Genomic DNA, 55,433 nt, shown 5'->3' with positions numbered 1-55,433 from the left:
GTCCTCCCACGGACGCGGAACGAGATCGGCAGCGCCCGAGGGCGCACATGGAACAATGCGGACCGGAAAGCCTCAGCCAAGCAAGCACTTGGCCGAGCGAACCGGACATGAGCGCCCTGTCATCCGGCGGTGACCACCACCGCCGAAGCCCAACCCCTCTGGTCAGTATCAGCGAGCGCGACCCACCATTCGAACCGAGCACGAACGCCGGCCCGGCCCACCTCAGGCTCCCTCCGAGACGGCGGCGCCTGCCAGGCGGGCCCGGTACGGGGACCTTTGGGGACGGTGCCGTGGGGCCGCTCCGCTCACCGTCTGGAGCATGGCTGGGGCGGCGTACGGCCATACAACCAACCCAGTAGCGATCACCACTCTGGGCTCCCCTGCTCCACCGGGGTCCGGTACCACCGGCAGGCATCCGGGTGTCCGGACCGAACTGCGCCGCAAGCCTCAGGACCACCCAGCGGGTCGCTCGGGCCAGAATCAGAACAACCACCCTCCGGGATCCGCCCAGCACGCCCGGAGGAGCCGGTTCTGGAGGAGCCGCCTGATGCTAATCAGAAGATTCGGGCTCGAAGGCCTGAGGGCGCCAACCTTGGAAGCCTGCGGGAGCCGGCGTAGAAAGCCTGAGAAGCAGGCTCGGGAGGTGCCCGCACCTTGGAGGTCTGCGGGGGCCAACCTCTGCAGTCTGAGAAGCAGGCTCTTGAAGGGCTGCCGGAGCCAGCCCTGAAGGTCTACCCACCTTGAGGGGCCACGCGGAGCCGGCCCTGGAATTCTGAGAGAGCCGGCCATCCGAGGACTCCAGGAGCCGACCCTGGGGTCTGCCTGGCTTGGAGAGCTGCGGGAGCCGACCTTGGAGTCAGGTGGGATTCCCGATTCCTTGTCACGGGTCGGTCACCGGCCGTCCGGTCTCCCCCCGGGCTGGAACGGTGCCGAACCGCCGCGCTCCGAGGCAGCGCCCCGCCCGAGGTCGTCGGCCCCGCCCGAGGTCGTCGGCCCCGCCCGAGGTCGGAGGCCCCGCATGGGAAGGTCACGAAAGGGACGCGGCCTACCTCTCTCGGCTGACGAACCCGTGCCGCCAGGACCCCGGCCATCGATGGAGCGTTCCAGCCTCGAACCCCGCACCGTACCCACCTCAGCGTCTTCTCTCGGTGGATGCCGCCGCCCCTGGGGGCGGCGGCCGTGCACGCGTGTGGACGGGTGGCGGCGGGTGTTCAGAGAGAGGTCAGACGCCCGTTCGCAGGCCAGCTCATGCGGATGTCCGTCCCCTTGGGGCTGGGGAACACCTCGACGTCGTCGGCCAGGCCGGCGATGACCGCGATCCCGAAGCCCGACATGAACGAATCGGAGAGCATGCCCAGGTCGAACGGCTCGTCCTGGGTGATCTCGTCACTGGGGGCTTGATCGCTGACCGTGACCTCGAACCGTCCGGAATCGTCACGCAGCTCGATGCGGATGGGCTCGCCCGGACAGTGCGCGCGGTGCGCCTCGACTGCCCGGGAGCACGCCTCACCCACGGCGAGCCTGACTTCGTCCAGCAGCGACTCCTCCACACCGGTGCGGCGAGCGATCGCCGTGGCCACCAAGCGGGCGGTCCGCACGTGGGCGGGAAGAGCGCTGAACGTCAGCTCGACGGTAGCCATGCTACTTGTCTTTGCCGTGAGCTTCCTTGGCCTCGTCGACCGAAGCGTAGATCCCGAAGACCTTCGTCAGACCGGTGATCCGGAAGATCTTGAGGATGCGCTCCTGCGTGCAGACGAGCTCCAGGGAGCCGTCGTGCGCGCGAACCCGCTTGAGCCCGCCGACCAGGACGCCCAGGCCGGTGGAGTCGAGGAAGTCGACCTTCTCCATGTTGACGAGAAGACGGAAGTTGCCCTTGTTCACCAGGTCGATGAGGAGCTCACGCAATCTCGGCGCCGTGTAGACGTCGATCTCACCCTCGACCTCCACGATGGTGAGTCCGTCTTCGGTGCGGTGATCCAACTTCAGATCCACAGATCCTCCAGCGCCTCGCCTGCGAAAGTACTCTTGCGGGCCTGGCAATCTGGAGCGTGGCCCCAGATCGTCCGACCCTGACGCGCGGCATTCAACCACGCGTCTGGCTTGTGTCTATACGAAATCACGATTCCCGGCGACTTTGCCCATCGATGCAAGACTGGAAACAGTGACTTCCACGCCATCCTCCCCACAACAGGCAGGTCCACTCCTCCAGCACCTGCTTGGTGTTCCTGCACGTCATGAGCGCGTCACTCATGTGGAGCATGTTCCAGCACGTCAGGCCGGTCAAGCGAGTTGGCCGAACTGGGCCCCCGAGATCTTGGTTACGCGCTTGGCGAACCGGGGTGTCACAGGGCTCTGGCCGCACCAGTACGAGGCCGCCGACCTGGCGTTCCGTGGCCGAAACGTGATCATCTCGACGGGCACGGCGTCGGGCAAGTCGCTGGCCTACCTGACGCCGGCGGTCGCCGCGTGCTTCGACGGCGGCACCGTCCTCTACCTGACCCCGACGAAGGCACTCGCGGCCGACCAGCTCCGCGGGCTGCGCGAGCTGCGCATCACGCAGGTGCGCGCCGCCTGCTTCGACGGTGACACGCCGTTCGAGGAGCGGACCTGGATCCGCCAGCACGCCAATTACGTCCTGACGAATCCGGACATGCTGCACCGCAGCCTCCTGCCGAGGCACTCGCAGTGGTCGTCGTTCTTCCGGCGTCTGCGCATGGTCGTCGTGGACGAGTGCCACGGCTACCGCGGCGTCTTCGGCTCGCACGTCGCCCAGATCCTGCGCCGCCTGCGCCGGGTCTGCTCGCGGTACGGCTCTCGCCCGACCTTCATCCTCGCCTCCGCGACGGCCAGCGAGCCGGGCGTCTTCGCCAAGCGCCTCACCGGGCTCGAGATGGACGAGGTGACCACGGACTCGTCCCCCAAGGGTTCCACCACGATCGCGCTCTGGGAGCCGCCCCTGACCGAGTTGCGGGGCGAGGGCGGGGCTCCCGTGCGCCGGACGGCCACGGCCGAGGCGGCGGACCTCCTGGCGGACCTCGTGCTCGCGAACGTCCGCACGCTCGCGTTCATCCGTTCCCGCCGGGGCGCGGAAACGGTGGCGATGTCCGCCCGCGCCAAGCTCCAGGACGTCGCCTTCTCCCTCTCCGCGCACCACACCGGTTCCCACCGCCACCCCCACATCGGGCACTCCCATGCGCGCCACACCACCTCGTCCCACGGACACCCGGCGCCAGCCGCTCCCACCGAGCGGACTACTGCCCAGGACGACGCCGACCCGTCCATGCCTCATGAACCACGCCCGCCCGCCAGCCTCAACCGGGGCAGCGCCGACGCGAGCACGGGCACGGGCGTGAGCGCGGGCACGGGCGCGAGCGCGGGCACGGGCGCGAGCACGGGCACGGGCACGGGCGTGAGCGCGGGCACGGGCACGGGCGCGAGCGGGGGCACGGGCACGGGCGCGAGCGCGAGCACGGGCACGGGCACGGGCACGGGCGGCGTGAGCAAACCGAAGGCGGACACCGACCTGAGCGCCGCAGTCACCGACCTGAGCGCCGCGGTCACCCGCAGCGCCGCAGCTCACCCGAGCAGTCTCAGCCTGACCCCGGCAGAGAACCTGAGGGACATGGCCGGCCCGCATGCGGCCACCGACATAGATGCTGCCGCGGGCCCCGGCGCCACAGCGGATCTGAGCGGCATGGCCGACCAGGCCACCCCAGCCGCCGTCACTGACCCCGCCGCGCCGATCGGCGGCCTCCGGGACGGGGCCGAGCTGCAGGACGCCGCCGAGCTGCCGGACAAGATCGCCGCATACCGCGCCGGCTACCTGGCCGAGGACCGCCGGCTCCTGGAGAAAGCGCTCCGCTCGGGCACGATCATGGGCCTGGCGACCACGAACGCCCTCGAACTCGGCGTGGACGTCTCCGGCCTCGACGCCGTCCTGATCGCCGGCTGGCCCGGCACCCGCGCCTCGCTCTGGCAGCAGGCCGGCCGGGCGGGCCGGGCAGGGCAGGACGCCCTCGCCGTGCTGATCGCCAGGGACGACCCCCTGGACACCTACATCGTCCACCACCCCGACGCCCTCTTCGGGCAGCCGGTGGAGGCGATCGTCCTCGACCCCGACAACCCGTACGTCCTCGGCCCCCACCTGTGCGCCGCGGCGGCCGAGATCCCCCTGACCGAGGACGACCTGCCCACCTTCGGCGACACCGCCGCCGACGTCCTCGCCGACCTCGTCTCCCAGGGTCTGCTGCGCAGGCGCCCGAACGGCTGGTTCTGGACCAAGCGCGAACGCGCCACCGACCTGGCCGACATCCGCGGCGGAGGCGGCACGCTCATCCAGGTGGTCGAGTCGTCGACCGGCCGCCTGCTCGGCAGCGTGGACGAGCCCTCCGCCCACACCACGGTCCACACCGGAGCCGTCTACCTGCACCAGGGCGAGACGTTCCTCGTGGAGCACCTCGACCTCGACGCAGGCGTGGCCCTCGTGTCCGGTGCCGCCCCTGACTACAGCACGTTCGCCCGCGACATCACCGACATCTCGATCATCTCCGCCCACCGCTCCCACCCCCTCGGACCGGGAACGCTGCATTTCGGCGAGGTCGAGGTGACCCGGCAGGTGGTGTCATACCTCAAGCGACGCATCCAGTCGGGGGAGATGGTCGGCGACGAACCCCTCGACCTGCCGCCGCGTACCCTGCGCACCCGCGCCGTCTGGTGGACGCTGCCGGCCGACGTGGTCGCCCCGCTGGCCGAGCAGGGGTTCGACCTCGGCGGCTCCGCCCACGCGGCCGAGCATGCCGCCATCGGCCTCCTCCCTCTCTTCGCCACCTGCGACCGCTGGGACATCGGCGGCGTCTCCACCGAACTGCACGCCGACACCGGCCAGCTCACCGTCTTCGTGTACGACGGCCACGCGGGTGGAGCCGGGTTCGCCGAACGCGGGTACGCCCGCGCGACGGACTGGCTGACCGCCACCAGGGAAGCGATCGCCTCCTGCGAGTGCGACCGCGGCTGCCCGTCCTGCATCCAGTCCCCGAAGTGCGGCAACGGCAACGACCCGTTGGACAAACGCGGCGCCATCCACCTCCTCGACACCCTCCTCACCTCGCCGTCCACGTCCACCACCTGATCACCTCCCCCATCTGGTGCCCTCCCAGCCCGGTGCCTCCTCCGCCTGATCGCGCCTCCCACCTGGTGCCCTCCCCGTCTGATGCCTCCCCCACCTGATCGCGCCTCCCTCCCGGTGGCCTCCTGCACCTGATCTTCTCTCCCGCCTGATCGCTTCTCCTGCCGGATGGCCTCCTGCGCCTGATGGGCCTCCCGCCTGAGCCCTTCCACCTGATGCTCTTCACCACCCGATGGCCTCTCCCCCCGATGGCCTCTCCCGCCCGAAGGCCTCCCCGCTGATGTGGTCGCCCGCCTGATCGCCCAAGCCGCCCGACGGGAAGGTGATCCAGGCCGGCACCCCCTCGGCGGCTCCGCTTGGCGCTCAGGAGCTCCGCCGCGTATACGGCTCTGGCAGGGTTCACACCTTGAAGGTGACTGCGGTGCCCGGCGGTTACGCCGAGCACTCCGCAATTAAGTAGGCCCTGGTCGTGCCTGTGTTGTGGCTGGTGGCCATCAGGCGTCCCGTTTTCGCTGTCGAATCGAACCGGCGGGAACTGACAAGGGCACCGCGGCCACGACTTTCACCTTCCAAGAAGGACCACTCCGCTGCTTGCGTTGACCTCCAGATAAAGGCGCTCCGTTCCCACCCTGCGAGAATGGGTGAGCCGTTCTGTGCGGAGTGCGAACTGACGGCAGGTGTTCGCGAGCTCACCTTCCATCAAGCCGCCGCTTCTCTCCCTGTGGGGCCTCCCCACATTCTCGGCCTCGTCAGCGGCAAGCCCTGCATGCGAACCGGCTGTCCTCACCGTCGCCGCTGCTCACACCCCGGGTGAACGGCCGGGCTCTGGAGGCTCCAGGGGTGGGCCAGGCGTTCGGCCGGACGTGAGAGCGCCGCGTTGACTCCGCCCGCGCGGCGATCAACTGGCGGCATTCCGTCCTCCCCTTTGGTGAGCGTCCAGGCCGGCCAGGCGCGACGGCACAGCCCTTGCCAATTCTGGGGCGCTGCACGAGTGGTGTTCCTTTCCGGCAGCGCCCCTTGTCACATGCCTCGGTTTGTCAGGTGATGAGGTCGGATTCTGTTTCTGCTGGTCCTGCGCGGGACCTGCCGGTCAATGTACGGGTTCCGAATATCGGTAGCGTGACGGTGAGTTCTGTCCAGACGTCAACGATTTCTCCGCTCACCTGGCATTTCGTTAGCTTGATACCGTTCGCGGCCGCCAGCGACGCGGCCCCGGCACATGCGGATTCGGGGTCGAGCAGGACCAGCTTCGCCGCGGCCAGGGCGCTGAGGTCGGCCGCGGCGTTCACCCGGTGACGGGCCACCCGGAGCGAACCGACTCCGGCCAGCGCCGTGGCCACCGCCATGAGGAGGCCCATCAGTGCCACTCCCCAGACGGTCGCCGACCCCCGGTCTCCGGTGTACGGGCGAGAAGGCGTCGCCTGCTGCTTCACGGTCATGTCATCTGCTCTTTTCACTGGCTGCGGGGCTCTTGGAGTGCCGGAGTTCTTGATCAATCTTCTGTGGCCGCGGACGCCGTGGCGGAGATGCGCAGGGCAGGCAAGGAGGTCGCCCAGGACGGGCGGGCATCCACGGTGATCTCTACTTTTGTCATGTCGCTATCTCGGGTTATGGCTATCTGAGCGTCGGGCCGGGTGCCCGCGCGGGCGATGTCTCGCACCTGATCGACCGGCTCGCCCCTGGCGGCGGCTCTGGCCGCGGCGCGGGCGGCGTCGACGCATTCGAGCTGGACGTTGACCGCCTGGACGGCCCACAGGGCCGCGGCCAGGACGACCATGAGGGCGGGCAGCACGGCGGCCGTTTCAGCCGTCACCGATCCGCGTGCGCCCGACCGCCTTCTGGCCCGCTCGACACGACAGGCACCACGTACACGGATCTGAGGTGCCCTGATGGGGAGCATCAGTCAGCCGTTGGTCTTGAGTGCTCTGTCGACGAGCGAGCTGAGCATCTCCTGGACTTCGGTGCTGTTGACGACCTTGAACAGGAGGGCCGCGAAGGCGCAGGCGGCGATCGTGCCGACCGCGTACTCGGCCGTGGACATGCCGCGCTCCCGGTTGGCCTTCGCGTACGCCGCCCATCTGCTGAACCGCCCCCAGCCGGGGCGGGCAGCGGGCTGGGGCGGCTCGATGCTGCTTCCCCCGGCAGGGGACGCGGTGGGGGCTTGGCCTGCCTGGTTGCCCTCAGACGCCTTCGGGCGGGTGTCAGAGCTGGAGGCCGTCTTGGCGATGGGGTGCATGGTCTTCTCCGGGTGTGGTTGGTCGGGTGCCGGGCTGGCCGGCGTGGCGGTCCAAGGGTCGTTCAGCGGGTGGTGGGGCGCGGGGCCGAGCGGCGTTCTGGGGATATCCGGTGAGTAGGCGCGCCTTGCTGTGGATGACCGGCGCGCCGCGCCCCGCAGCGGCGTGGTCTGGGTGGTGCCGTCCTCATGGGAGGGCGATCGTGGAGGCGAGCCCGGCGACCACCGGGACGATGCCCAGGAGGACGAAGGCCGGAAGGAAGCACAGGCCCAGCGGTGCGACGGCCTTGACTCCGACGCGTCTCGCCGCCGCCAGGGCGGAGGCTCTGGCGGCGTCGCGGGCGTCGTCCGCCAGCCGGGTCAGGACGTCGGCTACCGGAGCTCCGGTTTGGGCCGCCCGGCTCATCGCCCTCGCCAGGCCCCTCGTGCCGGGATCGTCCGAGAGCGTCGCCCAGGTGGGCTCAGGGTCGGCTCCGAGGCGGAGCTGGGTGCTGACCCAGGTGAGCCGTTGCCCCAGCGGGCCGCCGACGGCTTCGGCAGCCGTCTCCGTGGCGCTGCTGACGGGACGTCCGGCCAGGAGGCAGGCGGTCATCAGGTCGGCGGCGAACGGCAGGTCGGCGGCGATCCTCTCGCGGTCACGCTGGGTTTGGGGCGACTCCTGCCGGTGTAGGGCCACGGTCGCGACGGGGACGGTCAGGAGTGCTGCCACCAGGCCGGCGACGCCGCCTACGAGCAGCCCGATGAGCGCGCCGAGAGCCAGGGCCGTGAGAACGGTTCCGGCGGTGAGCGGCTTGGAGGCGGTGAGCGGCTGGGAGGTCATGCGCGGATCGGAGGCGGTGAGGGAGTTGGTGGTGAGCAGCTCGGAGGCGGTGAGCAGATTGGTGGCAGTCGGGGCGGTGTAGGTGGCGAGGGGGTTCGGGATGGTCAGGGTGCTTGGAGGCTTGGAGGTGGTGAGTGGCTTGTGGGTGGGTTCGGGTGGTGGCCAGGGCGGGGCGGGGAGGGGCTGGTGAGCGGGCGGGGATGGCGACCGGTCGGTGCTTGCCCCCAGTTCGGCAGCAGGCGGGATCGACCGCCCACCGCCGATCCCTGGCCCGACCGTCACCGGACCGCCAGCCCCGAGCTTCAGCCCTGGACGCTCACGCCTCCGCCCCGTCGCTGCCCACGCCCCCGTACCCGGCCTTCGGTCTGGGTGCGTGCGCTTCTTGGGGCCTCTTTTCGACGGGTTCTCGGGGTTGGGTTTCGGGCGTCCGGGTTTCGGGTTCTTGATCGGTCTTCTGTCGCTGGGGCTCCTTGCCGACCTGTGGGAGCTCTGAGGTGGGCGGAGGGAGGTCAGGCGGTCAGCGGGTGTGGTGCGCGGCAGCAGGAGCCAGGTGGCCGTGGCGGCCAGGAGGGCGGAGAGGAGTTCCAGGGGCACTGGTGGAGTCCCTTCATCCGGGGGGTTGGGCTCGGGCGGCCATGCGGTTGGTCCACCACAGGCCGCAGGCGTCGAGGGCGACGCCTGACAGCAGGCAGGCGGCTCCGGGCAGGCTGCCGAAGAGGAAGCCGAGCGGCCGCATGTTCAGGGCTCCCGCCATGAGCAGCCCCAGGACCGGCAGCGCGGCCAGCATCGAGGCGGTGGCGCGGGGGCCGGCGAGTTGCGCGGCGACGTCCTGGCGGTGGGCCTGGGCGGCGCGTGATGTCATCGCCACGCGCTCCACGAGCGCCGACAGGCCTGCGCCGGCGGTGACGCCGACCTGCCAGCACGCCGCCAGCCTGCGCAGCCCCTCGCCGCCTTGCTGCGGCGCGGCGGAGAGGAGGGCCGCCGCCACGTCCCCGCCGTCTCTGGCTGCGGCGAGGATCGGCTTCGCCGCCTCCGGGTCGGGGAGCTCCACGGCGGCGAGCGCCTTGGTCAGCGCCTCGCCAGGCGTGCGCCCGGCGGACAGTTCGGCGGACAGGGCGTGGCACAGCTCGATCGAGGCGTGGCGCCAGGCGTCGGCGCGGCGTGCCGGGGTGCTGCGCGTCAGCAGGCGGCGCGGCGAGCGCCAGTCGAAGACGCGCGAGGTGGAGGTCAGCCTGTGGAGCCGGGTGGCGGCTACGGTCGGCCCTGTCCACAGCCAGACCGCGCAGGCTGTGGACGACGCGGCGAGCAGCAGCAGGGATGTCATGGGACGGCTCCGCGGGCGTCGCCGCCGGTCATGACGACGCCCCTCCCGACCAGCACGCCGCCGCCCGTCATCACGACACCCCTCCCGACCAGCACGCCGCCGCCCCCCACCACGACACCCCTCCCGACCAGCACGCCGCCGCCCCCCATCACGGCGTCCTTCGGATCAGTGCGTCGTGGCCGGGGCCGATGTGGGTGCGGCCCTCGGGGTCGAAGGTCATGGCGGGGACCGCTGCCACGAAGCCGTCGGCGGCCCTGGACAGGAGGCAGATCTCGGCGATGCGCCGGCGGCCGTCCTCGCGGCCTCTGGCCAGGTGGACGACGACGTCGAGGGCGGCCGCGAGCTGGCTGTGGACGGCCTCCCTGCTCAGCCCGGCGGCGCAGCCCAGGGCCTCCAGGCGGGGCGGTACGTCGGCCGCGGCGTTGGCGTGGAGGGTGCCGCAGCCGCCCTCGTGACCGGTGTTGAGCGCGGCCAGCAGGTCGACGACCTCGGCGCCGCGCACCTCCCCCACCACCAGCCGGTCGGGGCGCATCCGCAGCGCCTGCCGCACCAGGTCGCGCAGGCCCACGCCGCCCGCGCCCTCGAGGTTCGCCGGGCGGGTCTCCAGGCGCACGACGTGGGGGTGGAGGGGGCGGAGCTCCGCGGAGTCCTCGACCAGCAGGAGCCGTTCGGCAGGGTCGGCCAGCGAGAGGAGGGCGGACAGCAGCGTGGTCTTGCCCGTGCCGGTGCCGCCCGTGACCAGGAAGGCGAGCCGCCCCGACACCATCGCGGTCAGCACGGGGACGGCGGGCGGGGGGATGGTGCCGGCGGCGAGCAGGTCGTCGACCGTGAACGTACGGCGCGGGGGCAGGCGCAGCGACACGCAGGTGCCGCCGGAGGCGACCGGCGGGAGCACGGCGTGGAGGCGTACGCCTCCCGCGAGCCTGGCGTCGACGTACGGTGACGCGTCGTCGAGCCGGCGCCCCGCGGCGGCGGCGAGGCGCTGCGCCAGCCTGCGGACCGCCGAGTCGTCGGTGAAGGTGATCTGGGTGCGGCGCAGCCCGGCGCCGTCGTCGACCCAGACCTCGCGCGGGCCGTTCACGAGGACGTCGGTGACGTCGGGACGGGCGAGCAGGGGTTCGAGGGGCCCGGCGCCGATCAGGTCGGCGCACAGCGCCCGGGCGACGGCCAGGATCTCCGCGTCGCCGTAGACGGACTTCTCCGCGCGCAGCGCGACGGCGACCTGCGCGGCGGTGGGTTCGACGCCCGCGCGGGCCAGGCGGACGCGTACGGCCTCCACGAGTTCGGGGGACACTGCGGCGGTCATGGCGTGGCCTCGGGCGGCAGGAGGTCGCGCAGCAGGGAGGCGCACAGGGCGCCGAGGGCCGTGCGGGGGCCCAGCCTGGGGAGCTCGCCTCGGTTGAGTGTGGCGGTGAGCTTCGGCTGGTCGGGGAGGTGGCCGGCGGCGGGGATGCCGAGGGACTCCGTGGCGGTGCCGGCGTCGAGGACGCCGGGGCGGAGCACGGCGCGGATGTCGGAGGTGTGCTTGGCCGCCACGCTGAGAACCTGAACGGCCGACAGCACGCCGCGCACGTCGGCCGGTGTGACGAGCAGGGTGGTGTCGGCCCTGGCCAGGGCTTCGGCCGCGGCGGGGTCGAGGTGGCGCGGGAGGTCGGCGACGACCAGGTCGAAGCCGCGCCGCCCCGCCTCCAGCACGGAGCGCATGGCCTGGACGGGGATCGGCTCGACCTCTCCCCGGTGGAAGGACAGGACGGCCAGGTCGCCGAAGGACGGGAGCGCCCCGCGCAGGGCGCTGGAGCTGATGCGGCCCTCCCTCGCCACCAGGTCGGGCCAGCGGGCGCCGGTCTCCTCCTCCCTGCCCAGGAGGGCGTCGAGGCCGCCGCCGAGCGGGTCGGCGTCGATGAGGAGAGTGCGCAGGCGGTCGCCGGAGGCGCGCAGGGCGAGGCAGGCGGACAGGACGCTCGCGCCTGCCCCGCCGCGCCCGCCGAGCACGCAGACGACCGTTCCCGACCGGGGGTCGGGCTCCATGGCGTCGGCCAGTTCCTCGACGAGGCGGCGCTCGTCGGCGGGGAGACGCACGACCGCGCGGGCCCCGACGGCGACGCAGCGGCGCCAGGTGTCGGGGTCGTCGTGCTGGTCGAGGGTGATGAGGAGGACGTGGTCGCGGGCGGGTGGCGCGGTGGCGGCCACGGCGTCGGCCTGGTCGGCGCCGACCAGGACCAAGGGGGCGAGGCCCCAGTACGGGCGGGCGTGGGCCGGGGCGTGGGCGACGTCGAGCTGGGCTCCGGCCGCGGCGGCCATGCGGACGAGGTCGTCGAGGAGCGCGGTGTCCTCGGTGATGACCAGGGGACGGTGCATGTGGATCTCCCTGCGGGGTTGGGAGGTCCACCTTGCTGCGGGCCGGCGAGGCGCCGCGGAGCCGAATGACGTTCTGGGGATGACCGGGCACGGCCGCGCACAGCCTGTGGACAACCAGCCGGCCCGCGGCCCGAGAGGTGCTCGTCACCCCGGAAAAGCGGCGACCCCCGCCGGGGGGGAGAGCGGGGGTCGCCTGATCGGTCCGGCTCCGGGGGGGTAGAGCCGGTCCCGTTTCAGAAGAAAGCTTTCATCACTTCACCAGAGCATGGCAAGGACTTGGAAACCAATCCCTCGCAGCGACGCTCAAGTTTCTGGCGATACCTCCGTATGCTGCCCGATCCACTCGAGTTTCGTCGAGGAGCAATCTCGCATTTCCGCCAAGTTTTTTTCGTGAAGCCATAACGATCACATAAAGATGATCACTGTGCGTGACCGCCCTCGGGGCCCGCGAGCCCTCAGGGGGGCGCCCCACGGAGGGGTAAAGGTCTTGGTCCAAGGGGTTCACATCGGCCTGGATCCGACGTAGAAAGAAGACACGGACCACTTGTCCGGGTGCATCCACCTGGCACCCACGTGCGACCAGCCGCGGGAGGCGCGTCGAGAGCGGGCTTGACCCGTTCCGACGGATAGAGGTACACGCTTGGTAACCGGGTGTGATGCACCGGCGGCGGCGTCTCATGACTGAGGCGCCGTCAGCTATGTCCGAAATGTCCGGCCAGCGCCTCACGCCCCGGAAGCCGAGACGTCCGGCCGCGGCCCACGTCCCGGCGCGCATCCCTGAGCGGCGGCTCAGCCGCGCTGCATGGCCTCGCAGATGGCGGTCGCCTCCCGCACCCCCAGCGTCACCGCCGAGGCACAGTGCTGTATCCAGCGGGCCACCCCCTCGGGCGTCCCGGTCAGGTACGAGCGCAGCGCCTCCGCGTACGGCAGCTCCAGGTGCCCCACCTCCACGGCCACCAGGGACTTCGGGTCGAGCCCGTACTCGACGAGGGTGAGCCGTTCCGCCGCGCGGGCCACGACGCCGTCGGCGGCGCCGAAGGGCCGCAGCACGGCCAGTTCGGCGTGCACCACGGCGGCGAGCACGATCGCGGGCGCCTTGCCGGCGCCGGCGAGCAGCTCGAACAGGCCATCCATGCGGGCGGCGGTCTCCTTGGCGCCGGGCGCCGGGCCGAGCCCGAGGGGGTCGGGAGCCTCGTCGCGGGCGCGCGGCCTGCCGAGGTCGGCGTCGGGCGCGAGGCCGCGGGCGGCGACGGTGTGCAGGCGGGCGAGCACCTGGCGGGGCGCGCCGCGCCAGGTGGCGCCCAGGCGGCCGGTCTCGGCGGAGGCGCGCAGCGCCCCCTGGACCACCGGGTCGTGCGCCTCGTCCCTGCGCAGGACGTCGAGCGGCACGTCCGCGCCCTCGATCGCCGCGGACGCGCGGGCGCCGCGCAGGGACGACTCCGTGGAGACGGCGGGGCTGGCGCGACGTAGCACGCGGTGGCGGTACAGCCTGTCGACGGCCTGCCTGGCGTCGTCCACCGCCTCGGGGACGCCGGGGAGCCCGGCGATGACAGCCAATGGGTCACTCACGGAAACCGACCTTACCCGCCGGTACGCACCACCCCTCGGGCCGCCCGCCCGGGATGCCGGAAAGCGAGCCCGTTCAAGGGGGGCCCATAAACCGGCCCCGGCCCACCGCGACACATTACCCTGATTTCAAAATGACAACGGTTTAATAGCATTTGTCATGCGGGCTGATAAGCGGTCGCCCGCGCACCGGGCGGTCGGTACAGACCTGTCTAGACCTCTTGTGTGCGGAGGCCGTGAGCTGGTGAAGTGGGACACGACCTATCCAATCTGGCCATAGAAGGAGCACGAGGTGGCCCCGGAGACCCCTGGCAACGAGACGCAGGCGCTGTCCAACCTGCTACAGGAGAACCGCCGGTTCGCACCGCCGGCCGACCTGGCGGCGGCCGCCAACGTGACCGCTGCCGCCTACGACGAGGCCGCCGCGGACCGTCTCGCCTTCTGGGAGCGCGCCGCCGAGCGGCTGACCTGGGCCAAGCGGTGGGACACCACGCTGGAGTGGAACCCTCCCTTCGCGAAGTGGTTCGTGGGCGGCGAGCTGAACGTCGCCTACAACTGCGTGGACCGGCATGTGGAGGAGGGGCGCGGCGACAAGGTCGCGTACCACTGGGAGGGCGAGCCCGAGGGTGACGCCCGCACCCTGACGTACGCCGACCTGAAGCGTGAGGTCAGCAAGGCCGCGAACGCGCTGCGCGAGCTGGGCGTCGGCAAGGGCGACCGGGTGGCCATCTACATGCCGATGATCCCCGAGCTGCCGATCGCGATGCTGGCCTGCGCCCGCATCGGGGCGATCCACTCGGTGGTGTTCGGCGGCTTCTCCGCCACGGCGCTGAAGAGCCGCATCGACGACGCCGACGCCAAGCTGGTGATCACCGCGGACGGCGGCTACCGGCGCGGGGCGCCGAGCGCGCTCAAGCCGACGGTGGACGAGGCGGTCGCCGAGTGCCCGCAGGTCGAGCGCGTGGTCGTGGTGCGCAGGACCGGCCAGGACGTCGCCTGGGGCGAGAAGGACCTGTGGTGGCACGACGTGGTCGACCGCCAGAGCGACGAGCACACGGCCGAGCCTCAGGACGCCGAGGACCCCCTGTACATCCTGTACACGAGCGGCACCACGGGCAAGCCGAAGGGCATCCTGCACACCACGGGCGGCTACCTCACGCAGACGGCCTGGACGCACCACGCCGTCTTCGACCTCAAGCCCGAGACCGACATCTACTGGTGCACGGCCGACATCGGCTGGGTCACCGGCCACTCGTACATCGTGTACGGCCCCCTCGCCAACGGCGCGACCAGCGTCATCTACGAGGGCACCCCGGACACGCCGCACCGCGGCCGGTTCTGGGAGATCGTCCAGAAGTACAAGGTCACCATCCTGTACACGGCGCCGACGGCCATCCGTACGTTCATGAAGTGGGGCGACGACATCCCCGCCAAGTACGACATGTCCAGCCTGCGGGTCCTGGGCTCCGTGGGCGAGCCGATCAACCCCGAGGCGTACGTCTGGTACCGCGAGCACATCGGCCACAACCGCTGCCCGGTGGTCGACACCTGGTGGCAGACCGAGACCGGCGCCATCATGATCAGCCCGCTGCCCGGCGTGACCGCGGCCAAGCCGGGCGCCGCGATGCGCCCGCTGCCGGGCGTCACCGCCGACGTGGTCGACGACCAGGGCAACAGCGTGCCGAACGGCGGCGGCGGCTTCCTCGTGGTCCGCGACCCGTGGCCGTCGATGCTCCGCACGATCTGGGGCGACGACAAGCGCTACGTGGACACGTACTGGAGCAGGTTCGAGGGGATGTACTTCCCCGGCGACGGCGCCAAGCGGGACGAGGACGGCGACCTGTGGCTGCTCGGCCGCGTGGACGACGTCATGCTCGTGTCCGGCCACAACATCTCCACCACCGAGGTGGAGAGCGCGCTCGTCAGCCACCCGCTGGTGGCGGAGGCCGCGGTCGTGGGCGCCACCGACCCGGTGACCGGCCAGGCCATCGTGTCGTTCGTGATCCTGCGCGGCGGCGCGGAGGAGACGGAGGACGTCGCGGCGCAGCTGCGCGCGCACGTGGCGAAGACGCTCGGCCCGATCGCCAAGCCGCGCCAGATCCTGGTGGTGCCGGAGCTGCCGAAGACCCGCTCGGGCAAGATCATGCGACGGCTGCTGCGTGACGTGGCGGAGAACCGCAGCATCGGCGACGTCACGACGCTCGCCGACAGCACCGTGATGAACCTGATCTCGGAGAAGCTGCCCTCGGCCAAGTCCGAGGACTGACCCCGGCGCGCGGACGAAGAGGCGCATGTCCCCACAAGGGGACATGCGCCTCCGCCATGCGGCAGGGTGGGCGCTATCTTGTGCGATCGGGTAGTTCTGGGGAGTCACCTACGGGTGATGATGTTTGACACGGCCAAGAGGCCCCGATAGGAGACGTTCATGCCGCAGACTCCCGAGGAAGAATCCCTGGGCGCGCTGGTCGCCGAGGCGAGCAGTCACATCTCGACCCTGGTCCGCTCGGAGATCGAGCTGGCCAAGGCCGAGCTCAGGTTCGACGCCAAGCGCGTCGGCACCGCGGTCGGCATGTTCGCCGCCGCGGCGTTCATCGGGCATCTGTGCCTGATCCTGCTGTCGTTCGCCGCGGCGTACGGGCTGGCGTACCTGATCCCGACGCCGCTCGCCTTCCTCGTCGTCACCGTCGTCTACCTGGTCATCGCCGGGCTGGGCGTTTGGCTCGGCGTTCGCAAGCTGAAGGGGCTGGCCGGGATGAAGCGCACCGCCAGGTCCATCCGCGACCTCAAGGAGATCGCCACCCCCGAAGGCTCCGACCTGCCCGAGCCGGTGAACCGTGATGCCACCTGACGAGTCCCTCGTCGAGATCGACGGGCCCTGGACGCACCGCGCCGTGCACGCCGGCGGCACCCGCTTCCACGTCGTGGAGGCCGGTGAGGGGCCGCTGGTCCTGCTGCTGCACGGGTTCCCGCAGTTCTGGTGGACGTGGCGGGCCCAGCTCCGTTCGCTGCCCGCGGCCGGCTACCGCGCCGTCGCCGCCGACCTGCGCGGCTACGGCGGCAGCGACAAGCCGCCGCGCGGCTACGACCTGCCCACGCTGGCCGCCGACGCCACCGGGCTGATCCGCGCGCTGGGCGAGACGGGCGCGATCGTGGTCGGCCACGACTGGGGCGGGCTGCTGGCCTGGACGATGGCCGTGCTCGACCCGAAGTGCGTGCACCGGCTGGTCACCGTGTCGGCCCCCCATCCCCTGCGGCTGCGCCAGGCGCTGCTCGCCGGCCCGTTCGGGCGGCTCAGGGCGCGTACCCTCGGCTTCCAGCTCCCCCTGCTCCCCGAGCGGCGGCTCACCCGCGACGGCGCCGCCATGGTCGGCAGGCTGCTCGACCAGTGGTCCGGGCCGGGCTGGCCCGACCGCGAGACCGCGCGGGTCTACCGCGAGGCGTTCATGATCCCGGCCGTGGCGCACTCGGCGCTGGAGTACCACCGCTGGCTCGGCCGCTCCCAGCTGCGGCCCGACGGCGCCCGGTACGCCCGCGCCATGCGCACCGAGGTGGAGGCGCCGACGCTGCAGCTGCACGGCGCGCTCGACCGCTGCGTGCCGCCGCGCGTCGCCCAGGGATCGAGCCGGTACGTCTCCGCCCCCTACCGCTGGCGACTGCTGGAGGGAGCGGGCCACTTCCCCCACGAGGAGGTCCCCGACGTGTTCGACACCGAGCTGATCGGCTGGCTGTCCGACCCGGAGCCCGACCGATGAGGGACCGCGACACCGAGGGCAGGCCGCGCAACGCCAGGCCCCGCGATGCCTTCGGCAGGCCCCTCCCGTACGGTTCCGAGGGCATGCCGCGGGTGCCCGACGACTACGCCCCCACCACCGAGCAGGCCCTGGCCGACGCCCGCCGGTTCCTCGGCGAGGGCCTGCCGTTCAACGCGCACGAGGTGTTCGAGGGCCGCTGGAAGTGCGCGCCCGAGGCCGAGCGCGACCTGTGGCAGGGCCTCGCGCAGATCTGCGTGGGCCTGACGCACCTGCAGCGCGGCAACGGCCGCGGCGCCGTCACCCTGCTCGCGCGCGGCGCGGCGAAGGTGCAGTCGTTCGGCGGCGCCTACGACGAGGTGGGCAAGGCGGCCTCAGGGCTGGGCCAGGACGCCGACCCGGCAGGGGCGGTCGCCCTGGTCCTGGACGCCCTGCCCGCCGGCCACTGACGCTGAGCCCGACGGGTCAGTCGCACGCCTGCGTGCCGGCCGGGGTGGTGTCGTTCCTTCCCGCGCTCGCGTCGGGCGCGACCTCCTTCGCGGTGAGGACGTACCCTGTGTCCTTCTCGCTGACGGCCGCCGCGAAGACCACGCCGTAGACGCGGCCGTCGACGGTGAGCAGCGGGCCGCCCGAGTTGCCCGGCAGGACGGTGCCGCGGATCGCGAACACCTCACGCTGGACGCGCCCCTCGTGGTAGATGTCGGGGGCCTCGGCCACCAGCTTGCCGCCGATCCTCGCGGGCTCGGCCGTGAAGCCCTTGCCCCTCGGGAACCCGGCGACGATGGCGTTGTCGCCCCTGCCGCCCTCGGGGTCGAAGGAGAGCTGCGGCAGGTTCAGCCCGGGGACGTACAGGATGGCGATGTCGCGCTGCGGGTTGTAGCGCACGACCTTGGCGTCGTGGCGGACGTTCCTGGAGTCGATGACCTGCAGGTCGCGGGTCACGCCGGCCACGACGTGGGCGTTGGTCATGATCCGGTCGGGGGCGTAGACGAAGCCGGTGCCCTCGATGTGCTTGTTGCAGCTCTCGGCGTTGCCCTGCACCTTGACGATGGCCCGCTGCGCCCGGCCCAGCTTGGCGCCCTGCAGGACGCTCTGCGGGGGCGGCGCCACGTCGATGAGCTGCCCTCCCCCTATGGCGTCGAAGACGGGCGGGAACTCGGAGCGGTCGATGAACTTCTTGAACGGCGCCTGCCAGTTGCGCGCGGCCTGCGGGATGGCGTCGTCGACGGTGGTGAGCAGCGCGGAGTTCTTCACCTGCTCCACCAGCGGCGAGAACGCGCTCGACACCACGAGCGACCCGATCAGCCAGGCGATCACCAGCACGGACAGCGCGCTCGCGAACGTGCCGCCGAGCGCGTCGGCGACCTTGGCCGGCTCCCAGGTGACGTGGCTGCGCACGACCGCGCCGAGCGTGGACGAGGCGAACTGGCCGATCGTCGCGGACAGGAAGACGATCACGATGGCGAGCAGCGCCTGCGGCGTGTCGCCGCTGACGAGCGCCTTGGCGACGGGCGGCGCGATGAAGACGCCGAGCACGGCCCCGCCGACGAACCCCACGAAGCTCATCGCCCCGATGATGAAGCCCTGACGGTAACCCGAGATGCCGAAGGCGATCACGAGGCCGATCAGGATGAGGTCTAGGAGATCGCCGCGCACGCTTCAAAGGTAACCAGCGATAGGGTCAAGTGTGCACGCCTTCAGCCAGGACGGCGTCACTCCGGCGGCTATGTTGGCCGGTATGCCGCCGATCGAGGGAACAGTGCGCGGCCTCGTCGAGGCGGCGCTGCGCGACCCCGATCCCGACGGCCCGCTGCGCTGGCACGTCATCTCGCTGCTGCGGCAACGCGGCGACCTGGAGTCGTTCATCGAGGCCCGCCGGCTGTGCGCCTCCGACGTCCTGGCAGAGCGCCTGCTCGGGGTCGACATCATGGGCATGCTGGCGCCGTTCGTGGACCGTACGCTGCCGGTGCTGCGCTACCTGGCCGCCAGCGAGAGCGACGTCATGCTGCTGTACTCGGTGCTCATCGCGTTCGGCCACCTGGGCGACCCGCGCTCGCTGCCGTCGGTGATCGAGCTGGCCGGGCACGCCGACCCCAGGGTGCGGTACGGCGCCGCCTACGCCCTCCAGCACGTTCTCGGCGACCCGCCGGACCGGGCGGGGCTGGACACGCTGCGCGCGCTCGCGGGCGACCGCGACGAGGACGTCGCCGGCTGGGCGTCGCTCGGCATCGCGCTGACGACGGCCCGCGACATGGGCCCGCACCCGGACGGGCGGCACGTCGAGGGCGCCTGACGGGTCACTCCGCGGACGAGCGGCGGGCAGCGAGGTACACGTCCTCGGGCGGCAGGTCCTCCACGCGCCCGGCGTCCCAGGGCCGCTCCAGGCCGCCCTCACGAAGCACCTTGTCGAGCACCATCGCGGTGAACCCCCACACGAGCATGCCGCGCACGCGGAACGCCGGCCCGGTGAACCCGCTCGGGTGGCGCAGCGAGAGGCGGTTGGCCGGATCGACCAGCTCGTCGATGGGCACCCGCTCCACCGACTCGACCTCGTCGGGCGAGGCGGCGTGCACGGCGCAGGGCTCGTGCCACCAGGCGACGACCGGCGTGACGCGGTTGTCGCTGTGTCCGAGGTACAGCTCGGGCATCGTGCCGAGCACGCGCACCCCGGCCGGGTCGACGCCGGTCTCCTCCTCGGCCTCGCGCAGCGCCGCCTCGACCGGGCCGCCGTCGTCGGGGTCGATGCCTCCGCCGGGGAACGCCGGCTGGCCCGCGTGCCTGCGCCCGCGGGTGCTGCGCTGGATGAGCAGCACGTCGGGGCCGAGCGGCCCCTCCCCGAACAGCATGAGCACCGCCGCGGCGCGGCCACGGCCCGCGGGCGGCCTCAGGCGGGCCGGCACGTCGGTGCGCGCGGCCTGCGCCGCCAGTTTCTCCAGCCATGCGGGCACTTCCGTCACGCCTACCTCCAACACGCCTCTACGCCCCTCGCTTCCCGTACGGGACGATCAGGAGAAGGGCCCGGACCTGACGAGCTTCGCGGCCTCCTCGGCGCCCGTGGGGCCGGTGCCGAACGACGGGCACAGGGCGGCCAGCGGGCACACGCCGCAGGCCGGACGGCGGGCGTGGCAGATGCGGCGGCCGTGCCAGATGACCCGGTGGGAGAAGATCGTCCACTCGGACTTCGGCAGCAGCTCGGCCACGGCGTGCTCGATCTTGACCGGGTCGGTCTCCTCGGTCCAGCCGAACCGGCGTACGAGCCGCTGGAAGTGCGTGTCGACGGTGAGGCCGGGAACCCCGAACGCGTTGCCGAGCACGACGTTGGCGGTCTTGCGGCCCACGCCGGGCAGCGCGACGAGGTCCTTGAGCCTGCCCGGCACCTCGCCGCCGTGCCGCTCGCAGACCGCCTGCGCCATGCCGATGATGTTGTTGGTCTTGGCGCGGAAGAAGCCGGTGGAGCGGATGATCTCCTCCATCTCGCTCCGGTCGGCCGCCGCGTAGTCCTCGACCGCCGGGTACTTCGAGAACAGGACGGGCGTCACCATGTTGACGCGCTTGTCGGTGCACTGCGCCGACAGGATCGTGGCCACCAGCAGTTCGAGCGGGTTGCGGAAGTCGAGCTCGCAGTGGGCGTCGGGGTAGGTCTCCGCGAGGATCCGGTTCATCTTGCGCGCCCTGCGCACCAGGCCCAGCCGCGTCTCCGGCTTGCGCCGCGCGCCCCCGTTCATCGCCATGCCGCAAGAGTAGAACCCGCGACGAGCGGTTGGACCGGGAACGACGTGGCCGGTCCGGTCTGCACAACTGGCCCAGAAGTAAGCACGTTGTCGCATTTGTTCGTACACTTCGCCCATCAGACTGCTGCACGGACCTGGCCGTACGCCGACCGCGCGGGCCCGCGTGCGGCGGCTGTAGTGGGGTGAGTCACAATGGCAGCAGAGGAGGCAGAGTGAACACCGAAGACGTGCTGGGCAAGGCCCCCCTGTTCGCCGCGCTGGACCGCGAGAGCGCCGCGGCGCTGCGCACGAGCATCACGGAGGTCCAGCTGTCGAAGGGGCAGACCCTCTTCCACGAGAACGAGACCGGCGACCGGCTCTACGTCGTGCTGGAGGGCAAGATCAAGCTCTCCCGCACCTCGCCCGACGGCAGGGAGAACCTGCTGAGCGTGCTCGGCCCGAGCGAGATGTTCGGCGAGCTGTCGCTGTTCGACCCGCGGCCCCGCACCGCCACCGCCACCGCGCTGACCGACGTGCGCCTGGCCGGGCTCGGCCACGACGACCTGCGCCCCTGGCTGACCGGCCGCCCCGAGGTGGCGCTCCACCTGCTGCGCGCCCTCGCCCAGCGGCTGCGCCGCACCAACGACGTGCTGGCCGACCTCGTCTTCACCGACGTCCCCGGCCGCGTCGCCAAGCAGCTCCTCGACCTGGCCGAGCGGTTCGGCACCAAGACCGACGACGGCCTGCGCGTCCACCACGACCTCACCCAGGAAGAGCTCGCCCAGCTCGTCGGCGCCTCCCGCGAGACGGTCAACAAGGCCCTCGCCGACTTCGCCCAGCGCGGCTGGCTGCGCATCGAGGCCAAGGCCGTGGTCATCCTCGACCAGGACAGGCTCTACAACCGGTCCAGGTAGTCGAGCTGGGCCGCCACCGACACCTCGGCGGCCGGCCACAGCGAGCTGTCCACGCCGGCGTACACGATCTCGACGATCTCCCGCGGCGTGCGCGCGCCCCGCGCCCGCGCCGCGCTGATCTGGTCGAGGCGCTCGCGCCGGTGCGCGACGTAGCCGTCGAGCGCCCCGACCGGGTCGGTCAGCACCGGGCCGTGCCCCGGCAGCAGCGCACGCGCCTCCAGGCGCTCCGCCGCGGCCCTGAGGCGGTCGAGGGTGCGCAGGTAGTCGGCCAGCCCGCCGTCCTGCCCGATCATCGTGGTGCCCCTGCCGAGCACGGTGTCGCCGGTCAGCATCGCGCCGTCCGCGGGCAGCCAGAAGCAGAGCGAGTCGAACGAGTGCCCCGGCGTGCCGTACACGTGCAGCTCCAGCCCCGCCACGGTGACGACGTCGCCGTCGGCCAGCCCCTCCTCGCCCAGCCTGTGACGCGGGTCGAGGGCGCGCACCGGCGCACCGGCCAGCGCGGCGAAGCGCCGCGCGCCGCCGCTGTGGTCGACGTGGCCGTGCGTCAGCAGGATCTCGGTGACGCGCCGCTCCCCCAGGTGGTCGAGGACGCGCCGCAGGTGCGCCTCGTCGTCGGGGCCGGGATCGACGACCACGACCTCCTCGCCGCCGCCGATCACCCAGGTGTTGGTGCCGTCGAGCGTCATCGCGGACGGGTTGGGGGCGAGCAGGTTCTCGGCGTGCTCGGTGCGCGTGCCGTCGGGCGTGCCGATCGGGATGTGGATGCCGCTCACGGGGTCACCAGCCACAGCTCGCCGTCGACCTCGACGGCCTTGGGCAGGATCGTGACGATCTCGCGCGGCGCGGCCAGGACGTCGTCCACGGCGTCGTACGCGGCCAGCTCATGCAGCGTCGTGCGCGTCGGGGGCATGAGGAAGATCTCGCCCCGGTCGGCCAGGGCGAGCGCGTCGGCGGGGCGCTTCCAGTCCACATGGTCGGCCTCGCCGCCGACGTCGCGCGTGCGCTGGCCCTCGGGCAGCACGGCCACGAAGAAGCGGGTGTCGAAGCGCCGGTGCTCGATCTCGGGGGTGATCCAGTGCGCCCACGGCTTGAGCAGGTCGGAGCGCAGGACGAGACCGCGCTTGGCCAGGAAGTCGGCGAAGGCGAGGCTCCTGTCGATGAGCGCGAGCCTGTCGGCCTCCCAGTCGGCCCCCGTGGTGTCCTCGACGACGGAGCCTGGCCCGGGGCCGGCCAGCAGCACACCGGACTCCTCGAAGGTCTCGCGCACCGCCGCGCACACCAGGCCTCGGGCCAGCTTCTCGTCGGCCTTGAAGACCTCGCCCCACTCGGCGGGCGACGGCCCGGCCCAGGCGACGGCCTGGTCGGTGTCGCGGGGATCGACGGAGCCGCCGGGGAAGACGTACGCGCCCGCGGCGAAGGCCATGGTGGGTTTGCGCCGCAGCAGGTAGACCTGGGGCGGGCGCCCGCGCAGGACCACCACCGTGGCGGCGTCCCGCGCGGGGGCCGGCTCGACGCGTCCGGCGTTGATGTCGCGGACGCGGTCGGCGAGCTCGTCGGGGAGCCGAAGTCCAGCCACATGACCTCCCTTTAGAACATTACTCGGTCATGGTGACATATCCGGACTTTCAGGAGAGCTCGATGATCTGCCGGGAGACCTCCACGGACTCTCAGGAGACCTCGACGATGATCTCCACCTCGACGGGCACGTCCAGCGGCAGCGCGGCCACGCCCACGGCGCTGCGCGCGTGCCTGCCCGCCTCCCCGAACACCTCCTGGAACAGCTCGCTGGCGCCGTTGGCGACCTTCGGCTGGTCGGTGAAGTCGGGGGTGCTCGCCACGAACGCGACCACCTTCACCACACGCCTCACCTTCGCCAGGTCGCCGATCTCGGCCTTGACCGCGGCCAGCGCGTTCAGCGCGCAGATCCTGGCCATCTCCTGGCCCTCCTCGACGCCGAGACCGGCGCCGAGCTTGCCGGTGCGCGCCGGCTTGCCGTCGACGATCGGCACCTGGCCCGAGGTGTAGACGAGGTCGCCCGTGCGCAGCGCGGGGACGTACGCCGCCACCGGCGGCACCACCGGCGGCAGCGTCAGGCCCAGCTCGGCCAGCCGCTCCTCCGGGGTCACTGCTTCTCCCGCTTGAAGTAGGCGACCAGCTGCTCGGGCGTGGCGCCCTGGACGATCTGGACGAGCTCCCAGCCGTCGGAACCGAAGTTGTCGAGGATCATCTTCGTGTTGTGGATCAGCACGGGCGCCGTGAGGTACTCCCATTTCTTCATGGGGTCAGCGTAGTGTGAGCAATCTCAAACGGTGGTCGCCGGGTTTCGACAAGTGACCGTTCGGTAGCCTCAAGTCGTGGACACCCATTGGGACGGCGTCCGGCTGCACGTCGTCACCGGCAAGGGCGGCACCGGCAAGACCACCGTCGCCGCCGCCCTCGCGCTGGCCCTGGCGTCGGGCGGCCGCAAGGTGCTGCTCGTCGAGGTGGAGGGCAGGCAGGGCATCGCGCAGGTCTTCGACCTGCCGCCGCTGCCGTACGAGGAGCGCAGGATCGCCGTCGCGCCGTCGGGCGGCGACGTGTACGCGCTGGCCATCGACCCCGAAGACGCGATGCTGGAATATCTGGAGATGTTCTACGGCATGCGCAGGGCCGGCCGGGCGCTGACCAAGATGGGCGTCGTCGACTTCGCCACCACGGTGGCCCCGGGCTTTCGCGACGTCCTCGTCACCGGCAAGACCACCGAGGCCGTGCGCAGGCGCGGCAAGGACGGCCGCCGGGTGTACGACGCCGTCGTGCTCGACGCGCCGCCCACCGGCCGCATCACGCGCTTCCTGAACGTCACCCAGGAGGTGGCGGGCCTGGCCAAGGTCGGACCCATCAAGAACCACTCGGATCTCGTCAGCGGGGTGGTGAAATCTCCGGAAACAGCGGTGCACTTCGTCACCTTGCTGGAGGAGATGCCCGTCCAGGAGACCATCGACGGCGTCGCCGAATTGCGCGCTGCGGGGCTCCCCGCCGGCGGCGTATTCGTGAATATGGTGCGTGAATCACTGCTTCCGCCGCGCGTTCTTGACATGGCTGTCAAGGGCCGGTTCGACGTCGGAGAGCTCGCGCTCGGACTCAAGAGCGCCGGGCTGGCCGACAGCGCCGACGCCTCCACCCTCGCGGAAGCCCTCGTGGACGAGGTCGTCGAGCACGCCAGGCGCACCGCGATCGAGCGGTCGGAGCGCGAGTCGCTGGACGCCGTGGACCTGCCCCGCTACGAGCTCCCGCTGCTCGCCGACGGCGTGGACCTGGCCGGCCTGTACGAGCTGGCCGAGAGCATGCGCACCCAGGGAGCAGCGTGAAGAAGCCCGAACCCCTCGACGTCGACGCCATCCTCGACGACCCCGGCACCAGGATCATCGTCTGCTGCGGCGCGGGCGGCGTCGGGAAGACCACCACGGCCGCCGCGCTGGGCCTCAGAGCGGCCGAGCGCGGCAGGCGCGCGGTGGTGCTGACCGTCGACCCGGCCAGGCGGCTCGCGCAGTCGATGGGGCTCACCGAGCTCGACAACACCCCGCGCCTCATCGTGCGGCACGACGACGGCGGCGAGCTGTTCGCCATGATGCTCGACATGAAGCGCACCTTCGACGAGATCATCGAGGCGCACGCCGACCCCGAGCGGGCCAGGCAGATCCTGTCGAACCCCTTCTACCAGTCGCTCTCGTCCAGCTTCGCCGGGACGCAGGAGTACATGGCCATGGAGAAGCTGGGCCAGCTCCGCCGCTCCGACGAGTGGGACCTGATCGTCGTGGACACGCCGCCGTCGAGGTCGGCGCTCGACTTCCTCGACGCCCCGGAACGGCTCGGCCGCTTCCTCGACGGCCGGTTCATCCGGCTGCTCACCGCTCCGGCCAAGGCCGGGGGGCGCAGCGCGTTCCGGCTGCTCAACGCCGGGTTCGGGTTGATGGCCGGCGCGCTGACCAAACTGCTCGGCGCCCAGGTGATCAAGGACCTGCAGACGTTCGTGTCCGCGCTCGACGCGGTCTTCGGCGGGTTCAGGCAGCGTGCCGAGCTGACCTACAAGCTGTTGCAGGCGCCCGGCACGGCCTTCCTCGTCGTGGCCGCGCCCGAGCGGGACGCGATGCGGGAGGCGTCCTACTTCGTGGAGCGGCTCGCCGAGGAGCGGATGCCCCTGGCCGGCCTGGTGGTCAACCGGGTGCACCTGACGCCCGCCTCGGCGCTCTCCGCCGCCCGCAGCGCGGCCGCGGCGGAGGAGCTGGAGTCGCGGGGCGAGCACGAGCTGACCGCCGCCGTGCTGCGGCTGCACGCGGGACGGATGCAGCTCGCCGCCCGCCAGAGCCGCGAGCAGGAGCATTTCGTGACGGCCCATCCCACCGTGCCTGTGGTGCAGGTACGGGCGATGTCCGATGACGTCCACGATCTGGCCGGTCTGCGGCAGATCGGGGAACTGCTGGCGAGCGCCTGAATCGACCGCGGCGCCGGTGAAGGCGCCGCGCCGCGGGCCCGGTACGCCCGGTGACGGGCGCCGAGACCGCGAAAGGCACGTCCGGCGGACGACGCCGGCCGTGCCGCGCTCGCGGATCGCTCAGCCGGCGATCAACTCGTTGGTGCGTTCGTACTCTTCCTTGGCGGACTCGAGCAGCTCGCGCCACGAGTCCACGTCGGGCCGCCGCCTGAGCAGCGCGCGCCGTTCCCGCTCCGTCATACCGCCCCACACCCCGAACTCGATGCGGTTGTCCAGCGCATCGGCGAGGCATTCGGTACGGACCGGGCATCCTCGGCAGATCAGCTTCGCCCTGTTCTGAGCGGCGCCCTGGACGAACAGAGCGTCCGGATCCGCGCCTTTACAGGCGGCACGGGAGGTCCAATCCGTGATCCACATTTTTCGACCCCACTCCCCTTAGGTGGTCAGTCGTCATTTGGGGCCGACGGGCGCGGGCGCCGAGCCTCCGTATTCAGTTGCCGCAGAGGAGAAGGTACGCAACCACCCGTTCGGGCCGACAGACCCCAGAGGACCAATTTCCTGCTGCAGTCTTGACCGGGAATGACTAGTCACCCCCGTCAGTCAAGGCGAAATGGTGCCCGGCTACCGATAAGGTCAGTGTTTCGACGTACCCTTGGTACTGTGCAAGCTCAGGGCAAAGATCGTTCCTCCCCCGTACTGAACGTCCTCCGTCTGATCATCGCGGCAGGGGCGGCCGGGGTGCTCTCGGCGGCCATCGCCCTGCCCGCCGTGGGCGGCGCCGGCGTGTCCGCCAAGAGCGCGATGGAGGGGCTGAACCTCAAGCCCGAGGAGCTCGAAGAGCCGCCGCTGCCCGAGCGCACCGTCCTGGTCGACTCCAAGGGCAAGCAGTTCGCCCAGTTCTTCTACGAGAACCGGCAGTCGGTCGCGCTCGACCAGGTGGCCCCGATCATGCGCACCGCCCTGATCGCGATCGAGGACTTCCGCTACTACGAGCACGGCCCCATCGACGTCGAGGGCACCGCCCGCGCCCTGCTCAAGAACGTCACCAGCGGCGGCGTCATGCAGGGCGGCTCGTCCATCACCCAGCAGTACGTCAAGCAGGTGCTGGTCAACGCGGCCGAGACCGACGCGGAGAAGCAGGCCGCCATCGCCCCCACCCTCTCCCGCAAGCTGGCCGAGCTGCGCTACGCCATGGCGATCGAGCGCAAGTACACCAAGGACCAGATCCTGGAGAAGTACCTCAACATCGCCTACTTCGGCGCCGGCGCGCACGGCATCCAGGCCGCCTCCAAGCGCTTCTTCGGCAAGCCCGCCTCCGAGCTCAACCTCGCGCAGGCCGCCACCCTCGCCGGAGCGGTCCAGAACCCCGCCAGGACCGACCCCGACATCGGGCCCGAGTCCCGCGAGCGGCTGCTCGCCCGGCGCAACGTCGTGCTCGACCGCATGGCCCAGCTCAGCAAGATCACGCCGCAGGAGGCCGCCGAGGCCAAGGCAAAGAAGCTCGGCTTCAAGGACGTCAAGGTCCCCGGCGGCTGCGAGGAGAGCAAGTACCCGTACTTCTGCCTCTACGTGCAGTACGAGATCCTCAACAACGACGACTTCGGCAAGAACCAGGACGAGCGCAGGAAGCTCCTCCAGCGGGGCGGTCTGAGGATCAAGACCACGATCGACCCCAAGATGCAGGAGGCCGCCGAGAAGGCGATCAAGAAGTACGTCAGCACCAAGGACAAGCCGGTCGCCTCGCAGGCCATGGTCGTCCCCGGCACGGGCGAGATCAAGGCCATGGCCGCCTCCCGCAAGTTCGGCGGCAACAAGAAGAAGAACGAGATCAGCTACAACGTCGTGGCCGACGCCGCGCACGGCGGCGGTGGCGGCTTCCAGCAGGGCTCCACCGCCAAGGCGTACACGCTGGCCGCCGCGCTGGAGGAGGGCCTGAAGTACGAGGACGGCTTCCCGTCACCCGCGGCGTTCAGCGCGGCCCGCTACAGCTCGTTCAAGGACTGCAAGGGCAACTCCGTCGGCGACCCGTCCCACGAGGTGCGCAACTCCAGCGAGGGCGGCGCCGGCTTCAAGACGCTGCAGACCGGCACCTGGGGCTCGGTGAACACGTTCTTCCTCAAGCTGGAGGAACGGGTCGGGCTGTGCAAGGTCGTCAAGCTGGCCAAGCGGCTCGGCGTCAAGCGCGCCGACGGCGGCAAGCTGGGCGAGTACGAGACGTTCACGCTCGGCATCAACGAGGTCGACCCCGTCACCATCGCCAACTCCTACGCGGTCTTCGCCTCGCGCGGCCAGTACTGCAAGCCGCTCGCCATCACCGAGATCACCGACAGGAACGGCAAGGCCAAGCAGTACAAGCCCAAGTGCTCGCAGGTGATGGACGAGGAGGTCGCCGACGCCGTCAGCGGCATCCTGTCCGGCGTGTTCACGAAGGGCACGATGCGCGAGGTCGGCGGCATCGGCCGAGACGCGGCGGGCAAGACCGGCACGACCGACAACTACATGTCCGCCTGGTTCGCCGGCTACACGCCGAACCTGTCGTCGGCCGTCAGCCTCGGCGACCCGCGCGGCTCCTCCAGCCACAAGCTCATCGGCGTCACCATCGGCGGACGCTACTACCCGTACGTGTACGGCGCCTCGATCTCCGGGCCCATCTGGAAGCAGGCGATGCTGGGCGCGCTCAAGGGCGTCGAGGCCGCCGACTTCGTCCCGGTCAACCACGACCGGTTCGGCGGCTGCAGCGAGAACTGCGCGCCCAAACCGCCGAAGAAGGACAAGAAGGGCGACGGTGACGGCCCGCCGTCCGACGGCCGCGGCGGCGACCAGGGCGGCGGCGGAGACCCGTTCGACCCGTTCGGGCAGGGCAACCAGGACAACGGCGGCAACGGACGCGGCCGCGGCTGGCCCCTCACCGGCACCGGCCTCGGCTGACCCGCCGCCCCGGCCTCCCGGGGCCCCCAGTGAGGGCCCCGGGCCCGCCGGTCAGGAGGCGGCCAGACGGGTGCGGACGGCGGCGGCCACCCGGCCGCCCTCGGCCCGCCCGGCCACCTTCGGGTTGACGACCTTCATGACCTGGCCCATCGCCTGCGGCCCCGACACGCCGAGCTCCGCCACCGCCGCGTCGACGATCCGCGTCAGCTCCTCGTCCGAGAGCTGCGCGGGCAGGTACTCCTCCAGCACCGCCTGCTCGTCCAGCTCGGCCTGCGCCTGCTCGGCGCGGCCCGCGTTGCCGAACGCCTCCGCCGCCTCGCGCCGCTTCTTGGCCTCCTTGGTCAGCACCTTGACGACCTCGTCGTCGGTGAGCTCCCTGGCCTCCTTGCCGGCCACCTCCTCGACGTTCACCGCGGCCAGCGCCATCCGGATGGTGCGCAGCCGCACCTCGTCCCGGTTCTTCAGCGCCGCCGTCAGGTCGGCCTTCAGCTTCTCCTTCAATGCGCTCATGCGGTCCATCTTGCCGTCTGCTCGGAGCGCCCCGCGCCCGTCGTCGGGCATCATGAGTACGTGAGGAAAGCCTTCGCAGTTCCGCTGTCCATGCTCGGTCTCGGCCTGGCCGGGCTGGGTTACGCGTCCGTCGTGGAGCGCAACTCGTTCCGCCTGCGCCGCTTCGACGTGCCGGTGCTGGAGCGCGGCCGGCGTCCCGTACGCATCCTCCACCTGTCCGACCTGCACCTCACGCCACGCCGGACCATGCTCATCAACTGGGTGCGCTCGCTCGGCGCGCTGAAGCCCGACCTGGTCGTCAACACCGGCGACTCCATCGCGCACCCCGACGCCGTGCCCTCGCTCCTGCACGCCCTGGAGCCGCTGCTCACCCGCCCCGGCCTGTTCGTGTACGGCTCCAACGACCTGTACGCCCCCAGGCCGAAGAACCCGGCCCGCTACCTGTGGCGCACCTCCAAGAACGACCGGCGCCAGCACGTCCCGTCCCTGCCCTGGGAGGAACTCGGGGCCGGCATGGCCGCCGAGGGCTGGCTCGACATGAACAACACCACCGCCCGCCTCAAGGTGGGCGACCTCGACGTCGCGGTGGCCGGCATCCACGACTCCCACATCTCGCGCGACCGCTACGACCTCGTCGCCGGCCCCGCCCCCGCCGACGCCGACCTGCGGCTCGGCGTCATGCACTCGCCCGAGCCGCGCAACATGTCGCTGTTCGCCGCCGACGGCTACCAGCTCCTGCTGGCCGGCCACACGCACGGCGGCCAGCTCTGCATCCCGTTCTACGGCGCCCTGGTGACCAACTGCGGCATCGACAGGGCCCGCGTCAAGGGCCTGAGCCGCCACGACGACGCCTGGCTCCACGTCTCGGCGGGTCTCGGCACCTCGCCGTACGCCCCGGTCCGCTTCGCCTGCTTCCCGGAGGCCACGCTCCTCACTCTCGTGCCCCGGCGCTGAGACGGTCACAAGTACCCGGGAAGTCCGCTAGACTTTTCCAAGCACGCGCAAGACGGGCGTGCACCGGGGTGTAGCGCAGCTTGGCAGCGCGCTTCGTTCGGGACGAAGAGGTCGTGGGTTCAAATCCCGCCACCCCGACAGTGAAGTAGCAGGTCAAGGGCCTGATCGCTGGAGACAGCGGTCAGGCCCTTGATCGTTCGTCCGTCATTTGACCGCCCTTATGAACGCCGCCTCGGTGGGCCGCAGCAGCCCGATGGGGAGGGTGGATCCGTCCGGGCGGACCGCGTCGGCCTCTTGGACCGACACGGACGGCTCATCCGGTGTCTGGGCCGCGATCGCCTCGGCGAAGGCGCGGACGCCGGCGCGTGCGCCCTCCAGGTCGCTGAGGTCGAACACCCCCGCCTCCGTCATCGGCACCGCCTTCAGGACCTCGGCCAGTTCGGGGGTGATCCGCTCGTACGCGATCTTGGTGTGCATGCCGTTCGTCTCCTCACGGCTGCGCAGCAGCGGGTCGTGCAGGGGGATGGTGGGTCGTTCGGACCGCTTCCGCAGGGCCGTCTGGATGTGCGGGGCCGGGCGGATGGAGAAGGGGGGCGGGCTCAGCGCGGGGCGGGCGCGGGGGCGTCGAAGTAGTGGCCCTGGCCGAGGTCCTCGATGAGGCGGGGGTGGACGGGCTTCCAGCCCAGGAGGTTCCGGGTCAGCGTGCTCGAGGACGGGTTGTCGGCCTGGACGTGGGCGCTCAGGAAGCCGAAGTGGGCCTCGGCCTCGGTCGGCGGGATGCCGACCACGGGCAGGTTCAGCCCGCGGCCGATGCCCTCGGCGATCTGGCGGAGGGTGATCCCCTCGTCGTCGACGGCGTGCAGCCGTGACCCCGCCGGCGCGGATTCCAGCGCCAGCCGGTACAGGCGTGCCGCGTCGAGCGTGTGCACGGCGGGCCAGCGGTTGGAACCGTCGCCGACGTAGGCGGAGACGCCTTTGGACCGGGCGATGGAGATCAGGGTCGGGATGAAGCCGTTGTGGTCGAGCGTGCTGTGCACGGTCGGGGTGAGCCGGACGACGGACGACCGGATGCCGCGTTCCGCGAGCGCGATCACCGCGTTCTCGGCGTCGATCCGTGGGCCTGCGTCGAGCGCGTCGGCTTCGGTGGCGGCGTCTTGCAGTCCGGCGAAGGCGAACATCAGGGTTCCCGACGTGGTCACCAGGGGCTTTCCGGTGCCGATGAGCGCGTCCCCGAGTGTTTCGATGGCACGCAGATCGGCTGCGACTGCGCTGTCGAAGTCGCCGGCGAACATGGCGTCGTGCTTGAAGGCCAGGTGGATCACGCCGTCGGCCGCGGCGGCGGCCGCGGCGAGGCCGTCGAGATCGTCGAGGTCGCCTCGGTGCACCTCGGCACCGGCGGCCGTCAACGCGGCGGCGGACTTGTCCGAGCGGGCCAGCCCGACGACCTGGTGTCCCGCTTCGAGGAGTTCGGGGACGACGGCGGAGCCGACATGTCCGGAGGCTCCTGTGACGAATACGCGCATGGTGCGCCTTCCTGCTGCGGGTCCCCACCCCGGGGGCGGGACCCTGATGTCAGTTTATGACATCACCGTAGCAGCGATGTCAGCCTCTGTCATCACTTTGATGTCAGTCTCTGTCATCGACGTGTAGGATCGGACCGTGAGCCGATGGAAACCCGACGCACGAGGCCGCCTGGAGAAGGCGGCGCTGGAGCTCTACAACCACCAGGGCTTCGACGCCACCACCGTCGCGGAGATCGCCGCCCGCGCCGGGCTCACCGAACGGACCTTCTACCGGCACTTCGCCGACAAACGGGAAGTCCTCTTCCCGAGTGACAACCCGCTCGCCGACACCCTCGCGGACGCCACGGCCGCCGCCTCCGTCACGCTCCCGCCGCTCGAGGTGGTCGCCCACGCTCTGACCGAAGCCGCTCCCATCCTCGAAGAACGCGCAGACCTGGCACGGCAACGCCGGGCCGTCATCGCCGCCACCCCCGAACTCCAGGAACGCGAACGGGCCAAACTCGCCGCGCTCGCCTCCACGCTCGGCCACGCGCTGCGCGAACGCGGTCTGGAGGCCACCACCGCAGCACTCGCGGCCGAGATCGGGATCGCCGTGTTCAACGTCGCCTACGAACGCTGGGTCAACGACCCCGACCAGCACGCCCTCGCCCAGCTGATCCGGGAGACCCTGGACGCCACCAGGCACCTCACCGCGCCCGCCGGACATGCCGCCGCGAACGACGGCGGGAGCTTCACAGGCCAGGAGACCGGGGCATGAATGCTGTGGGCACCCCGAGCAAAGGGGCCCGCGGCCGTCCATCCTCTCCGTCGCCCGTCTCGTCGTCCCTGTACGGGTCGCGCACCTGCCACAGGCCCGGCGCCGGCGGCAGGGTGAAGGCGTAGCGGCCGAGGAAGTTGAGCGCCTCGGCCTTGCCGAGCTTGGCCAGCTTCAGCTTCCCGCCCACGACCTCCAGCCTCTCCGGCCAGCAGCTTGGCCCGGGGTCGCCTCACCGGTCGCCGTCCTTGGCGAACACCAGCCGCCGGCGCGGCTCGGTCAGCTTGTGGCCTGCCCGCCGCAGAACGCCGCCTTGACGAGCCCGTCCAGCAGCTTGGGATAAGTGGCGAGGTCGAATGCGGCGTCGCCGGCGGTGAGCGAGGCGGTCAGGGTCTTGCCGCCGTCGGGTGTGCTGTACATCAGCGCCGCGTAGCCCGCCGGAGGGCTGCCGTTGTGGTTGAGAACGGTGCCGCAGCCAGGGCCCAGGTCCTTCACGAACATGCCGAGGCCGTAGCGGCCGTAGAGGGGGTTGCTCTTCGGGTGCGGCTCGCGCATCTCGGCCAGCAGCTTGGCCGGCAGGAGCTTGCCGCCGTTCAGCGCGGAGAAGAACGTGTGGAGATCCTGGGTGGTCGAGATCATGTCACCGGCGCCTGCCAGCAGGGAGGGGTTCTGGCGGGAGACGTCGGCCACCTTCCACTGGCCGGCGTCCTGGTAGCGGAAGTAGCCGTGGGCGTACGGCCTGGGCAGCTGTGTCCGGTTGCCCGGCACCACGGTGCCCTTCAGCCCGAGCGGCCCCACGATCCGCCGCTTCAGCTCCGCGTCGAACGAATGGCCGGTGACCTTCTCGATCAGCAGCCTGGCCAGCGTGTAGTTGGTGTTGGAGTAGCTCCAGTCCGTCCCCGGCGCGAACTTCGCCGGCTTGGACAACGCGAACCGCACCAGTTCCTCCGGCCGGTACGAGTGGAACCGGTTGTCGAGCCACTCCTTGCCCGTCGCGGGGAGACCCGGAACCCATGTCCCGTCGGTGTCGAGGTCGCCGGTGTAGTTGAACAATCCGCTGGTGTGCTGCAGCAGCATCCGCACCGTGATCCTCCGGTCCAGCCCGAGCTCGGGCAGGTGGCCGGCCACCGGGTCGTCCAGCCCGATCTCGCCCTCGGCCACCAGCTGCAGCACCACGGTCGCGTGGAAGGTCTTGGTGACGCTACCCACCCAGAAATGCCCGTTCGTCGGCGGCTTCGCGCTCGTGCCCAGCTTGCGCACTCCGGCGCTGCCGACCCACTCGCCCCGCTCGTCGTTCACGCGCAGCTGCACCCCGAGGAAACCGGCATCGACGAACGCCTGGATGGCCTTCTGCAGCTCCGGGCGGTCCTGCCTGACAGCGGCCTTCGGCACGGCCGCGCTGCCGTCCGAGGTGGCCGCGGCGGGTGTGGCCGCCCCGGCCAGCAGCGCGGCCGCCAGAGCCGTGACCGCCGCGCCCTTGAGGGCCCGCGGCCTGCGGCCCCTGTTGCTCTTGACGGTATGGAGAGATTGACCCATGGCTATTCCTCAATCGCGATAGTACGTGTCTTGTGCAGCTCGAAAGCTACGTTGCCTTCAGGGTCGAGTCAATCCGAGAAAGAGCGTCTGCCCAGGTACATGGCGGTAAATTGGTGCGATGACGCTGCGTTCGAACGCAACACGGTGTTGCAATGAATGGCGGCTAAGGCAACACTGACGGCATGCCAGGAGGACGACTGACCCAGCAGGACCGCCAGCGCATCGCGGCCGGACTCACCGACGGACTCTCCTATCGCGAGATCGCCAGACGGCTCGACCGGCCGACCTCGACGATCACCCGGGAGATCGCACGCAACGGCGGCCCCGCCGGTTACCGGCCCCAGCAGGCGCACCAAGCGGCGATCCAGCGGGCCCGGCGCGGCACACCGGCGCCCCCACACGCGGCCACACCGCCGGTCGACACGATGGAACAGGAGATCATCGAGATGGCGGTCAGAGCGGGGATGCCGAGGACGGCCGCGCGCGTGCACCACGACCTGACGCTGTCCGAGGACGGCAGGCGCACCGCGGCCGAGTTGACCCGCAGGCTCAAGGTCAGCCCTGCCTCGGTCTCCGTGGCCGTGAACTTCCTGGTCCAGCAGGGATTCGTCCGCCGCGAGCGCGATCCGCGGCGGCGTCGCGACATCTACGTGATCGACGACGACGCCTGGCACCACGCGATCATGATCAGCGAGCGGCAGACGCTCCAGACGGCGCGGGCCACGATGGCGGCGGCCGAGACGTACGGGCTCGACAGCCCCGTCGGGCAACGGCTGGCCAAGACAGCGGCGTTCCTGGAACGCGTCAGCCTGGACATCATGGAGTCAGCCGACCGCTGGCGCCACCTCCTGACGTGACAGGACTCAGCCACCTGGGGAGCAAGCCCGCCTGGCGCGTCCTAGTCACCGGCCCCGCAAGGGCACCGTCGACGACCACCACGCCTACTTCCAATGCTGCTCAACGGCGGCACGCACGACGCCCGATGAAACCCAGCATTCGGCATGGCGTGGGCGGCATGACGACGGCGCCGGCCTGGGCGGGCGTGGACCCTCACCTGTTCGTCCGCCAGCGCACCACATGCGGAACTCTCGCACGGCCGGCACCCGCTCGAACGGCACAGCCCCGGCTTCCGCCGGGGGCATGCGGACCTCGCCCTTCATCTCGTCGGCGTACACGACCTCGAAGCCCTGCCTGTCCCTTCCGGCTGAACTCGGCGGGGCGGGCACGTGGTGACCTCCGGCTCGACATGTTGAGGCGGACAGGCTCCAGTGGAATCGTTCAGCCGAATTTGGGGTCCGGAACTAACAAGCACCGGCCTGTTTCCGTTTCGCGATGATCTGGGCGACGGTGGCGGTGAGCAAGCTGACGCACAGCCCGATCAGCACCGCCAACAGGGAGTAGGTCCACAGAGTGGCCTGAATGCTGTCCTGGTTGTCCAAGCCTGGGTCGATCGTGAGGTAGATGGAGAAGAGCAGAAGCGGGCCGGCCACGCCCGCTTGGACACCGCGCTTCCACCGGCCGTGCTGTGCCGCCGCCCACGCGGCGATGATTCCACTGATCATGACTGGTCCGATCAGCCCGGCGGTGATCCCACCGGCCTCGATGAAGGTCGCCTTCACCACGTACTGACCGGTCTCGCCACTCAGCATGCCTTCCGTGAGCATGGGGTCGAAGGTGGGCGCCCTGTCCCACCACCACGGTCTGGTGAATTCCAGGACGGAGACCCACAGGGTGTAGGTCAGCAGGCCGACCCCGATCTCCCGACACCGTAGTGCCGCCATCGCCGCGACGACGCCTATCGCGCCACCGATGATGGTCGCCCAGGCCACCGCGAGCGGGCTGGAGTTGATGCCGTCTTCCGGCGCTGCGGATGCCAGGCCGTACAGAAGCGGGGCAGCGGTCAGACAGGAGCCGAGCCAAGCTGCCGGCGGCAGCCACAGCCAGGACCGCGGCGCACGCTGAAACACGCGGTACGTGATCGCGGAGGCGGCCAGTGTGGAAGCGGCCGGATACCACGTGGAACGAGTTACTGCGTGGTCCCAGTCGATGTACTCCGCGTATGAGCCCCCTTTGTTCGTCCATTCATTGATGCCCAAGCGGTGCGCGGCGAGGACCTGTGCGGCGGCCAGCACTGCAGCGACCAGTGCGCAGACGACTGGGACTGCGAGCCGCCACCTCATGCTTTCACCCGACCCTGCCTGCGGTGCGGAGTGTCCCACCTGCGGGCCAGCGCGCACAAAGCCGTCATGGCTGAGCATTCTGCACCACCAAGATCGGAGCCGGAGGCGCGCTGGAGGAAGCGCGGGCAACCGCGGAGGCGTCGGCCCGGGAAGCGGCCGCCCGCGCCGGCCGGGTCCTGGTGAAGGCTGTTCCTGTCAGAGCCCGGGTTCGGCAACGTGGTAGCGCAACAGCACCCGATCGCGGGAGCGTCGCTCGACCGCGAGCAGCCGCAACGGCGTCGGCGAGGCGTCCAGTGGCAGGTCAGTGGCAGTGAACAGGGCCGGAGTGGTCGTTCCACCGACAGCGATCGGTACGACCTCGATTTCGATCTCGTCGAGCAGTCCGGCCCGCAGCAGGGCCCCGTTCAGGCGCCCTCCCCCAGTGGAGACCACGGTCTGGACGTTCAGCCGGTCGCCGAGTTCCTTCAGGGCGGCCTCCAGGTCGACGCGTTGATCGCCGACCAGCAGGTAAGGGATGCCCTCGCGCCGCAGGAACGACAGGTATTCCAGCGGTGTGGCCGCCGCCACCAGCACCAACAGGTGCCATCCCTCCCAGTCGGGGCCGGGGAACTGCTTGTAGACCCAGCGGACCCGGCCACGGCTGTCCGGCACGACCAACCACCCCTTGGTCGCCAGGGCCTTGATGTGGTCCGGCAGGTAGTGCTGCCGCAACACCTCCGCCGTCTCCGTCGGTGGCGGGAACTGCCCGGCGGTCTGATCGTCGGTGACGAATGACCCGCTGCCCTCCAGAATGACCTGGGGGTCGTGGCGACGCTTGACGTCCGCGTACGCGGATCCGCTGTAGACCGGCCAGCGCTCGTCGGTCATCAGCAGCATGCCCGGCGACAACGTGACCCGCCCGTCGACCGAACTCGAGTTGTGCGCGACGACACGCGGTCGCCCCGGCCGGTCTTGACCTTTCTGGCCCGCGTCAGGCATCCCTTCGATCATGATCTCATCGTGGCACTCGCCACCGACAACTTTCCGCGGGCGATGCCGCAGGACAGACCGCCTGTGCTTGCACGGTCAGCTGCCCGTCGGCGACGGCTCGGTCGGGGTGGGCTGGCCGGGCGTGCCCGGCATCTCGTGGCCCGGTGACATCTCTCCGTGTTCGCCCGGGCCCATGCCAGGGCTCCTGGTGCCAGGCATACCCGGCATCCCTGGCAGGTTGGGCATGCAGGGCATGCTCTGCTGCCCGAACCACTGCACCAGCCACTGCCGCATCTTCTGGACTTCCGCCCACTGGTCGTCACGCACCTTGCGGGCGAAGGCGGTGACCTCAGGGTGCTGCGTCAGGCCGTGCATGAGGAGCTGCTGGGACATCATGATCGCCATCATGTGATGCGGGATCATGTGCTGCAGGAACGTCCTGTCGAGTTGGTCCCCGGATAGGCCGGACAGGTCAGGCATGGTGGTCTGGGTGGGAGTCGCAGCCGGCGTGGGGCTCCGCGGGTACCAGCGGGCGAGCCAGCCCTTCATCTCGTTGATCTCCGCGGTCTGCGTGGTGACGATCGACTGGCCGAGTTGCCGCATCTCGGGCCGCTTGGAGCGCTGCAACTGCTGAGCCGCGGTAACGGCGTCCTGATGGTGCGGGATCATCTGCGACAGGTAGTCGTACTCACTGGTGATGCGGTGCATCTGGCCCATGCCGGGACAGGTCTGGGTACCGGAAGGGTACGGACTCGGAGATGGTGTCGGAGTCTGATGGGCTGCCGCGGCAGTGGCGCCGACGCCGGTCATACCGGCCAGGAGCGCTCCTGTCGCAATGCCGATCCTCATGGAGTGTCGCCTCATGCGTCCCCCCGAACGCTAACCGGACATATATCCACATTAACCCCAAGCGTGCGGGGGACACATGAAGGGTCAGGCGAAGCAAGCCTCACCAGGTCGATGGGGCGTCAGAATCAATCGGCGTGCATCGACTACGACCGCCCGTACTTCTCCGTCCACTCAGCGTGGACGCCTCTCCGACCAGGGGGCAGGACTACGGTCGCCGGTAGGATTCGGTCGTATGGTGCGAGGTCTGGGCGAGCTCGAGTCCGCCATCATGGACAGGATGTGGGCGCGGCGCGCGCCGGCGTCCGTCCGCGACGTCCTGGAGGAGCTCAGGCAGGAGCGGAGCATCGCCTACACGACCGTGATGACGGTGATGGACAAGCTCCACACCAAGGGCCTGCTCAAGCGGGCGCCGCAGGGCCGCGCGTACGTCTACGAGCCGGTCTCGTCACGTGAGGCGTACACCGCCGAGCTCATGCGCCAGACGCTGGCGGGTGGCGGGAACCGGGCCGCCACCCTGGTCCACTTCCTCGAACGCCTCACCCCCGAGGAGGCGGCGGCGCTGCAGACGGCGCTGCAGGTGTTCCCGTTGAAGGACTCCGCGCCGTGATCGCCGCCGCTGTGCTCCTGCTCTACGCGGTCCTGGCGGCGGTCCACCTGCCGAGACTCGGCCGGATGGCGGCGTGGGCCGAGCGGGCGCCCCGGCTCGCGATCACGATGTGGCAGGCGGCCTGCGCCTCTGTGGTCGCCTCCGCCCTGCTGGCGGCGGTCGCGTTCGCCGTGCCGGCCGAGGCGCTGGGCCACGGCCTCGCGGGCCTGTTCGAGGCGTGTGCCGCGATGATGGACAGCGGTGTCACCTTGACCTCCGCCGGAGCGGTGGCGCTGCTCGTGGCGGGTACGGCGCTGGTCAGGCTGGGGTGGTGCGGGGCCGCCGTCCTCTTCCGCGCGGGGGCGGAGCGGCGCGAGCATGTCGCCTGGCTGCGGCTGCTCGGACGGCACGACCGCAACCTGGGCGCGATCGTGCTCGACCACGACGAGCGGCTGGCCTACTGCGTGCCCGGCCGGCACGCCCGGATGGTCATCACCACGGGGGCGCTGCGCGCGCTCGCGCCCGAGCAGGTGGCGGCCGTCCTGGCGCACGAGCGCGCCCACCTGCGCGGCAGGCACCACCTGGTGATCGCGGCCGCGGAGGCCCTGGTCACGGCCTTTCCCGGGGTGCCGGTGTTCGAGCACGCCAGGACGGAGGTCGCCCGCCTGATCGAGCTGCTGGCCGACGACGTGGCCGCGCGGCGCCACCCGCGCGTGCAGCTCGCCGCCGCGCTGGTGGGTCTGGCCACGGGGCGGGCGCCCGGGTTCGCGCTGGGCGCGGGCGGCGAGACCGCTCTGACGCGGGTACGCCGCATGGTGAATCCCGCGCTCCCCCTGCGGCGTGGAGAGCACGCGGCGGGACTGCTGACCGTGGGCCTGCTGCTGTGCGGCCCCGGGGCGGTGGCGCTGGCGCCGGGTCTCGTCGCGCTGCTGGCGCACCACTGCCACGAGCTGCTGACCTGACCTACTACGCCGGATAGTAGGCTGCTGGTCATGCGAGGCACTCGTGTGGCCGCCGCCGCGGCACTGACGCTGGCCCTGTCCTCCTGTACGGCCGCTTCAGGCAAGCCCGAGGGGAGCGGGCCGCCCGACGTCGGGCACGTCCACGGCCTGGGCGTCGACCCGGCCGACGGCGCCCTGTACGTGGCCGGGCACTACGGGCTGCTCAAGGTCACGGCGTCCGGGAGCGCGGAGCGCGTCGCCGGCCGCGTCCAGGACTACATGGGCTTCACCGTCCTCGGCCCCAGGACCTTCCTCGCCAGCGGCCATCCCGGCGAGCACGAGACCGACTCGCCCGCCCACCTCGGCCTGATCCGCAGCACCGACGCGGGCGTCACCTGGACGACCGTGTCGGAACGCGGCGTCGCCGACTTCCACGCCCTGCGACCGGCCGGCACGACGCTCTACGCCTACGACAGCCAGCAGGGCCGCGTACGCGCCAGCGTCGACGGCGGCGCGACCTGGAGACAGGGCGCGCAGGAGGAGGTGGTGGACCTGGCCGCCCACGCCGACGTGCCCGAACGCCTGTACGCCACCACCGCCGAAGGCGTACGCGTCAGCGAGAACGGCGGCATGGAGTTCGAGCCCTTCGACGCCGCGCCCCCGCTGACCCAGATCGAGTCCCCGACGCCCGGCGTCCTGATCGGCACGGACACCACCGGCCAGGTCCGCGCCAGCACCGACGCGGGCAAGACCTGGAAGACCCGCGGCGTGATCGTGGGGGGCGTCACCGCGTTCACCGCCGTGGACGACCGGCGCCTGCTCGCCGCCACCGAGGACGGCACCGTCCACGAGTCGAAGGACGGCGGCTCGACCTTCAGCGTCGTCTTCCGGCCTGCGCGCGCCTGACCGTCCACCATGCCTGCGACACGTTCTCGCCAGGACGGACGGCCCCTGACGGCGGCCATACGCCCCCTCGCCTACGCTTCCCTCGTGAGGTCCGGGCGGGAGCGGCGAGCGGCTGACGTGGTGCCGTGGCTGCTGCTCGCCGTGCTGCTCGCGCTGGGCGTAGCCGCGATGCACACGCTGGGCCACCTCGGAGCCCCCACGTCCCGTACGACGGTCGCAGCGCCCGCAGACCCCACCGGCCCGTCGCATTCCGGCATGGAGCACGCGACGAGGGCGCATCACGGCTCCGGCACCGCGCCGGACGCCGCCCACGACACCGCGTTCGCGTGCCTGACGGTCCTCGCTGCCGCCGTGGTCCTGACGCTGCCGCTCGCGACTCTGCGGGGTCTGGGCGGCACGTCTCCCGGACTTCCCGCGGCGGCTCGCCGCCGCCGGCCCGCGCCGCAGCGCGGGCCGCCGCTCTCGCTGGTGCTCACCCGCACGGTCGTGCTGCGGACGTAGGAGCGCGGACCCGGACCGCGGGCCCGCGTGGCCTCGCCGCGTCCGGACGACGCCCTTCTCGTCAGCACGACTTTCAAGCGAGGCATCAACCATGCAGATCGATCGACGCGGGCTACTGCGGGCCGGGCTCGGCCTCCTCGGCGGCGCCGCCCTGTCCGCCTGCGGCGGCGGCTCCCGCCCCGCCGCCGCGCCCTCCTTCGTCACCCCCACCGGCGAGCAGGTCCTGGCCGCCGAACGGTCCCGCCGCACCGGCCCCGTACGGGACTTCCGGCTGGTCGCCGCCGAGAGCCAGGTGGACCTCGGCGGCCCGGTGGTGCGCACCTGGACCTACGACGGCAGGGTCCCCGGCACGCCGATCCGGGTGCGGGCCGGCGAGGTGGTCAGGGCCCGGCTGGCCAACCGGCTCCCCCAGGACACCAGCGTCCACTGGCACGGCCTGGCCCTGCGCAACGACGCCGACGGCGTTCCCGGCGTCACCCAGCAGCCCATCGCCTCGGGGGCCGAGCACGTCTACGAGTTCGCCGCCGCCCACCCCGGCACGTACTGGTTCCACCCGCACTCCGGCACCCAGCTCGACCGCGGCCTGTACGCCCCGCTGATCGTGGACGACCCGCGGGAGCCGCTGGCGTACGACGACGAGTGGATCGTCGTCCTCGACGACTGGCTGGACGGCGTCACCGGCACCCCCGAGGACGTCCTCGCCGAGCTCTCCAAGGGCATGGGCGGCATGTCACACGGGAGCATGGGACACGGCGGGTCCCCGTCGTCCTCCACGCACATGATGATGGGCGCGACCAGCCTGCTCCTGGGCGGCGACGCGGGCGACGTCCGCTACCCGCACTTCCTGCTCAACGGCCGGGTCCCCGCCTCACCCGAGACCTTCCGCGCCAAGCCGGGCAGCCGGGTGCGCATCCGCGTCGTCAACGCGGGCGGCGACACCGCCTTCCGCGTCGCCCTGGCCGGGCACCGGCTCACCGTCACCCACACCGACGGCTTCCCTGTGCGGCCCGCCGAGGCCGACGCGCTGCTCGTCGGCATGGGAGAGCGGTACGACGTGCTCGTCACGCTCAAGGACGGCGTCTTCCCGCTGGTCGCCCTCGCCGAAGGCAAGGACGGCCTGGCCCGCGCCCTGGTGCGGGCGAGCGGCGCCGCCTCCGCGCCCGCCGCCGGCGCGCGCCCGCGCGAGCTGGACGGCGACGTCGCCCGGTACTCCAAGCTCCAGCCCGCCGAGCAGGCGCGGCTCGCCCCGAAGAGCCCCACCCGCAGCGTCAGGCTGGAGCTCACGGGCAGCATGATGGCCTACGACTGGGCGATCAACGGCCGGAGGTACGACCCCTCGGTCATCCACGCGGTGCGCTCCGGCGAACGGGTGCGGCTGTCGTTCGTCAACAGGACCACCATGTGGCACCCCATGCACCTGCACGGCCACACGTTCGCCCTGGCCGGGAGCGGCGTGCGCAAGGACACCGCGATCGTCCTGCCCGGCGCCACGCTCGACGTGGACTTCGACGCGGACAACCCGGGCCTGTGGATGATCCACTGCCACAACATCTACCACGCGGAGAGCGGCATGATGACGCTCCTCGGCTACCAGCGCACCTGACCCGGCGCCTGCCCCGACAACCGGCCGCTCCGTGAGGACGCCCGGCTCACAGGAGCTGTGCCCGAACGAATCCAACCAGCAGTACGGCGAAGCCGCCGATCTCGCCGACGACCAGAGACGCCATGAACGTGCTCGTGCCGCGTACGGGATGGCGGAACTGGTTGTCGGTGTCACGACGCCGGCCGTGGTGGACGTAGGTCCCGATCGCGGCCACGAAGAAGAAGATCATGACTCCCGCCGCCGCCAGATTGACCGACCACGGCCAGCCACTCAGCGTGACGAACGCCGCGAGCAGCAGCGTCGCGAACGAATAGAGCAGGGCGGTTCGATGTGCGATGTCCACATACGGGTGAGCCGTGTGTTCCGGCGAGGTGGCCATCTGGCGGTACTTCCATACGCCCAGCAGGAGCGCCAGCAGAAAGATCAATCCCGCCGCCAGCAGAACGATCTTGGTATCCATGCCCAGCACCACGACCACGCGCCTCCATCCTCGGCCGGACAGTCCCCCATAACCCGAACAATCATGTACGGGTTATAGGGGAGAGCGTAGCACCGGGCCTCGTCCTCGCGGGCCGTGCTTTACCTGGTCGCCCTGGTCGGCGCTCTGGGAGGCACCGTCGCCGTCGTCCTGGCGGGTCACAGCGGAGCCGAGGCCGTCTGGCCGCCGGCGGGCTAGTCGAGCCAGCCCAGCCGGGCCGCGCGGACGCCTGCCTGGAAGCGGCTGGCGGCTCCGAGCAGCGCGGTCAGCTCCCCCACCACGCGCGTGACCGTCCGCGTGGACACCCCCAGTGTGCGGGCGATCGCGGAGTCCTTGGCGCCGGTGGCCAGCAGGCGCAGGACGGCGCGCTGCTGCTCGGTGAGCGCCTCGGCGTCCGAGGAGCCGGGGACGTCCTTCGGCTCCGACGCCGTCATCCAGCAGTAGTCGTACAGCGCCGCGATCGACCTCACCACGCCGCCGCCGCGGATCAGCAGCGCGCCGGCGTCCAGGTCGGCGGGGTCGGCCTGGACGACGGCGGTGTGCCGGTCGTAGATGAGCATCCGGGTCGGCACGACGGGCGCTCCCCGCACCTCGATGCCCTTCCGCGTCCACCGCTCCACGAACTCGCGCAGCATCGGATGGGAGAAGGCGCTCTGCGCGTGCAGGCCACACACGCGCACTCCTCTCGCGATCGCGCGTTCAGATCTCGCCAGTCCGTCCTCCAGCGACTCGCGCTCCCAGGGGGCGACCGGGTGCATGCCGAGGATCTCGTGGCCGGCCAGTTCGCTCAGCTCGGTGATGCGACGGGCCAGCCGCGTCCGCGCCTCGCTTCGCGGGAAGTACTCGACGTCCGCGTCGCCGTCGGCTCGGACAGGCAGGTTCAGGTAGCTCCGGGCGAGCGCTGCGGCCGTGACGTGCTGCTCCACCAGGCGGTCCAGGAGGCGGTGGCTCTCCTCAAGGCTCAACCTGAGCGTCGCCGCGGCGTCCACCGGGGCCTCGGCCTCCGGGTCGAGCAGGCGCAGCCGGGTGAGACGATCCCGGGCGCGGGCGACCTGCGCGGCCGTCACTCCCATCGCCGCCGCCGCGTCGGTGAGCGACTCGCCGCGCTCCAGCATGCGGGCGTAGATCGCCCTGCCGACCTGGTCGTCATCCTCGTACGGCACGCCGCCGCCCCTTTCCCTCTCGCCCTCGACGCGGCCGTTCCGTGATGCGCCATGGCGTCTTGTGGACACCGCCGGGCACTCCCTTTCGAGCACGCCTTCCCCGACCATCGATGACGAGCGATCCAACACCGTCGGGAAAGGACATCTCATGATCACCGTTGCCTACAGCCTCGTCGCCTACCGGGTCGACGGCCTCGCCACCGACGCCTGCGACCACTGCGTCGGGGACATCAAGGCGCACCTCATCCAGGTGCCCAACGTGGTGGGGGTGGACGTCACGCCTTCGGAGTCGCGAATCAGCATCCTGACCGACGGCCCCGTGGACGAGCACGCGCTGCGGACGGCCCTGGAGGAGGCCGGCTGCCGAGTCACAGGCAAGTAGGCCCTCACGGCGCGGGATGGGAAGCACCTCCAGCCACGGGAATGCCAACGACTTGCGATAGTAGACAAAAGTAGATCTCAAGGGGATTGGCATGGGCGTACCTGGCGCACACATCACTACCGGCAGGACACTACTAAATGCAGTGGTAGATGCCGTCCGCGCTGTCGGCGAGCGTCCATCTGGATGGAGGGGCCATCGTGACCAGTGACGCCAAGGACCGCAGCACCGCGGTGCTCGACGTGAGCGGAGTCCGTTGGGCCTCCGAGCAGAACGTGGTGGCCGCCGTCCTCGGGCGTCGGCCCGGCGTCGTGGGCGTCGAGGTCAACCCCGTCGCGCAGGCCGCCACCGTGACCTTCGACCCGCGGGTGACCTCACTGGCCGAGCTGCGCCGGTGGGTCGTCGAGTGCGGCTACCACTGCGCCGGGCAGTCGGTGCCGTCCCACATCTGCGACCCGATGGCCGAGCCCTCGCACGAGATGATGAAGCACCCTGGGCATGCCGAGCATGAGGTGGGTCCGTCTCCCCACGAGATGATGGGCCACGGCGGCCACGCGGGCATGTCGATGGAGGCCATGGTGGCCGACATGCGCAACCGGTTCCTGGTGGCCGCGGCGCTGTCGGTGCCGATCCTCATCTGGTCCCCCATCGGCCGCGAGGTGCTCGGCCTGCACGTGCCCGTCCCGTTCGGGCTGCGCGAGGACGTCTGGGCGCTGCTCCTCAGCCTCCCGGTGATCTTCTACTCGTCCTGGATCTTCTTCGACGGCGCGGTACGGGCGCTGCGGGCCCGCACCCTCGACATGATGGTGCTCGTCGCGGTCGCCATCGGCGCCGGGTGGCTGTACTCCGTGGTCATCACGCTGACCGGCGGCGGCGAGGTGTTCTACGAGGCGGCCACGGTGCTGGCGGCGTTCGTGCTGCTCGGGCACTGGTTCGAGATGCGCGCCCGCGGCGGAGCCAACGACGCGATCCGCGCGCTGCTCGACCTCGCGCCGCCCAGGGCGGTGGTGATCCGCGACGGCGAGCAGGTGGAGATCCCCACCGCCGAGGTCGCCGTCGGCGACCTGATGCTGGTCCGTCCCGGCTCCAAGATCGCGGTGGACGGGGAGGTCGTCGAGGGCAAGAGCGAGGTGGACGAGTCCATGGTCACCGGTGAGAGCCTGCCCGTCCACAAGGCGCCCGGCTCGGCGGTCATCGGCGCCACGATCAACAGGAACGGCACGCTGCGGGTACGGGCCACCAAGGTCGGCGCCGACACCGCCCTCGCCCAGATCGTCAAGCTGGTGCAGCAGGCGCAGAACTCCAAGGCGCCGGGGCAGCGGCTGGCCGACCGGGCGGCGTTCTGGCTGGTGTTCGTCGCGCTCGTCGGCGGCGGGGTGACACTGGCGGTATGGCTGCTGGCGGGCGCCGGGTTCGGCATGGCGATGCTGTTCGCCATCACCGTCGTCGTGATCACCTGCCCGGACGCGCTCGGCCTGGCCACCCCCACCGCGATCATGGTCGGCACCGGCCTGGGCGCCAAGCGCGGCGTGCTCTTCAAGAACGCGATCGCGCTGGAGACCTCGGCCCGCGTCCAGGCCGTCGTCATGGACAAGACCGGCACGCTGACCAAGGGCGAGCCGGAGGTCACGGACGTGATCGTGGACGGGTTCGCGGAGTCCGAGCTGCTGCGGCTGGTCGCCGCCGTCGAGCGCGAGTCCGAACACCCCCTCGCCGAAGCCGTGGTCCGTTACGCGGAGCAGCGCGCGCCGGGCGGGCCGCAGGCGGGCACGTTCGAGAACGTCCCGGGACACGGCGCCACAGCCGAGGTGGACGGGCACCGGGTCGCGGTCGGCAACGCGAAGCTCATGCGGGCCGAGGGCATCGACCTCGGCCCGCTGGCCGCCCGCCGCGAGGAACTGGCCGCGGGCGGCCGGACCGCGGTGATCGCCGCCGTGGACGGCCGAGCCGCCGCGGTGATCGGCATCGCCGACGCCCCGCGCGAGACCTCCGCGGCGGCGGTCGCGGCGCTGCACGAGGCCGGGGTCGAGGTGATCATGCTGACCGGCGACAACGAGGCCACCGCGCGGCGCATCGCCGGACGCCTCGGCATCGACACCGTCATCGCCGACGTCCTGCCCGGTGACAAGGCCGCGAAGATCGCCGAGCTGCAGCGCGGCGGGCGGAAGGTGGCGATGGTCGGCGACGGCGTCAACGACGCGCCCGCCCTCGCCCAGGCCGACCTCGGCATCGCCATCGGCGCGGGCACGGACGTCGCCATCGAGACCGCCGACGTGGTGCTCATGCGCTCCGACCCGCTCGACGTTCCCACCGCACTGGCCATCGGCCGCGGCACGCTGCGCAAGATGCGCCAGAACCTCGGCTGGGCCGTCGGCTACAACACCATCGCGCTGCCGATCGCGGCCGGGGTCTTCGAGCCCGCGTTCGGCCTGGTGCTGCGGCCGGAGATCGCCGCCCTGTCGATGTCGGGGTCGAGCTTCATCGTGGCGGTCAACGCGCTGATGCTGAAGCGCCTGCGCCTCCCCCGCCCCGCCTCTCAGGAATAGCTGCCGACCAGGACGACGACATGCGCCTTCGAACGGCGTCATCGTCAGCAGCGCCAACGGACGGTCCCGCAACGGCCCCGCGATCGCGCGAGCGGCGACGTCCTAGACCCCACCCTTACGCTCGAAGAACGACAGGACCTTGCCGTTACTGGCTTCTCTGCCTGGGCGCGGGCGACCTCTGCTTGGGCGCGGGCGACCTCTGCTTGGGGCCGGCCCTCGACGACGACGGCGGTGATGACAACTCTGGCCTTGGACACACCACCCAGAGTCAGCCGCCTTCTGCGCAGCCCTCGTCAAGACGCATACCTGGATCCCGCCCTCCGCAGAATGTGGAGCTGGTGATGAAGGCCGCGTCGGGCCGACCGCGAGGTCAGCGGAGGCGCCGGGCGATCAGGTGTGATTCGTGTCAGGGGTCGTGTCAGCACCGCGACGGCCTGGTATCAGCGTGGTCGGCGATGGTGGATGCCATGAACGGTCCAGCGATGCGGCAACCGCATCAGGCCGTCCGTCCGTCCGAGTGCCTTGCGCGGCAGGTTTGAAGGAGCACACCACCATGTCCATCGCCCTCGCCGACCAGGACAAGATCACCTTGCGCACCGCCGCCTACGGCGCCGTCTCACTGATGGCCGCCGCGAGGCGCGTCACCGGATGCGGCGAGGTGCGCATCGGAGACGGCAGAGGGCACCGCGGTCATCAAGAACGCCCCCTATCGACCGGGTGAGCGCGGGGGGAGGCGAAGACCCCAACAGCGGCGTCCGTCTCGGCGAGGTGGTCCGCGGTTCGGTCCTGCCTGCGACCGCCTTGGGTGGTGCCCTCAATGCCGATCTCAGGCCGCACCTCCTGCTGCGGCATCACCATCCGCCGGTCCTGACCTGCTTCTGACCTGAAAGGAAACCCATGACCATCAAGCAATCCGCCTGGACCGGCATGGTGCCGGTCGATGACACCGCGCTGGCCGTGACCGACACCGGCGGGCCCGGCCAGCCCCTGGTCTACCTCAACGGCGCCTACGCCGACCAGTCGCACTGGCGGCGCGTCATCGCCGACCTGGGCAGCGGCTACCGGCACATCACCTACGACGAGCGCGCCCGCGGCAGATCGAAGCGCTCGGCGGACTACTCGTTCGAGGCGTGCATCCGTGACGTCGACGCCGTCCTCGCAGCGAGGGGCGTGGACCGGCCGATCCTGGTGGGATGGTCCTACGGCGGCGTGCTGGGGTGGCACTGGGCCGACCGGAATCCGGACCGGGTCGCCGGCCTGGTCACGGTCGACGCCTTCCCGGTCGGTCTCACCGGCGAGGCCGGCGCGGAGCGGATCCGGAAGCTGTTCCGCCGCATGCGGTTGCTGTTCCCGATCGCCGCCAGGCTCGGCCTGGCCGCGCGGATGAGCGCTGACCAGCACGCCGACGTCAACATCGAACTCAACGAGATCGCCGCCGCCAGCGTTCCCGTCCTCGAACGCCTGACCTGCCCGGTGTGGTTCGTCCTGGCCACGGGTGACAGCCTCGGGAGCGAGGAAGGGGAGATGGAACAGGGGCGGGCCGTGCTCGATCCGGTGCTCGCCCGCAACCCGAACGTCAAGGTGAGCGCGAAGGTCGCGAGCAACCACAGCAAGATTCTCCGCAATGACTCCCCCGCCGTCGCCCAGGCCGTACGCGAACTCGCCGCCGCCCACGGCCGCACGGTCGGCTGAGCCATGACGGACGGCATCACGATCGGCCAGGCGGGCCCGCCCGCGCTGCGCGCGTCCGACGCGGACCGCGACCTGGCCATCGAACTGCTGCGCGCCGCCGTCGGCGACGGCCGGCTCGACCCGGTCGAGTTCGACGAGCGGCTGGACGGGGCGCTGGCCGCCCGCACCGTCGACGCGCTGGCCCCGCTCGTCGCCGATCTGGTCGCGGTGCCGGGCGGCGACGGCGCGCTCTCGCTGCCGCTCCTTGGCGCCCCAGCCGAGCCGGCCACCGAACTGCTCACCATCAACGAGCGGCACGGCACGGTACGCCGCGACGGCCGGTGGACGCTGCCGTACCGGCTGGCGCTGCGCACCGCTTGGTGCGACGTGCTGCTGGACCTGACCAGCGCGGTGCGCAGCGCGCCCGAGCTGCTCATCGACCTACGGGTGCGGGGAGGCGCCGTGGAGTTGGTCCTCGCGCCGGGCATGGTGGTGGACGCCAACGAGCTGTCGGTGCGGCACAGCCAACTGGCGATCGGCAGCGACGCGGGCGACAAGACGCCGGAGACGCTGCACGTCCGCTTGGCGGGCCGGATGCGGCACGGCTCGCTCAGCACCCGGTGGCAGGCCCCTCGCCGATGACCCGGCGGGGCCCGGGATGGATGGCCACGGCACAAGCCGGCCTTCTCGTCGACCACCTGAGCGACGACGTGATGGTGGGCGGCGCGATAGGCGCGGATCCCGTCCACGACCGACAGGGTTCCTACGTGAGGATTCTCCCATTCTTACGGGAAGAAGCCGCTTGGCACCCATTCCTACGGCACCTGGACGCCACATTGACCCGCATCTACGGCACTTTCACGGCCTCCAAAGGCCGATAAGGTCCGACAAAGGCCGTCCCATCAGAAACGCATAAGAATTTTCGCCAAATGCATAAGGAACCCGTAGAAATGGCGCCCATCTGGGAGCACGCCATCCGATAGTGGGGATGCGGTTCTCAGGAGGAGAAATGACACTTCGCACGGATGATCACTCCGATCTCCGCATCGCCGGCCAGTCCTTCCACAGCGGCATGGAGCAGTTCCACCACCCCCGGCCGGTCCGCACCGGCCCCCGTGACAGGTCCGAGCCCACCCCCGAACGCACGGCGCTGCTGGCGGGGCTGAGCGGGCGCGTCCTGGAGATCGGCGCGGGCGATGGGGTCAAGCTCAGCTGCTACCCGCCTGGCCTGGAGGAGATCGTCCTGGTGGAGCCGGATCCGTTTCTGCGGGCGGCGGCGAGAAGCGTCGCCGAGCGGCTGACGACGCCGGTGCGGATCCTGAACGGAAGCCCAGGGGCCTTGCCTGTCGCCGGCGGCTCCTGCGACGCGGTGGTGTGCTCGCTGGTGCTCTGCTGCTCTGCACGGGTGCAGGAGACGCTCGGCGAGGTGCGGCGAGTGCTCGCGCCGGGTGGCGAGCTGCGGTTCTACGAGCATCAGCGCTCGGGCAACCGTCTGGTCACGCTCGCGGAGGCGCTGGTGACGCCGATCTGGTCACGGGCTTCGGGAGGCTGCCGCCCGACCCGGGACACCGTGGCCGCCATCCTTCAGGCCGGGTTCGTCATCGACACCCAGAACCGGTTCGACTTCCGCCGCTTCCCGCACGTGCTCGGCATCGCCCGGCCCGGCGGGATTCACCGGCCCGCGCGCCACCTGCCGTAGAACGTGCCCGCGACCGCCGCGGCCACCAGCATGGCCAGGGCGGCGGGCGCGTCGGTGACGCGTTCCACGCCGAGGAGGAACGCCACCGCCAGGGCCCATGCCGTGACGCCCGCGCAGACAGCGGCGGCGACGTCCATGACGCAGGCGCCGTACGCGAGGATGACCAAGGCCACGACTGTCACCCGGGCCTCCGCGGTCGTGGCCAGCAGGGACGAGACCCCGCAGCCCAGCGCCGCGAGGACGAGCCCGGCGCCGAACCGCTGCGCCCGGGTCATGGGATGAAGCGGTAACCCATCCCCGGCTCGGTGATGAGATGAACCGGGTGGACGGGGTCGCGTTCGAGTTTCTTGCGCAGTTGGGCCATGTACTGGCGCAGGTAGTGGGTCTCCTTGACGTGTTTGCTGCCCCAGACCTCGGCCAGCAGGTAGCGCTGCGGGATGAGCTTGCCGGGGTTGCGGAGCAGGATCTCCAGGATGTGCCATTCGGTGGGGGTGAGCCGGAGCCCGCCCGAGACGGTCTTGCCGACCAGGTCCACGACGCGGTCGCCGATCTCGATGCTGGCCAGTTCGGCCTCCTGGATGGCGGCGCGGCGGGAGACGGCGCGGATGCGGGCCAGGAACTCCTCGAGGCCGAACGGCTTGGTCACGTAGTCGTCCGCTCCGGCGTCGAGGGCGTCGATCTTGTCCTGGTTCCCGGCGCGTCCGGACAGGACGACGATGGGGGTGCGGGTCCAGCCCCGCAGGCCGTGGATGACGTCGATGCCGTCGATGTCGGGCAGGCCGAGGTCGAGGACGATGAGGTCGGGGTGCCATTCGGCGGCCTCGCGCAGCGCGGAGGAGCCGTCTGCGGCGACGGCGACCTCGTAGTGGCGGGCTGTCAGGTTGATGCGCAGCGCCCGCAGGATCTGCGGTTCGTCGTCCACGACGAGGATCTTGGTCATGCTGTCACCGCCCCGGAGTGGACCGGCATGCTGACGATCATCGTGAGGCCTCCCCCTGGTGTCTCCTCGGGTACGAGGGTGCCGCCCATGGCCTCGGTGAGCCCGCGCGAGAGCGCGAGGCCGAGGCCGACGCCGGTGTCGTTGTCGCGGTCGCCGAGCCGCTGGAAGGGCAGGAAGACCCGCTCGTGGTCCTCGGGCGGGATGCCAGGACCGCGGTCGATGACCCGGATCTCGACGTCGTCGTCGTGCCGGCTCCCGGTGAGCAGCACTTTTCGGCCGGGCGGGCTGTGGCGGACCGCGTTGGTCATCAGATTGACCAGCACGCGCTCCAGCAGCGCCGGGTCGGCGACGATCTCGGGCAGGTCGATCGAGATGTCACCCTCGATGCGATCGCGCAGGTCTCCGAGATCGTCGATCGCCCGGGGCACGACCTCTTCCAGGGCGACGGGCTGGAGGGAAAGGCCGAGCACGCCGGCCTGCAGGCGGCTCATGTCGAGCAGGTTCTCCACCAGCCGCTCCAGGCGGGCCAGTGACTCGTGGGCGGTGTCGAGGAGTTCGTCGCGGTCCTGAGGTGACCAGTCGACGTCCTGGCTGCGCAGGCTCTCGACGGCGGCCTTGGCGGCCGCCAGCGGGGTGCGCAGGTCGTGGCTGACGGCGGCGAGCAGGGCGGTGCGCATCTTGTCGGCCTCGGCCAGCGGTTTGGCCTGCTCGGCCTCCGCCTGCAGGCGTTCCTGCCGCAGCGCGACGGCGGCCTCGGCGGCGAACGCCTCCAGCACCCGCCGGTCGCTGGCGTCCAGCAGCCGGCCGCGGGCGGCGAGCACGAGGCGGTCGTCGATCTTCACGTCGGTGTCGGCCACGGCGGGGCTGGTGCACGGGGTCTGGCCGGTGGTGGCGATGATGCGCCAGGCTCCCGGCTCGGACTGGTCGTCCGGGGTGGGCTCCCGCAGGCGTTCGAGCAGGGTGACCGAGTCCAGGGCGAACGTCTCGCGCAGGCGTCCCAGCAGGGAGGGCAGCGCGGCCTCGCCGCGCAGCACGTGCCCGGCCAGCGTGGACAGCACCTCCGCGTCGGCACGAGCGCGGGCCGCCTCCCTGGTGCGGCGGGCCGCGACGTCCACGATGGTGCTGACCGCCGCCGCGACCAGCACGAACACGATCAACGCGAGCAGGTTCTCCGGGTCGGCGATGGTCAGCCGGCCGATGGGAGGGGTGAAGAACCAGTTGAGCAGGAGCGAGCCGCCCACGGCCGCGACGATCGCCGGCCACATGCCGCCGATCAGCGCGACGCCGACCACCAGGCACAGGAACAGCAGGATCTCGCTGGGCAGTCGCAGCACGTCGCGGAAGGGCACCAGCGCCGCGGTCAGCATCGGCATCCCGGCCGCCGCCACCGCCCATCCGGTCAGCCGCCGCTTGCGCGTCAGAGCGGCACGGGAGCGCTCCGGCCGCCCCCGGCCCTTCTTGGCCTCCTCGTGGGTGACCAGGTGCACGTCGATGGAGCCGGACCGGGCCGTGGTCTCCACCCCGACCCCGCGCGAGAGGATCTGCGCGAACCGGCCGCGTCGGGAGGCGCCGAGGACGAGCTGGGTGGCGTTGACGCCGCGCGCGAAGTCGAGCAGAGCCCGCGGGACGTCGTCGCCGACGACCTGGTGGTAGGTGCCGCCCATGCTCTCCACGAGCGTGCGCTGGCGGGCCAGGTTGGCCGGGTCGGCGCCGGCCAGCCCGTCGGCGCTGGTCACGTGGACCGCCAGGAGGTCGGCGCCCTTGCTGCGGGCCGCGATGCGGGCCGCCCGCCGTACCAGCGTGTCACCCTCAGGGCCGCCGGTGAGAGCGACGACGACACGTTCTCGGGTCTCCCAGGTGGTGGCGATGCCGTGGTCGGCGCGATAGCGGTCGAGCTGGTCGTCCACTCTGCCTGCGACCCACAGCAGGGCCAGCTCACGCAGGGCCGTGAGGTTGCCGACACGGAAGTAGTTCGACAGGGCCGCGCTGACCTTCTCCGGCGCGTACACGTTGCCGTGCGCCATGCGGCGCCGCAGCGCCTCCGGCGACATGTCCACCAGCTCGATCTGATCGGCCCGCCGCACCACCTCGTCCGGCACGGTCTCCCGCTGCGGCACCCCGGTGATCTCCTGGACGACGTCGTTGACCGACTCCAGGTGCTGGATGTTCACCGTGGAGATGACGTCGATGCCGGCGTCCAGGATCTCGTCGATGTCCTGCCAGCGCTTGACGTTCCTGGAGCCGGGCACGTTGGTGTGGGCCAGCTCGTCGATCAGCGCCACCTTCGGCGCGCGCGCGATGACCGCGTCCACGTCCAGCTCGGTGAAGGTGGCCCCCCGGTGGACGAGGGTCCTGCGCGGGACGACCTCCATGCCCTCCAGCAGGGCGGCGGTGCGGGCCCGGCCGTGGGTCTCGACCAGGCCCACGACCACGTCCCGGCCCCGTTCGAGGGCCCGGCGGCCCTCACCCAGCATCGCGTACGTCTTGCCGACCCCGGGCGCGGCGCCCAGGTAGACCCTCAGCCGCCCTCTCATGTCACCTCCTGTCGAGCGCGAGGTTGAGTTCGAGCACGTTGACCGCGGGCTCGCCCATGAAGCCGAGCGTCCGGCCGGTGGTGTGCTCGTCGATCAGCGCCTTGACGCGGTCCAGGGGCAGGCCGCGCTCCTTGGCGACGCGGGGAGCCTGGAGCCGGGCGTAGGCGACGGAGATGTGCGGGTCGAGGCCGGAGCCGCTCGCGGTGACGGCGTCCGCCGGCACGGCGGGCGTGCCCGCGTTCCCCCTGACGGGGATAGTGCGGCCCGCGGCGTAGTCCTCGCCAGGCTTGGCGCACTCCACCTTCAGCCCCTGGTAGGCGGCGACGAAGGGGGCGGCGGGGCACGCCTGGTTGACGCTGACCGCCCGGTCGGGGAAGACCTTGAGCACGGCGCCGACCCCGTCCGAGGTGCAGTACGGGCGGGCGCCGCTGACGCCTTCCAGCTCGCCGACCGCCTTGGAGCGGGCGCAGACCTGGGTCAGGAGCGACTGCCTGCCCTCGTCCGGGTTGCCCTCCGCGTCCTTGGCGCCGGGCACCGGCAGCACGTCGATGACGTCTTCGGGGCCGAGGTTGCTGGCGCTGGTCGAGGTGGGGTCGTAGCCGTCGCCGGCGGCCGACGGGCGGGACTGGAAGTACCTCCTGACGGGCTTGCCGTCGGCGTCGGTGAAGGACTGGCCGATGACGGCGCTGCCCACGTCCTTGCCGCCGACCTGGACGATCGACCCGTTGGCCTCGCCGTTGAAGAGCGCCTGGGCGACCCCCGTGGTGACCAGCGGGTAGACCAGGCCGAGCAGCACCGTCAGGACGGCCACGGCCCTCACCGCGGCGAGGTGCTGGCGGATCCAGCTAGGCATGCGTTCCATTTATGACATCCCCGGAAGGAACTGGATGAGCAGGTCGATGAGCTTGATGCCGACGAACGGGGCGACGATCCCGCCCAGGCCATAGACGTAGAGGTTGCGGGAGAGCAACTTGGAGGCGCTGGAGGGCCGATACCTGACCCCGCGCAGGGCC

At 71.2% G+C, this 55,433-nt stretch carries 58 protein-coding genes and 1 tRNA gene (1 of these 59 running past the window's edge); 25 read left to right on the top strand and 34 right to left on the bottom strand.

From position 1 onward, the window contains the following. Nucleotides 1-1,211 precede the first annotated feature (1,211 nt). Together BMX74_RS13345 and BMX74_RS13340 are read right to left on the bottom strand one after the other, a co-directional pair. Complete coding sequence (locus tag BMX74_RS13345) at nt 1,212-1,640, bottom strand: ATP-binding protein (RefSeq protein ID WP_055504576.1); 429 nt, start codon at nt 1,638-1,640, stop codon at nt 1,212-1,214. 1 nt (nt 1,641) lies between these two features. Next, nucleotides 1,642-1,992, bottom strand: a complete 351-nt coding sequence (locus tag BMX74_RS13340) for an STAS domain-containing protein (RefSeq protein ID WP_055504575.1) — start codon at nt 1,990-1,992, stop codon at nt 1,642-1,644. A gap of 409 nt (nt 1,993-2,401) precedes the next feature. Between BMX74_RS13340 and BMX74_RS45545 the strand changes: the two genes are divergently transcribed. Beyond that, nucleotides 2,402-5,128, top strand: coding sequence for a DEAD/DEAH box helicase (locus BMX74_RS45545; protein WP_256256935.1), 2,727 nt, complete (start codon nt 2,402-2,404; stop codon nt 5,126-5,128). 1,034 nt (nt 5,129-6,162) lie between these two features. Here the strand turns inward: BMX74_RS45545 and BMX74_RS13320 are convergent. The 9 genes from BMX74_RS13320 to BMX74_RS13285 all read right to left on the bottom strand — a co-directional run bounded on the left by BMX74_RS13320 (nt 6,163) and on the right by BMX74_RS13285 (nt 13,429). Then, nucleotides 6,163-6,564, bottom strand: coding sequence for an Rv3654c family TadE-like protein (locus tag BMX74_RS13320; RefSeq protein ID WP_091100529.1), 402 nt, complete (start codon nt 6,562-6,564; stop codon nt 6,163-6,165). A gap of 53 nt (nt 6,565-6,617) precedes the next feature. Then, nucleotides 6,618-6,938 carry a TadE family type IV pilus minor pilin gene (locus tag BMX74_RS13315; RefSeq protein WP_256256934.1) on the bottom strand — a complete coding sequence of 107 codons (321 nt, stop codon included), beginning with the start codon at nt 6,936-6,938 and terminating at the stop codon, nt 6,618-6,620. Between the two features lie 90 nt (nt 6,939-7,028). Then, the gene (locus tag BMX74_RS13310; RefSeq protein WP_091100526.1) at nt 7,029-7,361 is read right to left on the bottom strand and encodes a DUF4244 domain-containing protein; all 333 of its coding nucleotides are present in this window, start codon (nt 7,359-7,361) and stop codon (nt 7,029-7,031) included. Nucleotides 7,362-7,545: 184 nt separating this feature from the next. Further along, entirely contained in the window at nt 7,546-8,178 is a 633-nt protein-coding gene (locus BMX74_RS13305) for a type II secretion system F family protein (RefSeq protein ID WP_091100524.1), read from the bottom strand. Nucleotides 8,179-8,785: 607 nt separating this feature from the next. Further along, entirely contained in the window at nt 8,786-9,502 is a 717-nt protein-coding gene (locus BMX74_RS13300; protein WP_091100522.1) for a type II secretion system F family protein, read from the bottom strand. Continuing rightward, nucleotides 9,499-9,651, bottom strand: a complete 153-nt coding sequence (locus BMX74_RS44050; RefSeq protein WP_177227336.1) for a hypothetical protein — start codon at nt 9,649-9,651, stop codon at nt 9,499-9,501. The genes BMX74_RS13300 and BMX74_RS44050 overlap by 4 nt, the downstream gene beginning before the upstream one ends. Beyond that, nucleotides 9,651-10,808, bottom strand: a complete 1,158-nt coding sequence (locus BMX74_RS13295) for a TadA family conjugal transfer-associated ATPase (protein WP_055504571.1) — start codon at nt 10,806-10,808, stop codon at nt 9,651-9,653. The genes BMX74_RS44050 and BMX74_RS13295 overlap by 1 nt, the downstream gene beginning before the upstream one ends. After that, nucleotides 10,805-11,860, bottom strand: a complete 1,056-nt coding sequence (ssd, locus tag BMX74_RS13290; RefSeq protein ID WP_091100520.1) for a septum site-determining protein Ssd — start codon at nt 11,858-11,860, stop codon at nt 10,805-10,807. Before ssd ends, BMX74_RS13295 begins: the two co-directional genes overlap by 4 nt. Nucleotides 11,861-12,649: 789 nt before the next feature. After that, nucleotides 12,650-13,429, bottom strand: a complete 780-nt coding sequence (locus BMX74_RS13285; protein WP_055504569.1) for a Fic family protein — start codon at nt 13,427-13,429, stop codon at nt 12,650-12,652. 289 nt (nt 13,430-13,718) lie between these two features. Between BMX74_RS13285 and acs the strand changes: the two genes are divergently transcribed. From acs to BMX74_RS13265, 4 genes are all read left to right on the top strand, one after another. After that, complete coding sequence (gene acs / locus BMX74_RS13280) at nt 13,719-15,692, top strand: acetate--CoA ligase (RefSeq protein WP_055504568.1); 1,974 nt, start codon at nt 13,719-13,721, stop codon at nt 15,690-15,692. Nucleotides 15,693-15,851: 159 nt separating this feature from the next. Beyond that, nucleotides 15,852-16,274, top strand: a complete 423-nt coding sequence (locus BMX74_RS13275) for a phage holin family protein (RefSeq protein ID WP_055504567.1) — start codon at nt 15,852-15,854, stop codon at nt 16,272-16,274. After that, nucleotides 16,264-17,178 carry an alpha/beta fold hydrolase gene (locus BMX74_RS13270; protein WP_055504566.1) on the top strand — a complete coding sequence of 305 codons (915 nt, stop codon included), beginning with the start codon at nt 16,264-16,266 and terminating at the stop codon, nt 17,176-17,178. The genes BMX74_RS13275 and BMX74_RS13270 overlap by 11 nt, the downstream gene beginning before the upstream one ends. Then, nucleotides 17,175-17,624 (top strand): DUF309 domain-containing protein, encoded by a 450-nt coding sequence (locus tag BMX74_RS13265; protein ID WP_055504565.1) that lies wholly within the window; start codon nt 17,175-17,177, stop codon nt 17,622-17,624. The genes BMX74_RS13270 and BMX74_RS13265 overlap by 4 nt, the downstream gene beginning before the upstream one ends. A gap of 16 nt (nt 17,625-17,640) precedes the next feature. On the opposite strand, the gene BMX74_RS13260 is transcribed toward BMX74_RS13265, so the two are convergent. Further along, on the bottom strand, nt 17,641-18,831 hold the full coding sequence (locus BMX74_RS13260; RefSeq protein WP_091100518.1) for a MarP family serine protease: 1,191 nt from the start codon (nt 18,829-18,831) through the stop codon (nt 17,641-17,643). A gap of 82 nt (nt 18,832-18,913) precedes the next feature. Here BMX74_RS13260 and BMX74_RS13255 point away from each other — a divergent pair, with 82 nt between their 5' ends. Further along, the gene (locus BMX74_RS13255) at nt 18,914-19,468 is read left to right on the top strand and encodes a HEAT repeat domain-containing protein (protein WP_091100516.1); all 555 of its coding nucleotides are present in this window, start codon (nt 18,914-18,916) and stop codon (nt 19,466-19,468) included. A gap of 4 nt (nt 19,469-19,472) precedes the next feature. Here BMX74_RS13255 and BMX74_RS13250 read toward each other — a convergent pair whose 3' ends face one another. Together BMX74_RS13250 and nth are read right to left on the bottom strand one after the other, a co-directional pair. After that, nucleotides 19,473-20,132 carry an NUDIX hydrolase gene (locus tag BMX74_RS13250; RefSeq protein WP_082535125.1) on the bottom strand — a complete coding sequence of 220 codons (660 nt, stop codon included), beginning with the start codon at nt 20,130-20,132 and terminating at the stop codon, nt 19,473-19,475. Between the two features lie 48 nt (nt 20,133-20,180). Next, nucleotides 20,181-20,906, bottom strand: coding sequence for an endonuclease III (gene nth / locus BMX74_RS13245; RefSeq protein WP_055504561.1), 726 nt, complete (start codon nt 20,904-20,906; stop codon nt 20,181-20,183). 212 nt (nt 20,907-21,118) lie between these two features. On the opposite strand from nth, the gene BMX74_RS13240 reads away from it, so the two are divergent. Beyond that, complete coding sequence (locus BMX74_RS13240; RefSeq protein WP_055504560.1) at nt 21,119-21,799, top strand: Crp/Fnr family transcriptional regulator; 681 nt, start codon at nt 21,119-21,121, stop codon at nt 21,797-21,799. Here the strand turns inward: BMX74_RS13240 and BMX74_RS13235 are convergent. The 4 genes from BMX74_RS13235 to BMX74_RS44045 all read right to left on the bottom strand — a co-directional run bounded on the left by BMX74_RS13235 (nt 21,781) and on the right by BMX74_RS44045 (nt 24,077). Next, nucleotides 21,781-22,572 carry an MBL fold metallo-hydrolase gene (locus tag BMX74_RS13235; RefSeq protein ID WP_055504559.1) on the bottom strand — a complete coding sequence of 264 codons (792 nt, stop codon included), beginning with the start codon at nt 22,570-22,572 and terminating at the stop codon, nt 21,781-21,783. The two genes, BMX74_RS13240 and BMX74_RS13235, sit on opposite strands and share 19 nt — an antisense overlap. Then, entirely contained in the window at nt 22,569-23,375 is an 807-nt protein-coding gene (locus BMX74_RS13230; protein WP_055504558.1) for an NUDIX hydrolase, read from the bottom strand. The genes BMX74_RS13235 and BMX74_RS13230 overlap by 4 nt, the downstream gene beginning before the upstream one ends. Nucleotides 23,376-23,466: 91 nt before the next feature. Further along, nucleotides 23,467-23,925 (bottom strand): RidA family protein, encoded by a 459-nt coding sequence (locus BMX74_RS13225; protein WP_091100514.1) that lies wholly within the window; start codon nt 23,923-23,925, stop codon nt 23,467-23,469. Next, nucleotides 23,922-24,077, bottom strand: coding sequence for a Sp36 family protein (locus BMX74_RS44045; protein WP_091100512.1), 156 nt, complete (start codon nt 24,075-24,077; stop codon nt 23,922-23,924). The genes BMX74_RS13225 and BMX74_RS44045 overlap by 4 nt, the downstream gene beginning before the upstream one ends. A 76-nt stretch (nt 24,078-24,153) precedes the next feature. On the opposite strand from BMX74_RS44045, the gene bagA reads away from it, so the two are divergent. Beyond that, complete coding sequence (bagA, locus tag BMX74_RS13215) at nt 24,154-25,146, top strand: ATPase BagA (protein ID WP_055504557.1); 993 nt, start codon at nt 24,154-24,156, stop codon at nt 25,144-25,146. Beyond that, nucleotides 25,143-26,270, top strand: a complete 1,128-nt coding sequence (gene bagB / locus BMX74_RS13210; RefSeq protein WP_055504556.1) for an ATPase BagB — start codon at nt 25,143-25,145, stop codon at nt 26,268-26,270. The genes bagA and bagB overlap by 4 nt, the downstream gene beginning before the upstream one ends. A gap of 120 nt (nt 26,271-26,390) precedes the next feature. Here bagB and BMX74_RS13205 read toward each other — a convergent pair whose 3' ends face one another. Continuing rightward, entirely contained in the window at nt 26,391-26,687 is a 297-nt protein-coding gene (locus tag BMX74_RS13205) for a WhiB family transcriptional regulator (protein ID WP_020542548.1), read from the bottom strand. A gap of 243 nt (nt 26,688-26,930) precedes the next feature. Here BMX74_RS13205 and BMX74_RS13200 point away from each other — a divergent pair, with 243 nt between their 5' ends. Continuing rightward, nucleotides 26,931-29,198, top strand: a complete 2,268-nt coding sequence (locus BMX74_RS13200; protein ID WP_091100510.1) for a transglycosylase domain-containing protein — start codon at nt 26,931-26,933, stop codon at nt 29,196-29,198. Between the two features lie 51 nt (nt 29,199-29,249). Here BMX74_RS13200 and BMX74_RS13195 read toward each other — a convergent pair whose 3' ends face one another. Further along, nucleotides 29,250-29,708, bottom strand: a complete 459-nt coding sequence (locus tag BMX74_RS13195; RefSeq protein ID WP_091100781.1) for a GatB/YqeY domain-containing protein — start codon at nt 29,706-29,708, stop codon at nt 29,250-29,252. 90 nt (nt 29,709-29,798) lie between these two features. On the opposite strand from BMX74_RS13195, the gene BMX74_RS13190 reads away from it, so the two are divergent. After that, complete coding sequence (locus BMX74_RS13190; protein WP_091100508.1) at nt 29,799-30,662, top strand: metallophosphoesterase; 864 nt, start codon at nt 29,799-29,801, stop codon at nt 30,660-30,662. A gap of 64 nt (nt 30,663-30,726) precedes the next feature. After that, nucleotides 30,727-30,800, top strand: a tRNA-Pro gene (locus BMX74_RS13185). 66 nt (nt 30,801-30,866) lie between these two features. On the opposite strand, the gene BMX74_RS13180 is transcribed toward BMX74_RS13185, so the two are convergent. Both BMX74_RS13180 and BMX74_RS13175 read right to left on the bottom strand, forming a co-directional pair. Beyond that, on the bottom strand, nt 30,867-31,139 hold the full coding sequence (locus tag BMX74_RS13180) for a hypothetical protein (protein WP_091100506.1): 273 nt from the start codon (nt 31,137-31,139) through the stop codon (nt 30,867-30,869). Between the two features lie 122 nt (nt 31,140-31,261). Further along, nucleotides 31,262-32,185, bottom strand: a complete 924-nt coding sequence (locus BMX74_RS13175) for an SDR family oxidoreductase (protein ID WP_091100503.1) — start codon at nt 32,183-32,185, stop codon at nt 31,262-31,264. Nucleotides 32,186-32,321: 136 nt separating this feature from the next. Between BMX74_RS13175 and BMX74_RS13170 the strand changes: the two genes are divergently transcribed. Next, nucleotides 32,322-32,942, top strand: coding sequence for a TetR family transcriptional regulator (locus BMX74_RS13170; RefSeq protein WP_091100500.1), 621 nt, complete (start codon nt 32,322-32,324; stop codon nt 32,940-32,942). Here the strand turns inward: BMX74_RS13170 and BMX74_RS13165 are convergent. Both BMX74_RS13165 and BMX74_RS13160 read right to left on the bottom strand, forming a co-directional pair. Further along, nucleotides 32,917-33,129, bottom strand: coding sequence for a hypothetical protein (locus BMX74_RS13165; RefSeq protein WP_091100498.1), 213 nt, complete (start codon nt 33,127-33,129; stop codon nt 32,917-32,919). The two genes, BMX74_RS13170 and BMX74_RS13165, sit on opposite strands and share 26 nt — an antisense overlap. An 89-nt stretch (nt 33,130-33,218) precedes the next feature. Next, nucleotides 33,219-34,475, bottom strand: a complete 1,257-nt coding sequence (locus BMX74_RS13160) for a serine hydrolase domain-containing protein (protein WP_091100496.1) — start codon at nt 34,473-34,475, stop codon at nt 33,219-33,221. A gap of 182 nt (nt 34,476-34,657) precedes the next feature. Between BMX74_RS13160 and BMX74_RS13155 the strand changes: the two genes are divergently transcribed. Then, entirely contained in the window at nt 34,658-35,332 is a 675-nt protein-coding gene (locus BMX74_RS13155) for a GbsR/MarR family transcriptional regulator (RefSeq protein WP_177227333.1), read from the top strand. A gap of 444 nt (nt 35,333-35,776) precedes the next feature. Here BMX74_RS13155 and BMX74_RS13150 read toward each other — a convergent pair whose 3' ends face one another. The 3 genes from BMX74_RS13150 to BMX74_RS13140 form a co-directional block, all read right to left on the bottom strand. After that, nucleotides 35,777-36,655: a hypothetical protein gene (locus tag BMX74_RS13150; RefSeq protein WP_143078646.1), complete on the bottom strand. Its 879-nt coding sequence runs from the start codon at nt 36,653-36,655 to the stop codon at nt 35,777-35,779. A gap of 195 nt (nt 36,656-36,850) precedes the next feature. After that, nucleotides 36,851-37,645, bottom strand: a complete 795-nt coding sequence (locus BMX74_RS13145; RefSeq protein WP_055504546.1) for a RibD family protein — start codon at nt 37,643-37,645, stop codon at nt 36,851-36,853. Between the two features lie 75 nt (nt 37,646-37,720). Beyond that, nucleotides 37,721-38,332, bottom strand: a complete 612-nt coding sequence (locus tag BMX74_RS13140; protein ID WP_176573412.1) for a DUF305 domain-containing protein — start codon at nt 38,330-38,332, stop codon at nt 37,721-37,723. A gap of 373 nt (nt 38,333-38,705) precedes the next feature. Here BMX74_RS13140 and BMX74_RS13135 point away from each other — a divergent pair, with 373 nt between their 5' ends. The 5 genes from BMX74_RS13135 to BMX74_RS13115 all read left to right on the top strand — a co-directional run bounded on the left by BMX74_RS13135 (nt 38,706) and on the right by BMX74_RS13115 (nt 43,010). Beyond that, nucleotides 38,706-39,080 carry a BlaI/MecI/CopY family transcriptional regulator gene (locus BMX74_RS13135; RefSeq protein WP_055504544.1) on the top strand — a complete coding sequence of 125 codons (375 nt, stop codon included), beginning with the start codon at nt 38,706-38,708 and terminating at the stop codon, nt 39,078-39,080. Continuing rightward, nucleotides 39,077-40,021, top strand: coding sequence for a M56 family metallopeptidase (locus BMX74_RS13130; protein ID WP_091100490.1), 945 nt, complete (start codon nt 39,077-39,079; stop codon nt 40,019-40,021). The genes BMX74_RS13135 and BMX74_RS13130 overlap by 4 nt, the downstream gene beginning before the upstream one ends. Before the next feature lie 30 nt (nt 40,022-40,051). Further along, a complete protein-coding gene (locus BMX74_RS13125; protein WP_143078645.1) occupies nt 40,052-40,906 on the top strand; it encodes a F510_1955 family glycosylhydrolase in 855 nt (284 codons plus the stop codon). Nucleotides 40,907-40,990: 84 nt separating this feature from the next. Next, nucleotides 40,991-41,407 carry a hypothetical protein gene (locus BMX74_RS13120; protein ID WP_143078644.1) on the top strand — a complete coding sequence of 139 codons (417 nt, stop codon included), beginning with the start codon at nt 40,991-40,993 and terminating at the stop codon, nt 41,405-41,407. Between the two features lie 91 nt (nt 41,408-41,498). Next, nucleotides 41,499-43,010: a multicopper oxidase family protein gene (locus tag BMX74_RS13115; protein ID WP_091100484.1), complete on the top strand. Its 1,512-nt coding sequence runs from the start codon at nt 41,499-41,501 to the stop codon at nt 43,008-43,010. Between the two features lie 46 nt (nt 43,011-43,056). Here BMX74_RS13115 and BMX74_RS13110 read toward each other — a convergent pair whose 3' ends face one another. Then, on the bottom strand, nt 43,057-43,488 hold the full coding sequence (locus BMX74_RS13110) for a hypothetical protein (RefSeq protein WP_218153948.1): 432 nt from the start codon (nt 43,486-43,488) through the stop codon (nt 43,057-43,059). 194 nt (nt 43,489-43,682) lie between these two features. Continuing rightward, on the bottom strand, nt 43,683-44,651 hold the full coding sequence (locus BMX74_RS13105; RefSeq protein ID WP_177227332.1) for a helix-turn-helix transcriptional regulator: 969 nt from the start codon (nt 44,649-44,651) through the stop codon (nt 43,683-43,685). A 148-nt stretch (nt 44,652-44,799) separates the two neighbouring features. On the opposite strand from BMX74_RS13105, the gene BMX74_RS13100 reads away from it, so the two are divergent. The 6 genes from BMX74_RS13100 to BMX74_RS13075 all read left to right on the top strand — a co-directional run bounded on the left by BMX74_RS13100 (nt 44,800) and on the right by BMX74_RS13075 (nt 50,946). Then, nucleotides 44,800-45,033 (top strand): heavy-metal-associated domain-containing protein, encoded by a 234-nt coding sequence (locus tag BMX74_RS13100; RefSeq protein WP_055504538.1) that lies wholly within the window; start codon nt 44,800-44,802, stop codon nt 45,031-45,033. 197 nt (nt 45,034-45,230) lie between these two features. Then, complete coding sequence (locus BMX74_RS13095; RefSeq protein ID WP_256256933.1) at nt 45,231-47,576, top strand: heavy metal translocating P-type ATPase; 2,346 nt, start codon at nt 45,231-45,233, stop codon at nt 47,574-47,576. Nucleotides 47,577-48,129: 553 nt separating this feature from the next. Further along, nucleotides 48,130-48,297: a hypothetical protein gene (locus tag BMX74_RS44040; protein WP_176573385.1), complete on the top strand. Its 168-nt coding sequence runs from the start codon at nt 48,130-48,132 to the stop codon at nt 48,295-48,297. Nucleotides 48,298-48,473: 176 nt separating this feature from the next. Continuing rightward, complete coding sequence (locus tag BMX74_RS13090; RefSeq protein WP_256256932.1) at nt 48,474-49,268, top strand: alpha/beta fold hydrolase; 795 nt, start codon at nt 48,474-48,476, stop codon at nt 49,266-49,268. A gap of 3 nt (nt 49,269-49,271) precedes the next feature. Next, nucleotides 49,272-49,889 (top strand): DUF1707 SHOCT-like domain-containing protein, encoded by a 618-nt coding sequence (locus BMX74_RS13085; RefSeq protein WP_091100477.1) that lies wholly within the window; start codon nt 49,272-49,274, stop codon nt 49,887-49,889. 367 nt (nt 49,890-50,256) lie between these two features. Beyond that, entirely contained in the window at nt 50,257-50,946 is a 690-nt protein-coding gene (locus tag BMX74_RS13075) for a class I SAM-dependent methyltransferase (protein ID WP_177227330.1), read from the top strand. On the opposite strand, the gene BMX74_RS13070 is transcribed toward BMX74_RS13075, so the two are convergent. The 5 genes in view from BMX74_RS13070 to kdpB are tightly spaced (at most 1 nt apart) and all read right to left on the bottom strand, a layout consistent with a single transcriptional unit that may run on beyond the window. Next, nucleotides 50,919-51,221: a hypothetical protein gene (locus BMX74_RS13070; protein WP_055504534.1), complete on the bottom strand. Its 303-nt coding sequence runs from the start codon at nt 51,219-51,221 to the stop codon at nt 50,919-50,921. The two genes, BMX74_RS13075 and BMX74_RS13070, sit on opposite strands and share 28 nt — an antisense overlap. After that, nucleotides 51,218-51,886, bottom strand: a complete 669-nt coding sequence (locus BMX74_RS13065) for a response regulator (protein WP_055504533.1) — start codon at nt 51,884-51,886, stop codon at nt 51,218-51,220. Before BMX74_RS13065 ends, BMX74_RS13070 begins: the two co-directional genes overlap by 4 nt. Next, complete coding sequence (locus tag BMX74_RS13060) at nt 51,883-54,420, bottom strand: sensor histidine kinase (RefSeq protein WP_091100469.1); 2,538 nt, start codon at nt 54,418-54,420, stop codon at nt 51,883-51,885. The genes BMX74_RS13065 and BMX74_RS13060 overlap by 4 nt, the downstream gene beginning before the upstream one ends. Nucleotide 54,421: 1 nt before the next feature. Next, nucleotides 54,422-55,282, bottom strand: a complete 861-nt coding sequence (locus BMX74_RS13055) for a potassium-transporting ATPase subunit C (RefSeq protein WP_091100467.1) — start codon at nt 55,280-55,282, stop codon at nt 54,422-54,424. Next, on the bottom strand, nt 55,283-55,433 hold the 3' portion of the coding sequence (gene kdpB / locus BMX74_RS13050) for a potassium-transporting ATPase subunit KdpB (protein WP_091100464.1). 1,973 nt of this gene lie beyond the right edge of the window; only the last 151 of its 2,124 coding nucleotides appear in the window; its start codon lies beyond the right edge, outside the window; it ends in the stop codon at nt 55,283-55,285.

The sequence above is a fragment of the Nonomuraea pusilla genome (assembly GCF_900109355.1).
Lineage (GTDB): Bacteria > Actinomycetota > Actinomycetes > Streptosporangiales > Streptosporangiaceae > Nonomuraea > Nonomuraea pusilla.
The sequence above is the reverse complement of the archived record's forward strand: the minus strand, read 5'-3'. Positions and strand labels throughout refer to the sequence as shown.

Excerpts from the sequence above, each read along its gene's own strand:
- BMX74_RS13345 (WP_055504576.1), bottom strand. The coding sequence starts at position 1,640 with ATGGCTACCGTCGAGCTGACGTTCAGCGCTCTTCCCGCCCACGTGCGG.
- BMX74_RS13320 (WP_091100529.1), bottom strand. The coding sequence starts at position 6,564 with ATGACCGTGAAGCAGCAGGCGACGCCTTCTCGCCCGTACACCGGAGAC.
- BMX74_RS13310 (WP_091100526.1), bottom strand. The coding sequence starts at position 7,361 with ATGCACCCCATCGCCAAGACGGCCTCCAGCTCTGACACCCGCCCGAAG.
- BMX74_RS13305 (WP_091100524.1), bottom strand. The coding sequence starts at position 8,178 with ATGACCTCCCAGCCGCTCACCGCCTCCAAGCCGCTCACCGCCGGAACC.
- BMX74_RS13300 (WP_091100522.1), bottom strand. The coding sequence starts at position 9,502 with ATGACATCCCTGCTGCTGCTCGCCGCGTCGTCCACAGCCTGCGCGGTC.
- BMX74_RS44050 (WP_177227336.1), bottom strand. The coding sequence starts at position 9,651 with ATGGGGGGCGGCGGCGTGCTGGTCGGGAGGGGTGTCGTGGTGGGGGGC.
- BMX74_RS13295 (WP_055504571.1), bottom strand. The coding sequence starts at position 10,808 with ATGACCGCCGCAGTGTCCCCCGAACTCGTGGAGGCCGTACGCGTCCGC.
- ssd (WP_091100520.1), bottom strand. The coding sequence starts at position 11,860 with ATGCACCGTCCCCTGGTCATCACCGAGGACACCGCGCTCCTCGACGAC.
- BMX74_RS13275 (WP_055504567.1), top strand. The coding sequence starts at position 15,852 with ATGCCGCAGACTCCCGAGGAAGAATCCCTGGGCGCGCTGGTCGCCGAG.
- BMX74_RS13270 (WP_055504566.1), top strand. The coding sequence starts at position 16,264 with ATGCCACCTGACGAGTCCCTCGTCGAGATCGACGGGCCCTGGACGCAC.
- BMX74_RS13265 (WP_055504565.1), top strand. The coding sequence starts at position 17,175 with ATGAGGGACCGCGACACCGAGGGCAGGCCGCGCAACGCCAGGCCCCGC.
- BMX74_RS13255 (WP_091100516.1), top strand. The coding sequence starts at position 18,914 with ATGCCGCCGATCGAGGGAACAGTGCGCGGCCTCGTCGAGGCGGCGCTG.
- nth (WP_055504561.1), bottom strand. The coding sequence starts at position 20,906 with ATGGCGATGAACGGGGGCGCGCGGCGCAAGCCGGAGACGCGGCTGGGC.
- BMX74_RS44045 (WP_091100512.1), bottom strand. The coding sequence starts at position 24,077 with ATGAAGAAATGGGAGTACCTCACGGCGCCCGTGCTGATCCACAACACG.
- BMX74_RS13205 (WP_020542548.1), bottom strand. The coding sequence starts at position 26,687 with ATGTGGATCACGGATTGGACCTCCCGTGCCGCCTGTAAAGGCGCGGAT.
- BMX74_RS13195 (WP_091100781.1), bottom strand. The coding sequence starts at position 29,708 with ATGAGCGCATTGAAGGAGAAGCTGAAGGCCGACCTGACGGCGGCGCTG.
- BMX74_RS13190 (WP_091100508.1), top strand. The coding sequence starts at position 29,799 with ATGCTCGGTCTCGGCCTGGCCGGGCTGGGTTACGCGTCCGTCGTGGAG.
- BMX74_RS13180 (WP_091100506.1), bottom strand. The coding sequence starts at position 31,139 with ATGCACACCAAGATCGCGTACGAGCGGATCACCCCCGAACTGGCCGAG.
- BMX74_RS13175 (WP_091100503.1), bottom strand. The coding sequence starts at position 32,185 with ATGCGCGTATTCGTCACAGGAGCCTCCGGACATGTCGGCTCCGCCGTC.
- BMX74_RS13160 (WP_091100496.1), bottom strand. The coding sequence starts at position 34,475 with ATGGGTCAATCTCTCCATACCGTCAAGAGCAACAGGGGCCGCAGGCCG.
- BMX74_RS13155 (WP_177227333.1), top strand. The coding sequence starts at position 34,658 with ATGCCAGGAGGACGACTGACCCAGCAGGACCGCCAGCGCATCGCGGCC.
- BMX74_RS13150 (WP_143078646.1), bottom strand. The coding sequence starts at position 36,655 with ATGAGGTGGCGGCTCGCAGTCCCAGTCGTCTGCGCACTGGTCGCTGCA.
- BMX74_RS13145 (WP_055504546.1), bottom strand. The coding sequence starts at position 37,645 with ATGATCGAAGGGATGCCTGACGCGGGCCAGAAAGGTCAAGACCGGCCG.
- BMX74_RS13140 (WP_176573412.1), bottom strand. The coding sequence starts at position 38,332 with ATGCACCGCATCACCAGTGAGTACGACTACCTGTCGCAGATGATCCCG.
- BMX74_RS13135 (WP_055504544.1), top strand. The coding sequence starts at position 38,706 with ATGGTGCGAGGTCTGGGCGAGCTCGAGTCCGCCATCATGGACAGGATG.
- BMX74_RS13125 (WP_143078645.1), top strand. The coding sequence starts at position 40,052 with ATGCGAGGCACTCGTGTGGCCGCCGCCGCGGCACTGACGCTGGCCCTG.
- BMX74_RS13115 (WP_091100484.1), top strand. The coding sequence starts at position 41,499 with ATGCAGATCGATCGACGCGGGCTACTGCGGGCCGGGCTCGGCCTCCTC.
- BMX74_RS13100 (WP_055504538.1), top strand. The coding sequence starts at position 44,800 with ATGATCACCGTTGCCTACAGCCTCGTCGCCTACCGGGTCGACGGCCTC.
- BMX74_RS44040 (WP_176573385.1), top strand. The coding sequence starts at position 48,130 with ATGTCCATCGCCCTCGCCGACCAGGACAAGATCACCTTGCGCACCGCC.
- BMX74_RS13090 (WP_256256932.1), top strand. The coding sequence starts at position 48,474 with ATGACCATCAAGCAATCCGCCTGGACCGGCATGGTGCCGGTCGATGAC.
- BMX74_RS13085 (WP_091100477.1), top strand. The coding sequence starts at position 49,272 with ATGACGGACGGCATCACGATCGGCCAGGCGGGCCCGCCCGCGCTGCGC.
- BMX74_RS13075 (WP_177227330.1), top strand. The coding sequence starts at position 50,257 with ATGACACTTCGCACGGATGATCACTCCGATCTCCGCATCGCCGGCCAG.
- BMX74_RS13070 (WP_055504534.1), bottom strand. The coding sequence starts at position 51,221 with ATGACCCGGGCGCAGCGGTTCGGCGCCGGGCTCGTCCTCGCGGCGCTG.
- BMX74_RS13065 (WP_055504533.1), bottom strand. The coding sequence starts at position 51,886 with ATGACCAAGATCCTCGTCGTGGACGACGAACCGCAGATCCTGCGGGCG.
- BMX74_RS13060 (WP_091100469.1), bottom strand. The coding sequence starts at position 54,420 with ATGAGAGGGCGGCTGAGGGTCTACCTGGGCGCCGCGCCCGGGGTCGGC.
- BMX74_RS13055 (WP_091100467.1), bottom strand. The coding sequence starts at position 55,282 with ATGGAACGCATGCCTAGCTGGATCCGCCAGCACCTCGCCGCGGTGAGG.